Origin of the sequence: Bacteroides sp. NGMCC 1.200775 (genome assembly GCF_040798045.1) — a bacterium.
GTDB classification, from domain to species: domain Bacteria; phylum Bacteroidota; class Bacteroidia; order Bacteroidales; family Bacteroidaceae; genus Bacteroides; species Bacteroides hominis.
This window is the reverse complement of record NZ_JASCQK010000007.1, coordinates 1-57,671: the sequence shown is the minus strand read 5'-3', so window position 1 is coordinate 57,671 and position 57,671 is coordinate 1. Positions and strand designations below refer to the sequence as shown.

The window sequence follows — 57,671 nt, the reverse complement described above, 5'->3', positions numbered from 1 at the left end:
CGGTGTGCTGCAAGGATTGGAAAGTATCACCCTGCCGGGTATGGAGAAAAAAGTGGAAGGCATCACCACCCGTGAGATCACGATGGTTCCTTACTACGCCTGGTGCAACCGGGGAGACAACCGTACGATGCTGGTTTGGTTGAACGATGAGGCCTCCACCGCCAGCATCGGCCAGCAAGCCATGGCTTATCTCCGTAATATCAAAGCGGTGAACGTATCCTCCCTGGCTGCCGGAAAGAATATTTCCACACGTGCGCTTTGCGACGGAAAAGTATCCGATTCTTCCGCAGACAAGCTGACTGAAAGGTGGATGTCCGACGGCTCGGGCAGACAATGGGTGCAGGTAGACTTCAGAGAACCCTTTCTGCTGAACTCCCTTTCCATGTATTGGCTGGACGATCAGGAAAAAATAGCCATTCCGTCCGGTTGGTCGGTAGAGTATAAGTCGGATGCCGGATGGAATCCCCTTGAACTCTATGTGACGGACTCATATCAGGTGGGCACCGATCGGTTCAACGTAGTACATCCTTCAGGCAGTGTTGAAGTGGAATCCGTTCGTATTCTTATAGAACCTCAGAAAGGAAAATCAATAGGTGTTTCAGAGATAAGGTTTGAGTAGGTTCTTTTTTTTCAGCAGGAAAGAGGGTGTTGTACAGCAGAGGCAACATCCTCTTTCTCTATCAGTACATGCCGTATTCTCACAATGTAAAAACAAAAAAGGTCCGCCGTAATGACGAACCTTTGTTTGCTCTTCCTCTTGGACTTGAACCAAGGACCCTCTGATTAACAGTCAGATGCTCTAACCGACTGAGCTAAGGAAGAATTTAGCAACTGAGAATTTGAACTTTGCTCTTCCTCTTGGACTTGAACCAAGGACCCTCTGATTAACAGTCAGATGCTCTAACCGACTGAGCTAAGGAAGAATGATTTGTTTTTCTCAATTGCGATGCAAAAGTAATAGGATATTTTGAAATATGCAATATCTTTGCAAAAAAAATTAGTGAAATGGATAAAATAATTGGATTGGGCAACGCCCTGGTAGACGTACTTGCAACCCTGAAAGATGATACACTCCTTGATGAAATGGGATTACCCAAGGGAAGCATGCAACTTATTGATGATGCTAAGTTACAGCAGATTAACGAACAATTCAGTCAGATGAAAACCCACTTGGCGACTGGTGGAGCAGCGGCAAATTCCATACTTGGACTCGCCTGTCTGGGTGCCGGAACCGGTTTCATCGGAAAAGTCGGAAATGACGCTTACGGAAACTTTTTTCGGGAGAATCTGCAAAAAAATGGTATCGAAGATAAATTATTAACGTCTGATCTGCCGTCGGGAGTCGCTTCTACTTTTATTTCTCCGGACGGAGAACGTACTTTTGGTACTTATCTCGGTGCTGCTTCTACGCTGAGAGCCGAAGATCTGACACTGGATATGTTCAAAGGTTATGCTTATCTGCTTATAGAGGGATATCTGGTACAGGATCACGATATGATTCTTCATGCCATTGAGTTGGCAAAGGAAGCCGGTTTGCAGGTTTGCCTCGATATGGCAAGTTATAATATTGTGGCAGGCGATCTTGAGTTCTTCTCTTTATTAATAAATAAGTATGTAGATATTGTTTTCGCCAATGAAGAAGAGGCAAAGGCGTTTACGGGTAAAGAAGACCCGAAGGAAGCCCTTGAACTGATCAGTAAGAAATGCAGTATCGCCATTGTAAAGGTAGGTGGAAATGGTTCTTACATCCGTAAGGGTACGGAGGAGATCAAAGTAGAGGCCATTCCTGTAGAGAGAGTGATCGATACGACGGGAGCAGGTGATTATTTCGCTGCCGGATTTCTGTACGGGCTGACTTGCGGCTATTCTTTAGAGAAATGTGCAAAGATTGGTTCAATTCTCTCCGGAAATGTTATACAGATAGTTGGAACCACGATTCCTTGCGAGCGTTGGGATGAAATAAAGTTAAATATTAACGAAGTTCTGTCAGAGTAAGCAGGCAATGAGTTACTTTTACGTCTCATTTTAACGAAAAGTGTATGAAAAAGTTTCTGAATAGACGAAATGGTGTCCTGTTGGCAGCCGCATTGGTTGGCGTAGCATTCTTTAGTTTCAAGAGCGGTGACGACCGCAATTTCCAGATTGCTAAGAATCTGGATACCTTTAATTCTATCGTCAAAGAACTCGATATGTTTTACGTAGATACGCTCGATCCGAATAAGACGGTTCGTGAGGGGATCGACTATATGCTCTCGTCACTCGATCCGTATACGGAATATTATCCGGAGGACGACCAGGCTGAACTGCAACAGATGTTGAATGCTTCGTTCGGAGGTATCGGATCTTTGATCACGTACAACCAGAAACTGAAACGTTCGATGATAGCCGAGCCTTTTGAAGGAACCCCTGCTGCTAAAATCGGACTGAAGGCAGGCGATATCCTGATGGAGATAGACGGAAAAGATCTGGCGGGAAAAAACAACCAAGAGGTGAGCCAGATGCTCCGGGGTGCAGTAGGTACGAGCTTTAAGCTGAAGGTAGAGCGTCCGGACGAAAAGGGTGGCACCCGGCCGTTGGAGTTTAATATTGTACGTCAAACCATCCAGACTCCGATGATTCCTTACGATACCATCTTTAATAAAAATGTAGGTTATATCAATCTGAGCACCTTCTCCGGTACTCCTTCCAAAGATTTTAAGAAGACATTCCTGAGACTGAAGAAAGAGGGCATCACCTCGTTGGTGATTGACCTGCGCGGAAACGGTGGCGGACGTCTGGAAGAAGCGGTAGAGATTGCTAATTTCTTTTTGCCCCGCGGCAAAGTGATCGTGACTACCAAGGGAAAGACCAAACAGGCCAGCAATACGTATAAGACATTGCGTGAACCGCTGGATCTCGATATTCCTATTACCGTATTGGTAAACGGAGGCACTGCTTCCGCGTCCGAAATCCTTTCGGGAGCTTTCCAGGATTTCGACCGCGCCGTGATTGTGGGAAGCCGTACGTTTGGAAAGGGATTGGTGCAGACCACCCGTCCGTTGCCTTACGGAGGTGTGATGAAACTCACGACTTCTAAGTATTATATCCCCAGCGGACGTTGCGTACAGGCCATCGACTATAAACACCGCAATGAGGACGGCAGTGTAGGTATCATCCCCGACAGCCTGACTACCGTATTCCATACGGCAGCCGGACGTGAAGTTCGCGATGGTGGAGGTGTGATGCCGGATATCGAAGTGAAACAGGAAAAGTTGCCTAATATCCTCTTCTATCTGGTGCGCGATAACCTGATCTTCGATTATGCAACGCAGTACTGCCTGAAGCATCCGTCCATCCCTTCTCCGCAGGAGTTCAAGGTGACCGATGCCGACTATAACGACTTCAAGGCAATGGTGAAGAAAGCCGACTTCAAGTATGACCAGCAGAGTGAGAAGATCATGAAGACGCTGAAAGAGGCTGCCAAGTTCGAAGGGTATCTGGATGAAGCATCGGAGGAGATCAAGGCACTGGAGAAGAAACTGACTCATAATCTGGACCGCGATCTCGATTACTTCTCAAAAGACATCAAGTCGATGATTGCCGATGAGATCATCAAGCGTTACTACTATACACGTGGAGGGATCATCCAGCAATTGAAGGATGACGATGGGCTGCAAGCCGCTCTCAAGATATTGGCCGATCCGGTCAAATACAAAGAAACTTTGAGTGCTCCGGTAAAGAAATAATAAATGGGGCTGTGTCAAAAGTCTTTTCACCACAGATTACACTGACTTTCACGGATTATCAACATCGATAATCAATGACTTAAAATTCACTTTGTGTTACTCTGTGTCCTCTGTGGTGAAAACAAACTATCAACGTCCGATAAGATAGCTCTGCTTTTTCCGCACAAAGAATTTTTCTAAAGACGACTGACTGATGAAGAATCTGTTATTGTTCCTTGTTTTTGTTTGTACTCTTTCTCTTCCTTGCTGGGGCAACCCTGTCCCTTTTTCACCTATTGTCCGCAATTATTCTGTCCTCGACTATAATGCCGGTAACGAAAACTGGGCCGTTGCGCAGGACGGGCGGGGCGTCATGTACTTTGGCAACAACAGCGGACTGCTTCGGTATGACGGAAGCCGGTGGAAGCTGTTTCCTTTGCCGGCGTCGGGCATTGTGCGTGCCGTTTACGTGGCTTCCGACGGGCGTATCTACGTCGGATCGTTCGAGGAGTTCGGTTATTTTGAAGAGAACGACCTGAACTTACTGGAATATCATTCCCTGAAAGATCAGGTGAAAGGGTTCAATTTTCACAATGACGAGATATGGACTATCGTGGAGCAGGGAGGGAACATCGTCTTTCAGTCATTCGGTTCATACTTCATATACGATGGCACGACGACGAAAGGAGTCCGCTGCCATGAACTGCCCCTGAATCTGTTCCGGGTAGGGGATACGGTTTATTCCCAACTGATCAATGCAGGTGTTTGTGTCTTTACGGGTGATAGGTTTACTCCGTTGATCTCCCGACAGGAGTTGGGCAACAGCGACGTACTGGCAGGTTTGCCCTATCCCGGTGGAATGTTGTTGCTGACCCGTAACAGCGGTGGATATCTTTATACCTCCTCCGGCATTCGTCCCTGGCATACAGATTGTGATGAGGAGTTGAAACGCCATACCGTCAATCGGGCAGTGATGACGAAAGACTCTTGCTACGTGATAGGAACCATCTCCAACGGGCTGTATGCCTTCAGTAAAGAAGGACGCCTGCTCTGGAAAGAGAACGCTGACAACCAGTTGGAGAATAACACTGTCCTGGGGCTGTATTGCGATATAGACAATAATATCTGGACAGCCCTCGACAACGGCATTGCCTACGTGCGCAACAATTCTCTGATTTATCATTTCGAGCCGGTGCGTCGCAAGGTCGGAATGGTGTATGACGTGCTGGTACGCGAAAAGGATGCCTATATCGCTTCCAACCAAGGGTTGTACCGGCTTGAAGATAACCTCCTGGAACTGGTTCCGGGACTCGAAGAGCAGGCATGGACCATCGGCGAATGGGGCGATCAGGTGCTTTGCGGACACAATAAAGGTACTTTCCAGATTAAAGGCATGCAGGCCCGGCTTCTTTCCGACGTACGGGGAGCTATGTGTATGCGGCAGGCGCAGATCGGTGGGGAAGAGCTCCTGATACAAGGTACCTACACTTATCTGAATATTTATAAGAAGAATGCTGCCGGTGAGTGGTACTTCTCCAATTCGGTGCGCAACTTCAGCCACATGGCAAAGAACATCGAAGTGGATCCTCACGGCAACATCTGGGTGCAGCACATGCGCAAGGGGCTTTACCGGGTGCGTCTCGATGAAGCGTTGAAGCAGGTGACGGACCTGAAGCAGTACGACTCTCTGTCGGGGAATCCGGGCGGGCATTGTTACCTTTTCAAGGTAAACGGACGTGTCGCCTTCTCGGACGGGCGGAACTTCTACACTTATGACGACATGGCGGATTCCATTATTCCCTACAAAGCGATGAACGAACAGTTGGCCGCACTCCGGGATATCCACACCGTCACCGCCATGAAAGGCGATCTGTACTGGTTTCTCAGCGACCGCGAGGCCTGTCTGGTGAGATGTACCGTGAACGACTTTAAGGTGGAGCGGAGAATACCCTTCTCCATGTTTGGCAACCTTCCCATCGAGGGGCTGGCCCGGATGGTATACGACAAGCGGAATGATTGCTCTTACCTCTGCCTCAATAACTCCTTTGCCCGTATCGCTGCCGACAGCACCGGGCTGTACAAGTCCCGTGAGCAACCGTCTTTATGGATCTCCGGCTTTTCGGCATTCAACGAGCAGACGGGCGAGCGGCTGCAACTTCCGGTTTCGGGAGATGATGAGATAGCCCCCGCTTTCAACAATGTAGGCATCTCTCTTGCCTATCCCGTTTACAATGATTTTGCGTTTCATGTGCGTTACCGCCTCGAGGGGTTGTCCGGCAAGTGGATCGAGGGACTTCCCGATTTGCAGAAAGACTTTACCCGGCTGCCATTCGGTTCTTATCGCTTCCGTGCCGAGGTGTACGATGACGGCGGGGTGGTTGCTGCTGTCGAACTGCCTTTCCGTATCCTGCGTCCCTGGTATCTTTCGTACGTAGCCATTGCCGTTTACGCTCTCTCCGGGCTGGCATTTCTGTTGGGGCTCCTTTATGGGGTCTACGTCTATACCAAGAAGAAGAAAGATGCCGTCATCGACCGTCAGCGCGCGCACCATAAAGCAGAGATAGAGCAGCAGGAAAAGAAGATCATGGCACTGGAGAAGGAGCAACTCGAGGCCGACCTCCGCTTCAAGAGCAAAGAGCTTTCGGGCGTGGTGATGACCAACATCGCGCATCAGGAGTTCCTGAGCTCGCTGAAAGAGGAGTTGCAGCAGCAGAAACTCTCCGGGCAATATACCCGCAAGAACCTGGATAAGCTGCTTTCGATGATCAATCAGAATATTGTCTCCGACGAAGAGAGCTGGAATATGTTCCAGTCCAACTTCGACCGGATACACGAGAATTTCTTCCGGAACCTGAAAGAAAAGTTCCCTGACCTGACTTCCGGCGATTTGCGCCTGTGCGCGCTGCTCCGGCTCAACCTGCCGACGAAGGAGATTGCGAAGCTGATGAACATTTCCGTAAGGGGTGTCGACGCTGCCCGCTATCGTCTGCGCAAGAAGTTGGGGCTTCCTCCGGAGAGCAGCCTGACGGATTTTATGATCTCCTTCAAGTAGTTGGAAATTAAATGATTGATATGAAAAGAAGTACTAATGCAGTACTTCTTTTTTTGTTTTTTCGGGTTTGTAGTATTCTTGCCGTATGGATAAATGGAAGGCATTTGCCGGAGATTCGCTTTATTTGTACCTGCAAAGTCGGAACATTCATAAATAGATACTAAAACTGTAAAGACCATGAAACATTTTGTACGAAGAATGCAGGCGTTCGCCGCTTCTTTGGTCATAGTGGCCGCCGGGGTACAGGCGCAAAAGGCTCCCCGGGATATGGACCGCTTTATCGACCAGTTAATGAAAAAGATGACGCTGGAGGAGAAGATCGGCCAGCTCAACCTGCCCGTGACCGGAGAGATCACTACCGGACAGGCAAAAAGCAGTGATGTGGCCAAACGCATCCGTAACGGAGAAGTAGGGGGACTGTTCAACCTGAAAGGGGTAGAACGCATCCGTGAGGTCCAGCGGCAGGCGGTGGAGGAGAGCCGTCTCGGTATTCCCCTGTTGTTCGGTATGGACGTGATACACGGATACGAAACCATTTTCCCTATTCCTCTCGGCTTGTCGTGCACTTGGGATATGAAAGCCATCGAGGAGTCCGCCCGTATAGCCGCCATCGAGGCCAGTGCCGACGGTATCTCGTGGACATTCAGTCCGATGGTGGACGTCAGCCGTGACCCGCGCTGGGGACGTGTGTCCGAGGGGAACGGCGAAGACCCGTTCCTCGGTGCTGCCATCGCCCGTGCCATGATACGCGGGTATCAGGGAAAGGACATGAGCCGTAATGACGAGATAATGGCTTGTGTGAAGCACTTTGCCCTTTATGGCGCATCTGAGGCGGGACGTGATTATAATACGGTAGACATGAGCCGCCAGCGTATGTTTAATGAATACATGCTGCCCTACCAAGCCGCGGTCGAGGCAGGTGTCGGAAGCGTGATGGCCTCGTTCAACGAAGTGGACGGTGTGCCCGCCACCGGCAGCAAATGGCTGATGACCGATGTGCTGCGCAAGCAGTGGGGTTTCGGCGGATTCGTGGTGACGGACTATACCGGTATCAACGAGATGATCGATCACGGTATGGGTGACCAGCAGACAGTTGCCGCCCTTGCTCTGAATGCCGGGGTCGATATGGATATGGTGAGCGACGCCTTCAGCGGTACACTGAAGAAATCGGTGGAAGAAGGCAAAGTATCGGCAGCTGCCATCGACGCTGCCTGCCGCCGCATTCTGGAAGCAAAGTATAAGTTGGGACTGTTTGACGATCCTTATAAGTATTGTGACGTAAGCCGTCCCAAGAAACAGATTTTCACCAAGGAACATCGTGCCGTTGCCCGTAAGACGGCTTCGGAGAGCTTTGTACTGCTGAAAAACGAAGGTGTGTTGCCACTCAGCAAGAAGGGTACCATTGCCGTAGTCGGTCCGCTTGCCGATACCCGTTCCAACATGCCGGGCACCTGGAGCGTGGCTGCCGTACTGGATAATGCTCCTTCGCTGGTCGAAGGGCTCAAAGAAGTAGTCGGTAACCGTGCGGAGGTGGTAACCGCCAAAGGAAGTAATCTGATAGGCGATGCCGAATATGAAAAGCGCGCCACGATGTTCGGACGCGAACTGCACAGAGATAACCGTACGGATCGCGAGCTCCTGGACGAGGCACTGAAAGTGGCTGCCAAAGCCGATGTCATTGTCGCCGCGCTGGGCGAATCATCCGAGATGAGTGGAGAGAGCAGCTCCCGTACCAATCTGGAAATGCCGGACGTGCAGAAAGCGCTGTTGCAGGAATTGCTCAAAACAGGAAAACCCGTTGTGCTCGTACTCTTCACCGGCCGCCCGCTGGTGCTTACTTGGGAGGAGGAACACGTGCCTGCCATCCTGAACGTATGGTTCGGAGGGAGTGAAGCCGCTTATGCCATCGGTGATGTCCTTTTCGGTGATGTCAATCCCAGTGGAAAGCTGACCGCTACTTTCCCGCAAAATGTGGGGCAAATCCCATTGTTCTACAATCATAAGAATACCGGCCGCCCGTTGCAGGAAGGACGTTGGTTCGAGAAGTTCCGCAGCAATTACCTCGATGTGAGCAACGAGCCGCTCTATCCGTTCGGTTACGGATTGTCCTACACAACGTTTGCTTACAGCGATATCCACCTGAGCAGCACAGAGATGAGTGCCGACGGAGAACTGACGGCAACCGTTACCGTCACCAATACCGGCAGTCGCGACGGTGCAGAGGTGGTTCAGCTCTACATCCGTGACCTGGTGGGCAGTGTCACCCGTCCGGTGAAGGAGCTGAAAGGTTTCGAGAAGATTTTCCTTAAAGCCGGAGAGTCCCGCAAAGTCAGTTTCAGCATCACACCGGAATTGTTGAAGTTCTATAATTATGATTTGCAATTTGTTTGCGAACCGGGCGACTTCGATATAATGATCGGCGGAAACAGCCGGGATGTGAAAAAGGCAAGATTCTTGCTGAGGAAATGAAACTGTGAATAAGAGTTTACCGCAGAGGGCACGGAGTCTTATAGAAAAGCTTTTTCTTTCAAATATCCTATAAACTAAAGATAAAAATTCGGTGAGGCTCTGTGCAACTCTGTGGTGAATCAAGCGACTATCCAACTCTTTCCTTCTATAGATATTCCCAGTACGTTAATTGGCTATCAATTACTGATTCGCATGAATAATATAGAAAATAAGATTGCATTTTCAATTTATTGTTTTATCTTTGTAGAATTATAAGATAAACCTAACTTTAATCTCCGTCACAATAAAATCCAGACTTAAAAAAGACTTAAAATCAATTCATTCATATTTACATTATTATTTAGGAAACCGCTACTTGTAGCGGTTTCTTTTTTGTACAAAACAGGAAAATTGCAAAAATGTCATTTAGATGCCTATATATCGTCACTTAAGCGGTGGCGAAACATCGCCTAAGCGATGATTTTTAAGGGGTAAAACGACTCCAAATGACTATTGGTAATTAGTTATAACATTCTATAAGGGAAAAATTTGCTCTTAAATTGATACAAAATGAAGAGCTGCTTTCCTCTCTTTCACTACCCGTCTCTTTCATCCGGAAAGAATCCGTTCCTAAACCAGACAAGTCTATTATTTTTATCTTAGAATATAGTAAGCGGAAAGATTCTCTCTTCTATTAAAGTCTATAGCGTAAATACTTCATAGCGGATATAGAAATAAATATGATTCACCACAGAGGACACAGAGGACACAGAGATTAATCAGCTGCGCTCTATCTGTTTTCAGATATAAGAACAGATAAAGAACAGATCAGAATAATATGCCCTCTGGTTCTTCTGTCTAAATAAAAACTCTGCGTCCTCTGTGTACTCTGTGGTGAATTCTAAACTGAATAGCCTCGACCCCTCCCAACCGTTTCATTTCCTTTCCTGAAACCTCTTTTTATTTTATTGAATATTAATTAATTATATCACTTTGTAGTAGGGATGCAGTACTCCGGAAATCCCGTTTTTTTCTTCATGGTACTCTTGTAGTACCCCTTTTTTTGACTTACATCAATTTACCTTCTAAGTTTGCAGCAGAATTTTAAATCAGTACCAAAACGATGAAAAAAAATCTGTTTACCCTATGTATGATGTTGCTGCTTTCTACGCTTTCTTTTGCGCAAGGCAGCCTGACCATCTCGGGTGTTGTCACCGAGAAGAAAACAGGAGAGCCTATCATTGGCGCCAGTATCCTACTGAAAGGGCAATCGTCCGGAACTATCACGGACTTTGACGGCAACTATTCTATTTCAGGTATCCCGTCGGGCGCCACTCTTGTTTTCAGTTACATCGGCATGAAAGCACAGGAGGTCAAGGTAACCGCCTCTTCAAAGCTGAATATCTCTCTTGAAGAGGACAATCAGCTGTTGGACGAAGTAGTTGTAGTCGGTTACGGCGTGCAACGCAAATCCGATCTGACCGGTTCGGTAGGCACGGTGAAGAGCAAAGACCTTACGAAAGTAGCCACTCCCAATGTGGCGAATGCCCTTCAGGGACGTGTCTCCGGTGTCTATATCTCAGCCAACGGTGCTCCCGGAAGCTCGCCCGAAGTGCGTATCCGCGGTATCGGTACAACGAATAACAGCAACCCCCTTTATGTGGTGGACGGAATGTTTATGGATGACATCTCTTTCCTGAGCACACACGACATCGAGTCGATGGAGGTGCTGAAAGACGCTTCGGCAACCGCCATGTACGGTTCGCGCGGTGCCAACGGTGTAATCATCGTTACCACCAAGCAGGGGACGGAAGGAAAAGCGGTGGTGAACTTTACGGCCAGCGAAGGATTCCAGTTCAACAACAGCAGCTTCGAGATGGCCAATGCCACCGAATATGCTACGCTGCTGAACGAAGCACTGGTCAACACGGGCGGAAAACCCAAGTTTGACGACCCTGCTTCACTGGGCAAAGGAACCAACTGGTTCGACGAAATCTTCCGTGTGGCTTCCGTACGCGACTATCAGCTCAGCGTCAGCGGCGGGTCGGAAAAGGTGCGCTACAACCTCAGCGCGGGATATTACCAGCAGGACGGCATCATCACCGGAAACACTTACAACCGCTTCACCCTGCGTGCCAACAATAGCTACAAGATCAGCAAACGACTGACCATCGGGCACAACCTGTCGGCCTCTTTCAGCCATAAGAAAAACGAAAACAGCGCGGTGGTGAAAGCCGCCTACACCATCAGTCCCGTGAAGCGTCCCTACAATGAGGACGGAAGTTTCATGGATTCCGAAAGCGCTTCTTCCGCCAATCCCGTCGCTACACTCCATTATACGAACAATGACGACTGGAAAGAACGCATCGTGGGCAGCGCCTTCCTGAACTGGAATATCCTGAACGGGCTTGACTTTAAAACCAGCCTCGGCATCGACTACATCAATGGACGCCGCCGCAATTTCGTGCCGAAATACTACGTTTCGGAAACACAGAAGAACGAAACCAACAGCCTCTCCAAAACCTGGGACCGCGACTTCACTTGGCTGTGGGAGAACCTGTTGACTTATGACTGGAAGATCAATGACAAGAACCGGCTCAACCTCTTGGGAGGTATCACGGCGCAGAAGCGTGTTTATGAATTGCTGGAAGGCACCGGACGCGACTTCTTCTCCGATAACGAAAACTACTGGTATCTCGACCAGGCTTCGGCCAGCTCCAAGTCGGTAGCCAACAACGGATACCACGAAACAATGATGTCTTACCTCTTCCGGGCCAACTATGCGCTGATGGACCGCTATCTGCTGACAGCTTCGGTCCGTGCCGACGGTTCGTCTAAGTTCGGTCCCAACAACCGTTGGGGCTACTTCCCCTCAGTGGCTGCCGGATGGAGGATTTCGGAAGAAGCATTCCTGAAAGACCGCGTGCAATGGCTGAGCAACCTGAAGCTCAGAGGAAGCTGGGGACAGATCGGTAATGATAAAATAGGTAACGACAAATACCGTGCGCTTGCCAATATCTCTCCGTCTTACGATGCCGTGTTTGGCGGCGTGTTCTATCCCGGCGGAACCATCACGTCACTCTCCAACCGGAGCATCCATTGGGAACGTTCGGAGCAGATGGACCTCGGTTTCGACCTCGGACTGCTGAACAACCGCTTTTCACTGGAACTGGACTACTATCGCCGCGATACGAAAGACATGCTGGTGACGGTAGACGTACCGGCTTCCGTAGGCCTCACCCCGGTAGAAACAAACGTAGGGGCGGTGCGCAACAGCGGTGTGGACTTTACCGTGAAATGGGAAGATTCGCTGAAGGACTTCCAGTACGGCATACGCCTGACCGGAACGACGATCAAAAACGAAGTCATCAGCCTGGGAGGTAAACGCATTGCCAGTGGTGACATTGGTGCCGGAAAATCCGTACAGATGACCGAAGAAGGAAAGCCGATTAAATATTTCTATGGTTACAACGTGATCGGCATCTTCCAGAACGAAGGGCAGATCAAGGAGTACGACGAGCGTGCCGCCGCTGCCACCGGAAATTCCGGACAACAGTATCAGAACAACGTAGGTCCCGGCGACCTGATATACGAAGACGTGGACGGTGACGGATATATCACCGCCAACGACCGTAAGGATCTGGGCAGCCCCACTCCCAAGTTCATCGGCGGTCTGGGCATCAGTGCTTCCTGGAAAGGATTCGACCTCTCTATCGACTTTCAAGGCAACTTCGGAAACAAGATATTCAATGCCAAGCAGGTAGAACGCTTCTCCGGTTCGGACAACTGGGACCGCTCCTTCCTCGACCGCTGGACACCCGAAAACCCGAATACCATGACACCGCGAATGACCTTGGAAGGCAACAACTATCAGGTGTCGAGCCGCTACGTAGAGAGCGGTTCGTACGTGAAGCTGCAAACAGTCGAGTTGGGATATACCTTCCCGAAGTCATGGATGCAGAAGGTATCCGTGCAGAACCTGAGAGTATACTTCTCCGGCAACAACCTGGCCTACTTTACCGGCTATAACGGCTTCACACCCGAAGTACTGGGCGGAATCGACCGCCAGATCTATCCCGTGACAGCTACCTGCCGCTTCGGGCTGAACGTTACTTTCTAATATTAAATGATATAGACATGAATACGATTCACCACAGATTACACCGATTAACACGGATACTTTAATCTTATTACCAATGAAATAATTATTAATCGGTGAAAATCTGTGTAATCTGTGGTGAACCCAAAACCATTACAATGAAAAAGATATATTCAATATTACTGGCTTCGGCACTGACCTTTTCTTCCTGTGCCGATTTCCTCGATGTGGATTCGCAGGGGAAACTGACCGAGGACGTCTTCTTCGGCGAAGAAGAAGGCGCGTTGATGAGTATTAACGCCATCTATACCCAACTCCGGGCGTGGGACATCATCGGGTTCTCATGGTTTGCCATCACCGAGCTGCCCGGCGACAACTCCGATACGGGCAGTGAGCTGGCCGACGGCAGTGTGGCACGGCTGAACCTGTTTAACGATTTTACTTACGATGCCTCTACCGCCGAGATCAACGGCTGGTGGGAAGGCAATTATAAAGCTATCGCTTCGTGCAATGTGGCTCTGGACAATCTGGGCGCGGTGAAGAACGAAGAACTCCGGGTGAAGTGCGTTGCTCAGGCCCGTTTTTTCCGGGGATTCTTCTACTTCAATCTCGTACGTGCTTTCGGCGGGGTGCCTTTGGTGACGAAGGTGTTGCAGCCCGGCGAATACAACCAGCCCCGGGCAACCGAAGATGCCGTCTATCAACAGATCATCGAAGACCTTACCTATGCCGCCGAGCATCTGCCTACCCGTCAGGAGTGGGGTGCGAAAGAGTCGGGACGTGCCACCAAGGGAACGGCCGAAGGACTGCTGGCTAAAGTATATCTCTTCCGCGGGGACTATGCCAACGTGAAGAAATACACCGGTCAGGTGATTGCCCGCGGCGAGTACAGCCTGCACCCGGATTATCGCGACCTGTTCAATCCTAACTCTTACTATTCGGACGAAGTGATGCTCGCCGACCAGTACCTCTGGGGCGAATCGACCGAACGCAACCTCGAATCGGAGTATGTGAAGTGGCAGGGCATTCGCGGCGTGATGGGCTGGGGGATGTTCTCTCCTTCCGAAGCCCTCGACCAAGCCTATGAAACAGGAGATCCGCGACGTACGGCAACCATCTTCTACGATGGAGAGACACTGGAGGGAAAGGGCGAGATCCATTTCAAGAAAGAAGTGCCGCCCCGTGCCAACAAAAAGACCATCTGGCCTACCGGTTACTGGAACGAGAATTCGTTTGCCAAACAGAATTGCCACCTGATCTTTCTGCGTTATGCCGATGTGCTGCTGATGTATGCCGAAGCCTGCAACGAATTGGGTGAAACCCGGGAAGCCCTCGATAAACTGGAGATGGTGCGCGCACGTGCCCGCAGAACAGTACATCCGGCGGATATGACAGTGGGGCTGCCCGAGATTACGGAAACCGGTAAAGAGAAGCTCCGCGAGATCATCTGGAACGAGCGCCGCATCGAGCTGGCTTTGGAGGGACACCGTTTCTTCGACCTGATCCGTGCGGACAAGGTGGTGCCGGGCTATGCGGAGAAGATGATGAAGGCACACGGGAAGACAAACTTCTCTATAGCAAAGCATGCTACATTCTTCATTCCGCAGAAACAGGTGGATATTTCGCAAGGGGTTCTCAAAATCTCATCCCCCGGCCCCTTCTTTTAACCTTTAAGAGAAGGGGAGGAGGCTGCGCGATGGAGATACGGCGTTCCGCCGTCGAAAGGGGACTGCGTCCCCCTTGCCCCTGTGGGGATTCCGAAGTGCGGTAGAGATGGCGGCCTCCGCCGCCCCGAAGGACAGTGGGGAGTAGGCAGAGCTGGGTGAGAGAGGAAAGGTAGGTTTTCTTTTCTTTCGGTCTTGTACTTACTTCTAAGTTTGTGCTTGTGTTTAGCTTTGCGTCCACTCTTGGGTTTGCGTTCACCCCGACTTTATGTTCACATTCAATTAAAAAGTATATATATAACCAGTTCATTTAAATAGAATCATTCCAATACTATCAATTCCATGATTACACCCGGCGTCCTCCCCACCGTCCTTTGGGGCGGCGGAGGACGCCATCCCCTCTGCACTGCGGAATCCCCACAAGGGCAAGGGGGACACAGTTCCCTTTCGACGGCGGAACGCCGTATCTCCACCGCGCAGCCACCTCCCCTTCTCTTAAAGGTTAAGAGAAGGGGCCGGGGGATAAGATTTTGAAACATTATGAAACATACCCTATTATTTCTTCTTCTGATCTGTGCCTCCTCGTTGCAGATCACCGTTGCAGGCAATCGTCCGAAACTGACCGACGACGAGTTGATGACCCTTGTCCAGAAACAAACCTTCCGTTATTTCTGGGATTTTGCCCATCCCGAATCCGGCCTGGCGCGTGAGCGCAGCAACGACCGTCTGGAAGTTGCGACGATCGGCGGTTCCGGCTTTGGCGTGATGGCAATTATAGTCGGAGTGGAGCGCGGCTTCATCACCCGTGAGCAAGGAGCAGAACGTCTGCTCAAGATAGTAGAGTTCCTCAACAAAGCCGACAGCTATCACGGCATCTGGGCACATTGGATGGACGGTGCAACCGGAAAGACAATCCCCTTCAGCCGTAAGGATGATGGTGCCGACCTGGTAGAATCCGCCTTCATGTTCGAAGGACTGCTGGCAGCCCATCAGTACTTCGACCGGGATACTCCCACTGAAAACCGGGTGCGGGGACTCATCAACTCCCTCTGGCATCAGGCCGAGTGGGACTGGTTCACCCGTGGAGGTGAAGATGTACTCTACTGGCACTGGTCACCCAATAACGGCTGGGCAATGAATCATCAGCTGAAAGGGCAGAACGAGTGCCACATAGCCTATGTGCTGGCTGCCTCTTCACCTACTTATCCCATCCGCGAATCGGTCTATCATAAAGGATGGGCCAACTCGATCACCTTTAAGAACGGCAAGGAGTTCTACGGCATCCGTCTGCCGCTGGGCACCGACTTTGGCGGACCGCTCTTCTTCACCCATTACTCTTACCTCGGACTCGACCCGCGCGGGCTTAAAGACCGCTATGCCGACTACGGTGAGCAGATGAAGGCGCATACCCTGATCAACCGTGCCTATTGCATCGACAACCCGAGGAAGTACAAAGGATACAGCCGCAAATGCTGGGGACTGACGGCAAGTGACAACCATCTGGGCTACTCGGCGCATTGCCCGCAGAACGATCTGGGAGTGATCACTCCGACCGCGGCCATCTCTTCTATTCCTTATACCCCGGAACATTCTCTGGAAGCTATGCGTTACTTTTACGAAGAGCTGGGCGACCGCCTTTGGGGAGAATACGGCTTCAAGGATGCCTTCAACCTGACCGAGAACTGGTTTGCACCTTCTTATCTGGCCATCGACCAGGGCCCTATTGTGGTGATGATTGAGAATTACCGCACGGGGCTGATCTGGAAACTGTTCATGAGCCATCCCGATGTGCAGAGAGGGCTGAAGAGACTGGGGTTCAGTTCAGAATCAAAATAAATAAGATAAAGGTTCACCACAGAGTAACACAGAGTCTCACAGAGAAGTTTTTTCTTTTTAGAAATCCCATTAATAAAAAATCAAAACTCTGTGAGACTCTGTGTTACTCCGTGGTGAAAACATACCGTTACAACCATGAAACAGCTATTTCTCCTTTTACTCTTCTTCCTGTCCCCGGCTCTTGCTCCCGCACAGGATATGCGGCAGGATACCTACTGCAATCCGCTGAACATAGATTATACATATATGATCTATAACTCCGACAAGGACATCTCTTACCGTTCCGGTGCCGATCCGGCGGTGGTCAGGTTCCGCGGCGAATACTATATGTTCGTCACCCGCTCCAATGGCTACTGGCATTCTAAGGATCTGCTGAACTGGGACTTTATCACTCCCAAAAACTGGTATCCGCAGGGAAGCAACGCCCCCGCCGCCCATAACTACAAAGACTCTGTGCTCTACGTCACCGGCGATCCGTCCGGTTCGATGAGTATCCTTTACTCCGACGACCCGAAGCGGGGAGAATGGAAAGCCACCCCCGCCATCTTGCATAACCTGCAGGACCCGGACCTGTTTATCGACGATGACGGTCAGGCCTATATGTTCTGGGGATCGTCCAATATCTATCCCATCCGGGGAGTGGAGTTGGACAAGAATCACCGCTTTCTTCCCAAAGGAGAGGTGAAAGAGCTTTTCAACCTCGACATGCCCCGCCACGGTTGGGAACGTTTCGGCGAGAACCACAGCGACACGGTTCTGGGAGGTTATATCGAAGGTCCGTGGCTGACCAAGCACAACGGGAGATATTATATGCAGTACGGTGCTCCCGGCACTGAGTTCAATGTCTATGCCGACGGCGTTTATGTAGCCGATCATCCGATGGGGCCTTACACCTATCAGAAACACAACCCCGTGTCGTATAAACCGGGCGGATACATGAACGGTGCCGGACACGGAAGCACGGTCCAGGGCCCCGGCGGAGCGTACTGGCATTTTGCTTCGATGGCCCTTTCCATCAATGTCAACTGGGAACGCCGCCTCTGCATGTTTCCTGCCGGATTCGATAAAGACGGCATCATGTACGTAGATACCCGTTTCGGAGATTATCCACGTTATGCCCCCGCTGTGCCCGGCAAGAGGGGACGGTTCCGGGGATGGATGCTCCTGTCTTACCGCAAACCGGTGACAGCGTCTGCCGTGAAAGGCGGATTCGGACCTGCTGCGCTGACGGACGAGCTGACCAAGACCTTCTGGCTTGCTGAGGCGAACGATGAACGTCAGTGGGTGATGATCGATCTGGAGAACCCTGCCCGCGTTTGTGCCGTGCAGGTGAACTATCACGACTATCAGAGCGATATGTACGGCCGGATTCCCGGCTTGCGCCATCGCTACGTTATCGAGGGTTCTACCGACGGAGAGACCTGGAATACGCTGGTTGACCGCAAAAGCAGTTATAAGGACACACCGAATGACTATGTGGAGCTTGAGACTCCGGCCACGGTGCGTTACGTCCGGTATAGGAACATCGACGTACCCACTCCGAATCTGGCTATCTCCGAGTTGCGCGTATTCGGCCTCGGCTCCGGCAAAGCTCCCCGCCGTCCCGGCAAACTGACCCTTGACCGGCATGCCGACCGGCGGGACATCACCATCCGTTGGGAACCGGTGAAAGGTGCGCAGGGGTACAATGTGCTCTGGGGCATCGCTCCCGATAAGTTGTACAGTTCGTGGATGGTATACGACGGCACCGAGTTGCTCATGAAATCTCTGACCACCGACCAGGATTATTATTTCGCCGTGGAGGCCTTTAATGAAAATGGTGTATCTTTACCCTCCGAACCCCAATATGTAGAATAATCCCGAATAGCCATGAAACAGTTTGTTCTTTTCTTCCTCAGTCTCTTCCTGCTGACCGTGGGTGCCCGTTCGCAAGAGGCGTATCAGAAAAAAGTATTCATCTCCTCCCGGGGAGATTCGCTGAACTACCGTTTGCTTCGTCCGGAGTCGGAAAAGCCGGGGCAGCAATATCCTTTGGTGCTCTTTCTGCACGGTGCCGGCGAGCGGGGGAGCGACAACGAGAAACAATTGACACACGGTGGACAGATGTTTCTCAACCCCGTGAACCGTGAGAAGTATCCGGCATTTGTCCTCGTGCCTCAATGTCCGGAGAAGGATTACTGGGCATACGCCTCCCGCCCTTCTTCGTTCGTTCCTTCGGAGATGCCGGTGGGACAGGAGATCACTCCCATCTTACGTGCGGTAAAAGAATTGCTGGACACTTACCTCGATTTGCCTTCGGTGGATCGTGACTGCGTTTACGTAGTGGGTCTTTCTATGGGAGGCATGGCGACGTACGACCTTGCCATCCGCTTTCCGGATACATTCGCCGCCGCCGTCCCCATTTGCGGCACGGTGAATCCCGGACGCCTGGCCGATGCCGTGAGTGTCCGTTTCCGCATTTTCCATGGGGATGCCGATAACGTAGTGCCGGTAGAAGGCTCTCGCGAGGCTTATAAAGCGTTGAAGAAACTTGGAGCAGAGGTGGAATACGTCGAGTTTCCCGGTTGCAATCACGGCAGCTGGAATCCGGCTTTCAACTATCCCGGATTCATGGAGTGGCTCTTTGCCAGCCGAAAGAAGTAAGGTGCCAGGAGCTCACCCTTTCTTAATCCGTGGTGCTTTCTTTCTGTTGATTACTTATTCGTCGGCGGGACTAACTGTCTTCTTTGGGAGACGATCAGGATTAAGCCTTCTCTTCGTAGTCACCGTTTGCCTTAATCAGTTCGATCAGTTTTTCCACGGCTTCTTCTTCGGGAATATTCTTCTCGATGCACTCCTTCCGTTTGTAAAGGCTTACCTTGCCACGGCCGGCACCCACGTAGCCATAGTCGGCATCCGCCATCTCACCGGGTCCGTTGACGATACATCCCATGATGCCTATTTTCAGTCCCTTCAGGTGTGAGGTGGCTGCTTTGACACGGGCAATCGTACTTTGCAGGTTGAACAGTGTCCGTCCGCATCCCGGGCAAGAGATATACTCCGTCTTGCTGGTGCGGATGCGTCCCGCTTGCAGGATGCCGAAGGCGGTAGCGTCGATCACCGCATGGCTCAGTTCCCCTTGGTTAAAGAGATAAATGCCGTCACACAGACCGTCGAATATCAGTGCTCCCATGTCCGCACCGGCCTTGATTTGCAGATCTTCGGCTGCATTTTCGGAGTAGTGCTGGAAGAAGATGACTGGGTTCTGCAACCCTTCCACCGTCAGTTGATGGGCCAGCGCACGATGTTCGCCTACGCGGTTCGGGTGGTTGCTTTGCGAGATCACCACTACTTCGGGATGTCGTTTCAGGCAGGCCACTACCTCGTCCGTAAGTGCCATATAAGGAATGAAGAAGAACTTCAGTCCGGCGGCGCACGTTTCCATCAGCTCCAGTTGGGCATAATTGAAAGCGGGCCACGTGTCCGGTTCTCCTTTCCACACGTCGGCGTCGAGGATGTATTGCATACCTTTTTCCGGCTGTTCGGGCAGTTCACGTCCGGCGTAGATATAATCCGGCGTGAATTGCGGGTTGGTCTCCGTCCGTCCGTCCATGCGGTCGGCAAGCACTACCGGCAGATGGTCGCCGCCAATGTTCCGCACCGGTTGCGTTTTGCGCCTCGTCGGAGAGAGGTAGTTGAAGTCCGGTGCCTCCATGCCGGGGATGTATGGGTGATCCTGTCTCCCAACGATGTAGTCGACCAGTTTGCGTGCCACGGGAATTTCGGCTTCCGGCTCCTCACTCAGTGAGACGCGGATGGTGTCGCCCATTCCGTCGGACAATAAAGCACCGATGCCCAAGGCCGATTTGATGCGTCCGTCTTCTCCGTCGCCAGCTTCCGTCACACCCAGGTGAAGCGGGAATGCCATGCCTTCCTGTTCCATCACGGCCACCAGCAAGCGTACGGTTTTCACCATTACCACTGTGTTGGAGGCCTTGATCGAGATTACGACATCCGTGAACTTCTCGTCCACGCAGATGCGCAGGAATTCCATGCACGACTCTACCATACCTTCGGGTGTGTCGCCATAGCGGGACATGATGCGGTCGGACAGTGAACCGTGGTTCACGCCGATGCGTATGGCCGTATGATTTTCTTTGCAGATATTGAGGAAGGGAACGAAGCGGTCGCGTATCTTCTGCAGTTCGGCGGCATACTCCTCGTCGGTGTATTCCAGTTGCTTGAACGTGCGTCCCGGGTCTACGTAGTTGCCCGGATTGATGCGTACTTTCTCCGCATATCGGGCTGCCACGTCGGCTACCTTCGGGCTGAAGTGTACATCGGCCACAAGCGGAACCATGTATCCGTCACTGCGCAGTCCGATGTTGATGTTCATCAGGTTTTCGGCTTCTTTCACCCCTTGTGTGGTGAGGCGGACGTACTCTCCGCCGGCATCTACGATGCGCTTTGCCTGAGCCACACAAGCTTCGGTGTCCTGCGTGGCGGTATTGGTCATCGACTGGATTCGGATAGGGTTGGAGCCTCCCAACGGAGCAGCCCCGATGTTCACTTCCGAAGTTTCCCGCCGGGAGTAGTTGAATAAATCCATTTTGTTGTATGTAATTGGAGTCGCTTTACGACCGGACGATTTACTGCTTACGAGAGGAGTGTCGAAACTCACCACAGAGGACACAGAGTAACACTGAGTGAATTTAAACCATTGATTATCCATATTGATAATTTGTGAAAATCTGTGTAATCTGTGGTGAAAAGAGTTCCGCCTTCTCCCGTAACCGTAAACGGTAAATCGTCCGTCATAAATCTTCTCAGTTTGTTTTAAACTCGTATTTGATCTCTTTCAGTTCTTCATTAGCTTTTACGATCTTCTTTTTCAGCCCCTCCTTATAGGCAATGAATTTCGTTTCGAGTTCTTTGTTTTCCAATGAAAGCATTTGTACGGCAAGGATGGCAGCGTTCAATGCTCCGTTGATGCCTACGGTTGCCACAGGGATTCCCGGAGGCATCTGTACGATGGCCAGAAGCGCATCCATTCCGTCGAGAGACGACTTGATAGGTACACCGATTACCGGCAGCGAGGTGGAGGCGGCAATCACGCCCGGCAGGTGGGCGGCCATGCCGGCAGCGGCGATTATTACTTTAATGCCGCGTGAGCGGGCATTCTTGGCAAACTCTTCCACAGCTTCGGGAGTGCGGTGAGCCGAAAGCGCGTTCATTTCGAACGGCACGTGAAGGTCATTGAGCAACTGAGCGGCCTTCTCCATAACTGGAAGGTCGGAAGTGCTACCCATGATGATGCTTACAATTGGGGTCATATTGTTTTAATTATACGCTAAATGTTTTCTTTCTTTAGACTTGCATGGCTTAGAGGTTCACCACAGATTACACAGATTGGCACAGATTCTGATTTATCTCGTTAATATTTAAGATTAAAAGTTCTGTGTTAATCTGTGTAATCTGTGGTGAACCCGATTCGTCTCTGCTTTAAATCTTTATTCGTTCACCAATGCCTTGTAACTTTCTGCATTCAGCAGGTTGTCAAGGTCGGCAGCATTGGCAGGTTTCATTTTGATGAGCCAGCCTTCGCCGTATGGGTCTTTATTCACCAGCTCGGGGTTTTCTTCCAGTGCGGGGTTTTGTTCCAGCACTTCGCCTGCAACGGGCAGGAAGAGGTCGGAGATGGTCTTTACTACTTCGATGGTACCGAACACTTCGTTGGCTTCCAGGGTTTCACCTTCGGTAGGAATGTCGACAAATACGATGTCGCCCAGTTGTTCCTGTGCATAGTCGGTGATACCTACATAAGCTGTGTCGCCCTCAAGGCGGATCCATTCATGTTCGTTGGTGTACTTTACATTCTGTGGGAAGTTCATAATGATTAGTTTTTAGGATTGATACTATGTTTAAAATAAAAATATACGGAACAATACGTTGCTGAGCGGGTGGAGCACCAGCAGCGAGCAGACGAAACCGACGGTAAAGCCGGCAAGGACTTCGCCCAGCGTGTGATGTTGCAGGATGATGCGTGCCGAGCCTAATATCCCTGCTATGAGGATGAAGAGGCAGAGCCACCACACCGGGTTGTAGCTGAAGAGCGCACTGAACGATACCAGTCCGCCTACGATACCGCCCATGCCTGCCATGTGTTCGCTCAGCTTCCACTTCAGGTTGACAAAGATGCAGATGACCAGCACGACCAGCGAGGCCAGTATGATGCCTGTCATATACCAGGGGATGTTCAGTTTGTGCATCATCATCAGGCAGAAGACGTAGGAGATGATGGTGAGCAGGATCGGCACATAGCGTTTCTTGCGGTCGCTCAGGTCCTGGCGGGCAAAGCCGTTCACTTTGCGGAACAGGAAGATGGTCATGGTGGGCATCAGGATGGTGAAGCAGTAGACAATGCCCAATACGATGAGCTTGTACTGCAACGGCATGATGCGCAGGTAAGAGAACAGGAACAATACGAGGAAGGCCAGAAAGGGGATAGAGAATGGAGTCAGTATTCCCGAAATGATTCTGGCCGTACGGATCAGTGTCCTGTCAGCTATGATATGTTGCTCTATCTTCTCTTCTTCAGCCATTGGGTTTTGTTCTTTTTGATTATGCTTTTTTATTTTCTCAGTCTCGCCACCGGGATGTTGAGTTGCTGGCGGTACTTGGCCACCGTCCGGCGTGCGATGGGGTATCCTTTTTCTTTCAGTATTTCGGCCAGTTCATCGTCGGTCAGCGGTTTCTTTTTGTCCTCGCCGTCGATGCATTCTTTGAGGATTTTCCGTATCTCACGTACCGACATCTCTTCGCCGTCTCCGGTGGTATATCCGTCGCTGAAGAAGAACTTCAGGGGATAGATGCCGTAGTTGGTCTGTACATATTTGCTGTTGCTCACGCGCGAGATGGTCGATATGTCGAGTCCCGTACGTTCGGCCACGTCTTTGAGGATCATCGGGCGGAGCAGCGACTCGTCGCCTTCGAGGAAGAAGGGGCGTTGCAGGTCGATGATGGCCTGCATGGTGGTCATCAGCGTATTCTGGCGTTGCTTCACCGCGTCGATGAAGCCTTGCGCGGCATCCATCTTCTGTTTGAGGAACATCATGGCCTCTTTCGATTCTTTGGACTGGTTGGCCTTGTTCTTCGTATGTTCCTCCACCATCTCGGTGAAGTCGCGGCTCATGCGCAGTTCCGGCAGGTTCCGGTTGTTGAGGCTGATGTTGATGGTTCCGTCGTCGTAGGTATCGACGATGAAGTCGGGGACGATCTGTTGCAGGTTCCGTCCGATGGCTTCACCCAATGACGCACCCGGGCGCGGATTGAGCTTGGTGATCTCTTCGAGTGCCTTGTAGAAGTACTCTTCGTCCAGTCCGAGCTTCCTGATGATCTTCTCCCAATGCTTCCGGGTGAATTCTTCGTAGCACTCGCTGATGATCTCTTCTTCCGTTGCTAACAGGGGGTCCGCGGTATGCGGTTGTTTTTTCCGGCGGATCTGGATCAGCAGGCATTCTTGCAGGCTGCGTGCGCCGAGGCCGGGAGGGTCGAAGTCCTGTACGATTTTCAGGGCTTGTTCCAGTTCTTCTTCCGTCGCGTTGATGCCGGCATAGATGGCCAGTTCGTCGCCGATGCTTTCGAGCGACTTGCGGAGCAGGCCGTCATCGTCCAGCGAACCGATCAGGTATTCTGCCAGTTCGCGCTGATGTTCGGTCAGGTCGCGTTCGCCCAGTTGCTCTCTCAGGATTTCGTAGAATGACGTGGCATCCGAGAATGGGATCTCTTCCGCCTGCTCGCCTTTGGAGCGGTTGTTTTCCTGGAGTTTATAGTCGGGGATGTCATCTTCGGTCAGATAGTCGCTCAGAGAATCATAGTCCGTATCGCCTTCTGCTTCCCCTTCGGCGGTTTCGGCAGGGGTGGTTTCGTCGGAGGCGTTTTCTTCTTTGCCTTCTTCAAGGGCGGGATTCTCCAGCAGTTCGGCATGTACACGGTCTTCCAGTTCCACAGCCGGTAGCTCCAGTAGCTTCACTACCAGAATTTGCTGCGGTGAGAGCGTTTGTATCTGCTGCTGCGCCTGCGATTGTATCTGACGGGAACCTTGTGCCATACGTTGAATGCTTTACGTTTTTTTTGTTTCTCGCTACAAAAGTAATGAATTGTTCGATATAGCGAAATGATTTATCCGATAAAAGGAGTTAAAGGAGGAAACGGGCGGAGAAGGCGGCGGAATTAAAGCTTTCCATCTTCTTTGCCAATTCATCCTTTGTTTATATCTTTGCCTTCATAACTTAAATACATACCATTATGTTCAGCAAAGAGACATATATGCAGCGCAGAGCCCTGCTGAAAAAAACATTAGGCTCCGGAGTATTGTTGTTTTTGGGTAACGACGAGTGCGGGTTGAACTACGAGGACAATACGTTCCGCTATCGTCAGGATTCCACCTTTCTTTATTACTTCGGCCTTTCGTTTGCCGGACTTTCTGCTATAATCGACATTGATGAAGATAAGGAAATTATATTTGGCGACGAGCTTACCATCGACCACATCGTGTGGATGGGTACACAGCCGACGCTGAAGGAGAAGAGCCGGCGGGTGGGAGTCAGCATCACCATGCCTTCGGCGGACATCATCGGCTATCTGCACAAGGCGGTGCAAAAGGGCCAGGCCATCCATTACCTGCCTCCTTACCGTGCCGAACATAAGCTGAAACTGATGGACTGGCTGGGAGTGCCTCCCGCACGCCAGGAAGGGTCGGTGCCCTTTATCCGTGCGGTGATCGCACAGCGAAGTTACAAGTCGGCCGAGGAGGTTGTCGAAATCGAGAAGGCTTGTGACATCACGGCGGATATGCACATCACGGCCATGAAGATATTGCGTCCCGGCATGCGCGAATGGGAGGTATCGGCAGCCATGGAAGCGGTGGCACACGCCGCCGGAGGCGATCTTTCGTTCGCCACCATCGCTACGGTGAACGGACAGACACTTCACAACCACTATCACGGCAACACGGTGAAGCCGGGCGATCTGTTTCTGATCGATGCCGGTGCCGAGACGGAGATGGGATATGCCGGCGACATGTCGTCCACCATCCCTGCCGATAAGAAGTTCACGCAGCGGCAGCGCGAGGTTTACGAGATACAGAACGCCATGCATCTGGAGTCGGTGAAAGCACTCCGTCCGGGCATTCCTTATATGGACGTGTACGATTTGTCGGCACGCGTGATGGTCGAAGGCCTGAAAGGACTCGGACTGATGAAGGGAAATGCCGAAGACGCCGTACGTGAAGGCGCGCATGCCCTGTTCTATCCTCACGGATTAGGGCACATGATGGGGCTCGACGTGCACGATATGGAGAACCTGGGCGAACTCTGGGTGGGCTACAACGGACAGCCCAAGAGCACGCAGTTCGGCCGTAAGTCGCAGCGTCTCGCCATACCGTTGGAACCGGGCTTTGTGCATACCGTTGAGCCGGGTATTTATTTCATCCCCGAACTGATAGACTTGTGGAAGGGACAGAAGAAGTTTACCGACTTTATCAATTACGATAAAGTGGAGACGTACAAGGACTTCGGGGGCATTCGTAACGAAGAGGATTATCTGATTACGGAAACGGGGGCCCGCCGTTTAGGAAAGAAGATTCCGCTGACACCGGACGAGGTGGAAGCGCTAAGATAATTTTTTTTTCATTGTAGCATTGCTAAGATGTGAATCCAGGTGATGCACGTTTTATTTTATTTACTCGGATGAAAATCCGATTGTGATTTTAATTTGTGTTAATGTTGGGATTGTCCGGATGTGAATCCGGGCAATCTTTTTTTTTGCCGGTTTTAAAAAAAAAGAAAGAAAAGAGTTGCTTTTCCGGCTCGAATAGGATACCTTTGTACGTGCTTTAATAACACATTTTTCATAGCCAGTAATATTGCTAAGATGTGAATCCAAGTAATTTACTTTTTATAGACTGGTTCAGATAGCGATCTGAGCATGACAATAGATTTAAGTTAATATTGCAGATTGCCCGGATGCGAATCCGGGCAATCTTTTTTTTGCCGGTTCTTAAAAAAAGAAGGAAAAGAGTTGCTTTTCCAGTTTGAATAAAATACCTTTGTTAAAGATTTAAGGAATCTGTTTTCTGCAAATAAAAACGATTGTTGAAACAGAGGTCCTCCGTCTAAGAAAAAGAAACAGATAACACTTTATACATATCAAAAGCAGATATAGTTTAATTTTTTTTTTTTTTCATAATATTACCGCTACTAAGATGTGAATCCAGGTGACGGATTTAAGTTTTAAGATTTAATTTGAACCTTCTTCAAATTAATGATTCTATTGTTTGCCGATTGCCTGGATGTGAATCCGGGCAATCCTCTTTTTTGCCCGGTTCTTAAAAAAAAACAAAGAAAAGAATTGCTTTTTTAAATTTAACTAAATACCTTTGGAGGACATTAACAATTTTCTATTAACAACCTTTCTAAAATCTTAAAATCATGGGTGGACTATACTATAACTTGGCGTTACGAAATAGTGATGTGGCAAATAAAGATTCTGAAAAACTATATTATTGTGTCTTGAAGAACAGAGGCGTGGTAGATCAGGAAACATTAGTCAATTATCTGAGTTAGATATCCGGAGTTCAAGATGCCTTATGCCTGGCTGTGCTTTCCAAGTTGGGAGCAGCGATTACCAATTTCCTGAAAGACGGGCAGAGCGTGGAAATTCCACATTTGGGCTCTTTTAATCTGACGGTGAACAGCAGTGGAGTAAAAACACTTGATGAGGCAAAAGCATCGCAGATAAAGTCTATCAATCTGCGCTTTTCTTCTAAGGAAGAAGCTGACTTGGTATTAAGCCGATGCACACTGACCCGGAGTGTTTTGATGACCAATACAAATGATGTAATTAAAGAAAAGGATCCAAGCGGTGAAATCGTGGACGATCCCACTGCGTAATCAGTATAAAATATTTCACATGTAACTTTAGATAAGCCGCTGGAAACAGCGGCTTTTTTATTACAAATAGCTTTTTTGGCGAAAATTTCTTCCGAGAGTCTATATGTCGTTTCTTAGGCGATGACGAAACATCGCCTAAGCGATGAAAAATCATCGCTTAAGCGATGATTTTAAGGGGTCAAAACACCTCTTTTTTGTTTTTAGTAATATAATTTTATAACCTTCTTTTCTCGGTTTTAGTATTAAAAACGAACAGATGTAAAGCGTTCCTTCTACCGTCCGATACTTTATTTTCAAATACTTCTCCTGATACCTTTTGTTTTTATCCATCGATGTACTACTTTTGTCTGTTGCAGACAGAAAATAATGAAAACCATTCACAAATTATTCAATTCATAAACTATGCGTAAAATAAGCAATGTCCTCCGGGCAGCTTCATGTTGTACCTTCTCGCTGCTGATGTGCCTCCCGGCTGCCGGGCAGGATGCATGGAGCCAGGCAGACTGTGTGACCCTGCTGGACAGTACCGCGGTGACTGTACAGCCCAATGGCTCAGGTAGTTTCGTCGTGTACCGGTCCTTTAGAGTGCAGACCCCCAAAGGGGCAGTAAACAATCATGTGATCAAGTATGATTACGATCCGCTGACGGCGTTTGCCCGTTTCAAGCAGGTCACCTTGCAACGTGCCAATGGCGAAACAGTGCAGGTGGACGTAACGAAAACCTGCGATTATGCCGCTCCCGCACGGGCCATCTACTGGGGAGCCCGCCAGATTATGATCGAACTCGGAAGCCTGGAACCGGGCGATACCGTCTCTTACGAAATCAGTAAAAAAGGATTCACTTATGCCCTGCTGGCCGGGGGAGAGGACGATGACACGCGATTCATCCCGCCCATGCGGGGACAGTTCTATGACATCGTTCCCTTCTGGGTGGACCAGCCTACGCGGCGCAAAGTGTACACCGTCAGTATGCCGATGGAGAAGGAACTCCAGTTCCAGTTCTATAACGGGGCCTGCGCCTCGTCGATGCGTTACGAAGACGGACGCAAGGTGTATACCTTTGCCAAGAACGAGGTGCTCCCTTTCGGGCGTGAACCGAACATGGTCGATCTTTTTGATGAAGCTCCGAAGCTGATGATGTCTTCCACGCCGAGATGGGAAGATAAATCGCTCTGGTTTCATGACCTGAACGAGGCATACGGCAGTTTCGACGCCCTGCCCGAAGCGCAGCAGAAGGTGAACGAACTCATAAAAGGTAAAAAGACGGAGATGGAAAAGATCGCCGTGCTGACGCATTGGGTGGCCGACAATATCCGCTACGCCGGTATCAGCATGGGCGAGGGGGAGGGCTTTACGCTTCACAACACGAAGATGAACTACACCGACCGTTGCGGCGTATGCAAGGATATTGCCGGCACGCTGATCTCCTTCCTGCGTATGGCAGGTTTCGAGGCTTATCCGGCGATGACGATGGCGGGAAGCCGCATCGAGAGCATTCCGGCCGATCATTTCAACCATTGCGTGGCAGTGGTGAAGTTGGCGAATGGGATGTATATCCCTCTCGATCCTACCTGGGTGCCGTTCTGCCGCGAGCTGTGGAGCAGCGCCGAACAGCAACAGAACTATCTGCCGGGCATTCCGGGAGGTTCCGATTTGTGCCTGACTCCCGTGTCGGCTCCCGAAAACCATTACGTGCGCATCGTCGCCGAAAATAAACTGGACGCGAAGGGAACGCTGCGGGGCACGTTCTCGATCACTGCCGAGGGACAGTCGGACAGCAGCATCCGCCGCATCTTCACCCAAGGATGGCAGACCGAATGGCAAAGCACGATGGAAAGCCAGTTGCTCAGTGTTTCCCCCCGGGCCCGCATGTTGAAAGTAGATTACGGAAGTGCGCCGAAAGATTATCAGGCGGGACCTATCCGCATCACGTTCCGTTACGAGATCCCCGATTATGCGCTTGCGGGCGACGGCGAACTGTTGCTGAAACCGATGGTGATGAACAATCTCTATACCAGTGTTCTCTCGTTCCTGCGCATCGACACCGATTTGGAAACCCGCCGGTATGGCTTCCGTGACGCTTGTTCACGTCTGGTGGAGCTGGACGAGGTGATTACTTTACCCCGGGGATACCGCTTGGCGGGACAATCGCGGAGCGAACAGAGGACCAGTCCGGCAGCCGACTTTGAGGGGGCGTTGCGGCAGGATGGCAACAAGCTGGTGCTGAAGCAGAAACTTGCCCTGAAGAAGCGCATATACCGAGCTGCCGACTGGGAAGGATTCCGTTCGGCGGTGAATGCCTACAAGAGCTTTGCGGATTATTTGATTGTTAAACCTTAAAAAAGATTGCCGTCACATGACAAAAATACATACCCTTCTGCTCCTTTGCCTGTTTGCGCTGGTTCTTCCGGTCGCCGGTCAGGAAGCGGAATTCAAGAAAATAAAAGAAAGCTGGACGTTGCGGGCCGATGGTTCGCAGGTCTATCGTCACATGAAAGTCCTGACACTGTATACCCATACAGCCATGAACCGCACCTATGGTGAGTCGTTCATTACGTACGATCCCCGTTATCAGACCTTGGAGATCCACGAATCGTATACCCGGCAGAAAGACGGGAACATCGTGAAGACACCCGATAATGCTTTTGTCGAAGTTCTTCCTGCGGCGGCAGCCAATGCCCCGGCATTCAACGCTCTGCGGGAGATGGTAGTGGTGCACACCGGGCTGGAATTAGGTGCTACCGTTTATCTGGATTACTCCATCACGAGCAAGCCCGGATATCTGCCGGAAATCAACGTCTGCCGCCAGTTGGAACAGTCTTCTCCGGTGAAAGAGTACGAAATCAGCATTACTGTTCCCCAAGGACAACGGCTGGAATATGCACTCGACAACCTGAAGTCGAAACCTCTCGTCACCGAGAAAGAAGGCATGAAGCAGGTCAGCTGGGTACTGAAAAACCTCCCTGCCCTCAGCCGCGAACCGCAAGTGTCGGTGATCGGCGGTGAGTTGCCTTTGCTGACCGCTACGACGGAACAGAAACCGATGGCGTTCCTCTCCGCACAGTGGGAGCGGGAGGCGGATGCCCGGCTTCGCACCCTTGCCGGAAAACTGACTGCCGGCGCGAAGAGCGATGAAGAGAAAGTGAAAGCCTTACACAGCTACGTGATCGACAATCTTTATTACTCACCTCTCCCGTTGAGCGAAACCGCTTATCGCATCCGTCCCACTGCCGAGGTGCTCCGTTCGGCCTATGCCACCGAGGCCGAGAAAGCGAATCTGCTGGCTGCCGGCCTGAGGGCTGCCGGCCTGAAAGCCGAGATCGGGGCGGTCTGCGTTCCGTCCGCGAACACCGCATCTTTGGGGATGGGCAGTATCCGCGAACTGTTTGTGTGGACCGAAGCCGGAGGCAGGCAGCAAGCCCTGTCCCTGAAAGGCAAAACCCCCTCCGCCGTCTCCTGGCAGAAAGATCATGCCTACGTGGCCATGCTGACACAGCCATTTGAACTGAATCTTCCGTCCGCGGCTCTCAATAAGGAATATACCTTGCAGCCCGATAAGGCGAAAGCCAAAGACGGATATCTGGTCTTCACACTCCCGGCAGAGCGGGGAAGCCTCGCCAATTCTCAGTATGTCCGCTATAACAGCAAGCGCACCTCCAACCTTTTGTTGCCCGGAGCGGCGGACGAGACTTTCACCTATCTGGCAGAGACTCCCGAGGACATGCGGCTGGCTACTCCGGCGATGGAGAAGAAGATAGACAACGCCGTAGGCACGCTAATCATTTCCATCCTCCCCGAAGGCGGACAGACGCGGGTGGTCCGGAGCCTGAAACTGAAAAAACAAATGATCCGTCCGGCCGATTATGCTGCTTTCCGTCAGCTGATGATAGAGTATGGGGCGGTGGACGGACGGACACTCGTGTATAAAAGCAAATAAATAAAACCCGATAAACAAACAGACCCATGAAAAAACTTGTATTACTCTTATTCTCTGCACTCTTTGTGCTGTCGGCCCAGGCCGGGGATGTCCTGCGGCTGATGACCTACAACGTCCGCAATGCCAGAGGCATGGACAATAGCTGCAACTACCAGCGCGTGGCCAATGTGATCAACAATGCCCGTCCGGATGTCGTTGCTGTTCAGGAACTGGACAGCATGACCGCCCGGAGCAATGGGACGGATGTCCTCCGGGAACTGGCGGAACGCACTCAGCTGCATCCCTACTTCGCTCCTGCCATCGATTATGACGGGGGAAAATACGGAATCGGCCTGCTCGCGAAAGAAGCCCCGTTGCGCCTGCAAACCTTTGCTTTACCGGGACGTGAAGAGGCGCGGACGCTGATTGTTGCCGAGTTTCCCGAATACATCTTTGGCTGCACGCATCTCTCTCTGACGGAAGAAGACAGGATGAAGTCACTCGAGATCCTGAAATCGGTTGCCGTTTCTGCCGAAAAGCCCTTCTTCCTTGCCGGCGACTTCAATTCCGATGCCGGTTCCGGTTTCATCAAAGAACTGAAGAATACCTTCCAGGTACTTTCCAACCCCAAGCAACCTACTTATCCCGCTTCCGAACCGAAAGAGACGTTGGATTACCTGATTGCGCTTAAACAGGAAAAACCTACTTTCGTTGTTAATTCCGCCCGGGTTATCGACGAACCGTTGGCATCCGATCACCGACCGTTGTTGGTGGAAGTGCGGATGGCAGTGCCCGAAGACCGCATCTGCCGTACCAAACCCTATCTGCAAAACCCGGTCGGGGGCGGAATCACCGTAATGTGGCAAACCAACGTGCCGGCTTATTGCTGGGTGGAATATGGCACAGACCCCTCAAACCTAAAGCGGGCACGTACTCTTCTCGACGGGCAAGTCGTTTGCGGCAATACTCTCCATAAGATTCGCCTTGACAGTTTGCAACCCGGACAGAAGTATTACTATCGGGCTTGTTCGCAGGAGATTCTGCTTTACCAGGCTTACAAAAAAGTATTTGGTAATACTGCCCGTACAGAGCTTAAAGAATTTACCTTGCCGGCCGATGGTGGAGACAGCTTCACGGCCGTCGTCTTCAATGACCTGCACAAGCAGTCAAAAACCTTTCAGGCGTTGTGCAGCCAGATCAAGGGGGTGGACTATGATTTCGTAGTCTTCAACGGTGATTGCGTGGACGATCCCGCCAACCACGATCAGGCAACGGCCTTCATCAGCGAACTGACCGAAGGAGTGGAGGGCGACCGCGTTCCTGTTTTCTTCATGCGGGGCAACCATGAAATCCGGAATGCGTATTCGGTCGGGCTGCACAGCCTGTTCGACTATGTGGGCGATAAGACTTACGGAGCCTTCAACTGGGGAGACACGCGCATCGTAATGCTCGACTGCGGTGAAGATAAACCCGATGACCATTGGGTCTATTACGGATTGAACGATTTTACGAAGTTGCGTAATGATCAGGTGGGATTCCTCAAGAAAGAACTCGCTTCCAAAGAGTTCAGGAAGGCCGGCAAGCGGATTCTGATTCATCACATCCCGCTTTATGGCAATGATTACGAGAACCTGTGTTCGGGACTTTGGGGGAAACTCCTGGAGAAAGCTCCCTTCAATGTCTGTCTGAATGCGCATACACATGAATACGCTTATCACCCCAAAGGCAGTCTTGGCAATAACTTCCCGGTCATTATCGGTGGTGGTTATAGCATGAAAAGCGCAACGGTGATGGTGATCGAGAAAAAGAAAGATGTGCTTAAAGTGAAGGTACTCAACACCCAAGGAGAAGTGTTGTTGGAACTTACAGTTTAATGACAGGCTCCGGTTCGATAGGCGTAAAAACAACAGAGGGCTTTTGATGCAGCCCTCTGTTGTTTTTTTATTATGTGTGCAGCTCGAGTACGAACCGGCTTCCTTTGGTGTAGCTTGTGTCCAATGTCAGGCTTCCGTTCATCTTGGTAGCTATCAGGGCACAGATAGGCAGTCCCAGTCCGTCTCCTTCCGTCAGGTCTTTAATCTCCGTGAAAGGTTTGAACAGGTTCTCTTGTTTTTCGGCAGGAATACCCGTGCCGGTATCCGAGATGATGAACTGATGTGTATGCGCGCCTCTCTTCTTGAAGTCGAGGAAGATCTTTCCGCTTTCGGTATATTCCGCCGCATTCTTCAGCAGGTGAATCAGTATCCGTTCCAGTTGTTCCGGGTTGGTCTTGATCTGGAGTTTGGCGGCATTCACTACGGTCGACACTTCAGGTTGCACCAGCTCTTTCACCTTATCCATGGTAGCTTCGCAGAAAGTATTTACGTTGATCTCCTTCATCTCGTAAGGCTCGGTCAGGGAGTTCTCCAGTGTAGAAAGCTCCTGTATGTCGTTACTGAACTTCTTCAGGGCGGCTACCTGTCCCTGCATCTGTTGTGCCTGTTGGGGCGCCTTGCCCGATAGTTCGGCAGCAGAAGCGGCCAGTGTATCCAGCGTTGGTTCCATTTGTGCGGAGATGTTCTGGATGAACTTTGTTTTCTGTTCGTTGTGTTCATTGGCTATCTGTACGCTCTTCTTCAGTTTGCGGTTTCCGGCAATGAAGCGGAGCAGCACGATGGCAACGAAGATCAGTCCGGCTATCAGGATGACGACAAGCGTACATAGCCCGACAATCATATACTGTTTTCCGGACAGCGTATCGTCTTTTTCCTGAATGATCTGCTGGCTTTCGTCATATTTGCGTTTCAACACGTTCAGTTCATCTTGTGCTGTCAGCGCTTTCACCGAGTCGGTCCAGACAATGAAGTTCTCGTACGTGCGGGCCACCAAGGAGGCATTGTTTGACTTACGGCCGATGGCAATCAGGTTCTTATAGCATTCGTTTACCTTTTCGTAGTTCTTCTGGGCTTTGTATTGATTGATCAATTTCCGGAAGCAGGCGTCCCCTTGTGCGTTTTGGCCGAAAGTGTAGTAATAGTTTGCCTGCGTGTACAGGAGGTTCTCACTTAGCGAATCGTTCTTTGCCTGGCCGGCGGTTTCCGCCAGTTTGTCCAACTGTGCTTTGGCTTGTGCGGCATTCTTCAGCCCGATATACATTTGTAATCTCTCTTTGGTGATTTGAAAGCGCAACGGATAGAATTGCTTCTGCTCCTTTTGTTCGCCCGCCCAGACTAACTGTTCCATTCCCCTGCAGAGGTCGAATGCTTCTTTATAATAATTCTCACGATGGTAAAGAGCAGCTCCCTGAATTCCACATTCCACGGCTTTCGGATAGTTTTCTTGTGCCGCGAAGGCGCCATAGGCTTGGATGAAAAGATAACGCGCTTTGGTATATTCTTTTTGTTCCAGACTGCTTTGCGCTTGTTTCATCAGTTCATTTGCTCTGTTTTGTGTGCCTTGTGCATCGACGATTGTGCTAAAACAAACGAGGATGGTCAGGATTAAAGTCGATATTTTCATACGATATGGTTTTAAACAGTGACAAAGTTAAAAAATCTTTGTAAGAACCTCTCACTTACCCCTTTTATTTTTCATTTCTTCCTCAATTCTTCCTCTGAGAGTTATGACAGGCATTGCCGGCTGATGGGGTGGTGGATAGTATTTGATAACTCAAGCATAGATTTTACAAATATTACTCTCTTCCGGAGTTGTATTTGTAAAGTCTATGTCTGAAAAGATTGGGATGTGTCTTTTTAATATTTGAAGCTGCTTCCTCCCAGGAACTCTCTAAGAAGTGAGGTCGGAGGAATCTCCTTATCCTGTACCGGAGTGAAATATTTGATAAACTTCAGCAACCGGTATGCTTCGGCATATTCCGGGCAGTTACGTGGCACGCTGGTCAAGATGGGTTCGGCATGGCAGCGGAGCACGGCAAATTCAAATAACAGGGCAGAGTTGAACATCACGTCGGCATTCTCCTGGTAGGGGAAAATCCACTTGTCTTCTCCGGCACGCACGCTGGGCCAGCGCGAAATGGTTTCCTGCGCAGAATAGCCACGATAGTTGAAATCACGGATAATGCGGCGTAAAAGCCGGTTGTCCGTGGTCGGAATCCAGTTATGGTCGTCCAGGGAGATGGTTGTCAGAGCAGATACATAGATTTTATATTTACTCTCTGCCGGGATTTGTGGGGTGAGTTCCGGGTTCAGGGCATGAATCCCTTCAAGAATCAATACCGTATGTTCGTCAATCCGCAGTTTGTCACCTTTATATTCTTTCTTTCCCAGCATGAAGTTGTAGCGGGGCAGTTCTACTTCCTCACCACGCAGCAGAGCTTGCAGTTGCGCGTTGAATAATTCCAGGTCGAGGGCATAGAGCGATTCATAATCATAATTGCCGTTTTCATCCAATGGAGTTTCTTCCCGGTCTACAAAGTAGTTGTCCAGTGAGATGGGATAAGGCTTTAACCCGTTTGTCATCAGCTGGATGGAGAGCCGCTTGCTGAAGGTGGTTTTGCCGGATGATGACGGTCCGGAGATCAATACCAGTTTTACACGGTTCCCGTTTTCTCCCCGGTGGAAGATGCTGTCGGCTATTTGTGCTATTTTCTTTTCCTGCAGTGCTTCTGCCACATTTATCAGGTCGGTGGCATGTCCTTCTTCGCAGGCTATGTTGAAATCTCCCACATTGTTCAGCCCCATAATGTAGTTCCAGCGCAAATGCTCTTTGAAGACATCGAGCATCTTCTCCTGTTTTACTACCTCTTCCAGTACTGCCGGGTTTTCTTTGTTGGGAATACGCAGCAACAGTCCGTCATAATACTTAACGAGGTCGAACAGATGAATAAATCCCGTACTTGGGAGCAAATTACCATAATAATAGTCCGCAGTGCCACCCAAAGTATAATAATAGGTATAGATGGAGCCGGAAGACTCAAGCAGTTTCACTTTATCATTCATGCCCCGCTCGCTGAATACGCGTACGGCTTCGGTGGTGTGGCATTCGATACGGTGGTAAGTGATATTCTCCGTAATGATTTCCTGCATGCGTTTCTTTATTTGCGACACATCCTCCAGAGTGATGGCCCGGCCGATGCGCAGATTGCAGAAGTATCCCTTGGATACGGGGTGCTCTACAAAAAGTTTGCCATTCGGAAAGAGTTCGCTGACTGCCTTGTAGAGTACAAAACAAAGAGAACGTACATATGTACGCATCCCCGAAGAATCTCTTACATCCAGAAACTCTACATCCTTATTGTTATATACACGAAAGTTGAGTCCTTCAGAACGATTATTTACTTTAGCACTGACTACCTGATAAGGAAAATTAAGATTGAAACCGTAATAAATATCCAAAAGTGAGCTTCCAATAGGGAATTCTTTAGAAATATTATTATTTTTGCAATATATTTGTAACATCTGTTTCATTTCACGTCGTTTAGGGGTGAATAGTACGGATAAATATATCACATAATTGCTAAGAAGACAAACAACCACTAAAATAATTATAGATGGAATATTCTTTTTATGATTTTTTAAAGCTCATTGGCTCATTAGGACTTTTTCTTTATGGAATGAAAATCATGAGCGAGGGCTTACAGAAAGTCGCAGGTGACAGATTGCGAGGAATCCTGACAGCAATGACCACGAACCGGGTAACGGGAGTTTTAACAGGAGTGTTGATCACCGCCCTTATCCAGTCTTCTTCGGCAACGACGGTGATGGTGGTCAGTTTTGTAAATGCCGGTTTGCTGACTTTGGCCGAGTCCATTAGTGTGATAATGGGTGCCAATATCGGTACGACAGTCACCGCCTGGATCATTTCCATTTTTGGGTTTAAAGTTGATATGGCTGCTTTTGCCCTCCCTCTTTTAGCCATTGCCCTTCCCCTTATTTTTTCCGGTAAAAGTAACCGTAAGTCTGTCGGTGAATTCATTTTTGGTTTTTCTTTCCTTTTTATGGGGCTTTCGTATCTTAAAGCAAACGCGCCCGACCTGAATGCCAATCCGGAAATGCTTGCTTTCGTGCAGAACTATACCGATATGGGATTCTTCTCCGTTCTGCTCTTTCTATTTATCGGTACTATTCTCACTATGATCGTGCAGGCGTCTGCCGCAACGATGGCTATCACTTTAATTATGTGCGCCAACGGATGGATCAGCCTGGAGCTTGGTGCTGCATTGGTGCTGGGTGAGAATATCGGAACTACGATTACAGCAAACCTGGCTGCCTTGACAGCCAATTCACAAGCGAAGCGAGCTGCTTTGGCCCATTTCGTTTTCAACGTTTTCGGTGTGATTTGGGTATTGATTATTTTTCATCCCTTTATGGTATTTGTCAATTGGGTGGTGGATACCTTCTTCCATCCGGGAAGTGCCGAGGTAGCGATTTCTTATAAGTTGTCTGCTTTCCACTCTATCTTTAATATATGTAACGTCTGCCTGCTGATCTGGGGAGTGAAACTGATTGAACGTACCGTGTGTGCCATTATTCGTCCGAAAGAAGAAGACGAAGAGCCGCGTTTGCGTTTCATTACCGGTGGCATGCTTTCCACGGCCGAACTTTCGATACTTCAGGCCCGCAAGGAAATCCATTTGTTCTCCGAACGTATTCACCGTATGTTCGGCATGGTGCAGGATCTGCTGCATACGGAGAAAGATGACGACTTCAATAAATTATTCAGCCGGATTGAAAAGTATGAGAATATCAGCGATAACATGGAGCTGGAGATAGCCAATTACCTGAATCAAGTGTCCGAGGGACGATTAAGTTCGGAAAGTAAGCTTCAGATACGTGCCATGCTCCGTGAGGTAACCGAGATTGAAAGCATCGGCGACAGTTGTTATAACCTGGCACGTACCATCACCCGGAAGCGACAGACAAATCAGGATTTTACAGAGAAGCAGTATGAACACATTCACTTCATGATGAAGCTGACGAACGATGCCCTGTCACAAATGATTGTCGTGGTTGAGAAACCCGAGCATCAGAGTATCGATGTCAATAAGTCGTTCAATATTGAAAATGAAATAAATAACTATCGTAATCAACTGAAGAATCAGAACATCCTGGATGTGAACAATAAAGAATATGATTATCAGATGGGTGTTTATTATATGGATATTATTGCTGAATGCGAGAAGCTTGGTGACTATGTGGTAAATGTAGTGGAAGCAAGCAGTGACGTAAAAGAAAAGAAAGCATCTTAACTGGCCGATGAACCGTGAACGATGAACTATAAATGATGAGTAAAGTGTGATTGGTACACTGCGGCTCATCGTTTATCGTTCATCGTTCAAAAACGTCCGTTGTTTATAAGTTATCCATTATACGGTTCGAAATCTTCTTTCCCAACTCCACAAAGGGGGCATACCCAATCATCAGGGATATCTTCAAACTGTGTTCCTGGTTCGATTCCGCTTTCCGGATCACCTGTCTCCGGATCGTAAATATAATCACAAACGGTGCAAATGTACTTCATGTCGTCTCTTTTTTTAAAGTTTATGCAAATATAACAAAAGGATTGGATATATTGTTCACTTATTTTTTCTTTTTGGTTAATAAAACACTACCTTTGCCATAACAACAAAGCATTAATCAAGCAGTTATAAATTATGATGTGGCAGATTGTATTAATAGGGGTATGTGTCTCTTTTCTGGGAGCATTTCTGTGGGAAAGAAGAAAACGTAAGTTTATGCAATCTGCATCAGACCGGAAACTGGAGAATGTAAATCGCTTGTTTGATGCTATCCTAACGCACATTCATGCTTATGTCCTTGTTATCGATTCTGATTTTAAAGTCCTGAAAACAAATTATTATGATTTGACTCACCTCAATCCTGATGGTAAAGAAAAGCGCGTCGGTGATTTATTGCAATGTCAGAATGCATTGTCTGCCAAGGGAGGATGCGGAACCCATGCTTTTTGTCAGGAATGTCCTGTAAGAGGGGCTATCGGGGCTGCTTTTCGTCAGAAGAGCGAGTTTACCGATCTGCAGTCTTCACTGAATATTGCCATAGGCGAAGATGAATTTATAAAATGCAACGTAATGATTTCGGGAGTTTTTATGACTCTGGATGGTGAAGACCGTATGGTACTGACGGTGCATGACATCACTTCCATCAAACATACGGAAGAGGCGCTGGCCGAGGCTAAGGAGAAAGCCGAAAACGCCGATCGTTCCAAGTCAGCCTTCCTTGCCAACATGAGCCATGAGATCCGTACTCCATTGAATGCCATCGTTGGTTTCTCCGAACTGCTGGCTGCTGCCACCGAGGAAAAGGAAAAGCAGAAATATCTGGAAATACTCCATACGAATAGTGAACTCCTATTGCAATTGGTGAATGACATTCTCGATTTATCGAAGATTGAGGCTGGTACATTAGAGTTTGTGTATTCCGACGTAGACATCAACCTGTTGCTGGCCGATCTGGAACAGTTGTTCCACATGAAGATCGGTTATGATTCGCCTGTACAGATAATTACCGAGGCCGGATTACCCTCATGCATGGTTCATTCCGACCGGAACCGTATCGCCCAGGTTGTATCCAATTTTGTTTCTAATGCAATCAAGTTTACCACAGAAGGCAGCATTCGTATCGGATATAAGCCTTGCGAGAATGGACTTCGGTTTTATGTCACCGATACTGGTTCGGGCATTTCAGCAGATAAGCTGGGAGGTGTATTCGACCGTTTCGTACGTCTGCAGAGTGATAAAAACGGCACCGGGCTGGGACTTTCCATCTGTAAGACGATTGTGAATAAACTGGGTGGGGAAATCGGAGCTGAATCGGTGGTAGGCCAGGGGAGTACTTTCTGGTTTACCTTGCCCGAACATTCGGATATCAAACCTAAGGTAATTATTGAAAAAGAACAGGAGAGACCGTCTTCTGTTGTGTCGGTTCCTGCCGCGGGGGTAAACGGTGATAAGAAACTGACAGTATTGGTGGCAGAAGATATGGAAGATAATTATCGCCTTTGTGAAGCCATCCTTGCTTCCCGTTACGAACTCTATTGGGCACATAATGGTGAAGAAGCCATTTCCCTTTTCCTGAAAAACCAGCCCGATATCATCTTGATGGATATTCGTATGCCCGAGGTGAACGGTTATGAAGCTACGGAGGCTATCCGGCAAATGTCGGCTACTGTGCCTATCATTGCTCTCACAGCCTTTGCTTACGAAGAAGACCGCCAAAAGATTATGCAGAGTGGCTTTACCGATTTCCTGACGAAGCCTATTTCATCGAGAATCTTGTTGGGAAAACTGGAATCCTTAAAAAAGATTTAAGAAACATTCTATACCGGATTTATGTTGTATTTTTGCAACCTCTAATTTAATGTATGTATCTGCATGACTGCAAAGAACGACGATTATTTTCATTTGGGCCTTACTGATCAAGAAGTCCTCCAAAGCCGGGAGAAACATGGTGTTAACCTGCTGACGCCACCCAAGCGTCCTTCTCTCCTCAAACTCTATCTGGAAAAATTTGAAGATCCTGTTGTACGGGTATTACTCGTTGCGGCTGTGTTCTCCCTTATCATCTCGATTATTGAGAATGAATATGCTGAAACCATCGGTATCATAGCTGCTATCCTGCTGGCAACCGGCATTGGTTTCTATTTTGAATATGATGCGAACAAAAAGTTTGATTTGCTGAATGCTGTCAATGAAGAGACTTTGGTAAAGGTGATTCGTAATGGGCGCATTCAGGAGATTCCCCGTAAGGATGTGGTAGTCGGTGATATTGTGGTACTGGAAACCGGTGAGGAGATCCCTGCCGATGGAGAACTGATAGAAGCCATCTCCTTACAGGTGAATGAATCGAACCTGACCGGAGAGCCGGTAATTAATAAAACAACGGTAGAGGCGGATTTTGATGAAGAAGCTACGTATGCCTCCAATCTGGTGATGCGTGGCACGACTGTGGTCGACGGTCACGGATCGATGAAAGTACTTCGTGTGGGAGATGCCACGGAGATTGGGAAAGTGGCACGTCAGAGTACGGAGCAGAGCACGGAACCTACGCCCCTTAATATCCAGTTGACTAAGCTGGCTAACCTGATAGGTAAAATCGGTTTTACCGTAGCGGGGCTTGCTTTCCTTATTTTCTTTATAAAAGATGTAGTACTCTATTTTGATTTTGGAGCTTTGAATGGCTGGCATGACTGGTTGCCGGTGTTGGAGCGTACCCTGAAATACTTCATGATGGCAGTCACCTTGATTGTGGTCGCCGTCCCCGAAGGGTTACCTATGAGCGTAACGCTCAGTCTGGCCCTGAATATGCGCCGTATGCTTGCCACCAATAATCTGGTTCGTAAGATGCACGCTTGCGAAACGATGGGAGCCATTACCGTGATTTGTACAGATAAGACCGGTACGTTGACGCAGAACCTGATGCAGGTGCATGAGCCTAACTTCTATGGTTTGAAGGATGGCGGGAAGCTGGCAGATGACGATATCAGCAAATTGATAGCAGAGGGAATCAGTGCTAACTCGACTGCTTTTCTTGAAGAGACGGGAGAGGGAGAAAAGCCAAAAGGGGTGGGCAATCCCACTGAGGTTGCTTTGTTGTTGTGGCTGAACGGTCAGAACCGTAACTATCTTGAACTCAGAGAAAGGGCGCAGGTACTCGACCAATTGACGTTCTCTACCGAGCGTAAGTTTATGGCTACTTTGGTGAAGTCTCCGCTGATAGGCAAGAAAGTGCTATATATAAAAGGTGCGCCTGAGATTGTGCTTGGCAAATGCAAAGAGGTGATTCTTGACGGTCGTCGTGTGGATAGTGTGGAATACCGTTCCACTGTCGAAGCGCAGTTGCTGAGTTATCAGAATATGGCTATGCGTACACTTGGTTTTGCATTCCGCATAGTAGAGGACAACGAACCGGACGATTGTGTGGCCCTTGTGTCGGAAAACAACTTGAACTTCCTTGGTGTGGTTGCTATTTCCGATCCTATACGTCCCGATGTACCCGCAGCGGTGGCTAAGTGCCAGTCGGCAGGTATCGGTATTAAGATTGTTACCGGAGATACTCCGGGCACAGCAACTGAGATTGCACGCCAGATCGGATTGTGGAAACCGGAAGATACGGAGCGTAACCGTATAACGGGAGTTGCTTTCGCCGAACTGAGCGATGAAGAAGCCCTGAATAGAGTGATGGATCTGAAAATCATGTCCCGCGCCCGTCCTACCGACAAGCAGCGCCTGGTGCAGTTGCTCCAGCAGAAAGGAGCCGTAGTAGCTGTGACCGGTGACGGAACCAATGATGCCCCGGCACTTAATCATGCACAGGTGGGACTTTCAATGGGTACCGGAACTTCCGTAGCCAAAGAGGCCAGTGATATCACCTTACTCGATGATTCTTTCAACAGTATCGGAACCGCCGTGATGTGGGGGCGTTCGCTGTACAAGAACATCCAGCGTTTCATTGTATTCCAGTTGACCATTAACTTTGTGGCACTTCTCATCGTATTGCTCGGTTCTATTGTAGGAACGGAGTTGCCGCTGACTGTTACTCAAATGTTATGGGTAAACCTCATTATGGATACGTTTGCCGCATTAGCTCTGGCCTCTATTCCGCCAAGCGAAAGCGTTATGAATGATAAACCACGCCGTAGTACTGATTTTATTATCAGCAAAGCGATGCGGCAAAATATATTCGGTGTCGGTACAGTCTTTCTGGTGGTGCTGATGGCAATGATATATTACTTCACAAATGCCGATGGAGGAATGACGGTACAGCGGTTGACCGTTTTCTTCACCTTCTTTGTGATGCTCCAGTTCTGGAACCTGTTCAACGCCCGTGTGTTTGGCACTACCGACTCAGCATTCAAAGGTCTTGCGAAATCATACGGTATGGAGCTGATAGTACTGGCTATTCTGGGCGGACAGTTCCTCATTGTACAGTTCGGTGGGGCTGTATTCCGTACAGAGCCGCTTGACTGGCAAACATGGCTTATCATCATCGGTTCTTCCTCTCTCGTCTTATGGATTGGTGAACTGATTCGCTTTGTCAAACGTTTAACTCAGAAATGAAATAAGAGGGGTCTCACCCCATCCTTTCTCAAAGGAAGAGGGGATGGGGTGAGACCTTAAAACAATATAGAGATGAAAAGAAAAGGAATTAAAAACCTTATTTTTGATTTTGGTGGTGTATTGATCAATCTCGACCGTCAGCGTTGTGTGGAGAACTTCCGGAAGTTGGGATTAGAGAAAGTAGACGAATTGTTAGGTATGTATTCTCAGCAAGGGATCTTTATGCAGCATGAAAAAGGATTGATCTCGTCGGCTGAATTTCGTGAGAATATCCGTGGGCTGCTCACAAAAAAAGTGACTGACGAGCAAATCGATGCTGCCTGGAATAGTTTTCTGGTAGATATCCCTCGCTTTAAACTCGACATGTTGCTGAAGCTCCGCGAAAAATATGTGGTCTATCTGCTGAGCAATACCAACGAGATACATTGGAAGTGGGCATGCGAGCACGCATTTCCGTATCGGGGCTTCCGTGTGGAAGACTATTTTGAGAAGATGTACCTTTCGTATGAAATGAAAATGGTGAAGCCTGCCGAAGAGATTTTCCGGGGGGTACTTGAAGACGCAAACCTTGATCCGCACGAAACTTTTTTCATCGATGACTCCGAGGCCAACTGCCAGGGAGCCCAGGCATTGGGTATCTCTACTTATACGGTAAAACCCGGTGAAGACTGGAGACCACTTTTTGCCGGAGATAAATAATTTAGAAGACATAGCATGCAGATAATCCATAATATACCGGCATTTACACCCGAACCTTGTGTAGCTACCATCGGCTTTTTCGACGGAGTACATACAGGGCATCGTTTCCTGATCAGGCAAGTCAGAGAGCTGGCTGCCGCTCGTGGATTGCGCTCTGCATTAATTACCTTCCCTGTTCATCCCCGTAAGGTGATGAAAGCGGATTATCGTCCGGAACTGCTGACTACTCCGGAAGAAAAGCGGACACTGCTCGAGGAAACAGGGGTGGACTATTGTTTCATGCTTGACTTTACGCAGGAAGTATCGCGCCTGACTGCCCGCGAGTTTATGTCTGATCTTTTAAGAGACCGTTATCGGGTGCAGACACTCGTCATCGGCTATGACCATCGCTTTGGGCACAACCGTAGTGAAGGTTTCGAAGACTATTGCCGTTATGGTTCCGAGATGGGCATAGAGGTAATCCGCGCCCGTGCCTGTGTGTGTGATGATCTTCATGTAAGCTCTTCCGTCATTCGCAAGATGCTGCATCAGGGTGAAGTCGATATGGCGTCCCGTTGTCTGGGTTACGACTATTTTCTGGATGGTACGGTGGTGAGTGGCTATCAAGTGGGACGTAAGATCGGATTTCCTACAGCCAACCTCAGTGTGGATGATCCTGATAAGTTGATTCCTGCCGATGGTGTTTATGCGGTTCATGTCACATTCGATGGGCGTACCTATAACGGTATGTTGAATATCGGTACCCGCCCCACGATAGGAAATGGTCCCGAGCGTTCGATAGAAGTGAACATCCTTCATTTCCATTCAAATATTTACGATAAGTTTATCCGTATTTCTTTTGTGAAGTATCTCCGTCCGGAACTGAAGTTCGATGGGATTGACGGGCTGATAGCTCAACTTCATCGGGATGCGGCCGACGTAGAAGCTCTTTTGGGGAATAAGCAAAATGTCAATTGACATTTTGTATTTTCTGTTTGCCCCTGAGTGAGTTATATGCGCCCCTCTTAATATCGAAAAACATGCTATATTTATTGTTTATCGATAAATAATTGTCGGATTTCTTGTTTAAGTGGAAATTAATATCAATCTTTGCATATCGAAAAACGATAAATTATTATTGAATAACATAACGAATCTCCAAAGTCAATCTTATGAGAAAGTCATTGATGAGCATTACGATGTTGGTAGTATCCATCTCTATGTTAGCTTTGTTTGTGTGTAGTTCTGTTCTGCACGGACATGGTACAAATCACCCTGCTACTGAAACGGTAGTCAATTAAAACCGTTATCTTTGTACATATTTAAAACAGAGAACCGAATGAAAACAGCGATCAAATTAATTCTTATTTATCTGGGGATCCAGCTTGTCTGTGGTGGGCTGATAGGTATTCCTTTTACTGTTGTTGCCCGTATGAATGGTGGGAATATGGATGCCACCCGGATTTCGGAGTTGACACTGGCTCCTTCGATGTTACTTTCCATGGCAGTGATGTTTTTTTATTTATGGAAAGCCCGGTACATACCTAAGGATAAAATGAGCTGGTCATTCGTTTCGTTACCGTTTCTTACGGTCACTTTTTTGATAGGCTTGTCGATGACTGTTCTGATGGACTTGTTAACTGCTGTTTTATCTTGGGTGCCTGATGTTCTGGAACAACAGTTTAATGCTTTACAGTCCGGTTGGTTGGGAATTGTGGCCATCACGTTGTTGGGACCGGTTCTTGAGGAACTTTTGTTCCGTGGTGGTGTTACTAAGGCGTTGCTTGAACGATATTCTCCCCGGAAAGCGATTTTTCTTTCCGCACTTCTTTTCGGAATATTTCATTTGAATCCGGCTCAGGTAGTTGCCGCCTTCTTCGGAGGACTTCTGTTGGCGTGGGTTTATTACCGGACGCGGAGCCTGATCCCCTGTATCCTGATACACATTGTGAATAACAGCCTTTCTGTGATATTGAGCCTGACCTATCCCGATGCGGATACGATTAGCGATGTGACTGATACTACATCTTATTACATACTGATAGCTGTGGCCGCTATGCTGTTCGTTGGCTGTTTCCTACGGATAAAGCAGGTTACGATTCCGGGAGTGTGGAGAAAGAGTGAGTGAAACTAAACTATGAAGATTGAAAAACAAGTCATAATATGAAAAGAAGATTGAACATACTATGTTTACTGGTATTTCTGGTATTCTGTTATTCGGTATTCAACATGGGGCGTGATTTCGGTCATGGCTTTTCCGAGGGCATGAAGATAAGTCATTCCGGCAATGAAAGTGTGGAACAGGCTATTAACCTTCGCATTGCTACGTTGATGCCCGAAGATTTTTCGTCGTTTAAAGATTCTGTTTACAATGAACGGACCCAATCTTATGTGCCTGTTGCTTACACACAGTTGATCACGAATGTAAAAGTGGACAGGAGCACCTGGCTGATGGTTGCGCAAGTGCTCTCCGGGCTTCTTGCCATTTTGGCCGTAATAGCATCTACGGTGCTGTTTGTGCAGTTGATTGTATCTATCAATAAATCGGATATTTTTAATTGGAAGAATGTTCGTAGGTTACGTTGGTTGGGAGTCACCCTGTTGCTGAGTTTTATTAGTGAAGCGGTGCCGGCTTTGATGAATGATTATGAACTGTCCTCAGTCTTTTCATTATCCGGCTACTCTATGGAGACAAGTATTGACTCTGTGATGCTGGTCATTTTAGGACTGGTTTCGCTGATTGTAGGCGAAGTATTCGCCATCGGGTTAAAGATGAAAGAGGAGCAAGACCTTACTATCTGAATCCGGACACTGAAAAATTAATGGAATTATGGCTATAATAGTAAACCTTGACATTATGATGGCCCGAAGAAAGATATCTTTGGGGGAGTTGGCGGAGAAGATAGATATTACACCTGCCAACCTTTCTATCCTGAAAACGGGAAAGGCCAAAGCGATTCGTTTTTCTACCCTTGAGGCAATCTGCAAAGTACTCGATTGCCAACCGGGGGATATTCTGGAATATCAAGTGGATGAAAAAGATCCTTGATTTGCCACAGCGGACCTTCTGTGTGTCCACTGTGGCGATATAGAATGAGGAGATTAACCTTTTGTCCCTTTGGCTTTGAATGCCAATGCGTACATTCGCATTTGTTTTACCATTGATAGCAGACCGTTGCTGCGGGTGGGCGATAAATGATCTTTCAGCCCGATGCGGTCGATGAAGTAAAGTTCCGAATTCAGAATCTCGTCCGGTGTATGTCCCGAAACAACTTTTATCAGCAGGGCGATAATACCTTTTACGATCAGTGCATCACTTTCTGCTTTGAAGATCACCTTTCCATCTACCTCGTCTGCCTGAAGCCACACACGGCTCTGGCAACCTTCAATCAAATTCTGTTCCGTTTTATATTTCTCGTCAAGCGGTTCCTGTTCGTTTCCTAAATCGATAAGCAACTGGTAGCGGTCCATCCAGTCGTCAAAGTCACTGAACTCGGCAATGACTTCGTCTTGTAATTCGTTGATTGTCATATTGAATAATTATTTCTCGTTATAGATAACTTCCAGTACGGTCTGCCCCACGGCTTTGAGTGTCGATTTGTCGATAACATCCATGTTGTCGTTTACGGTATGCCAAGTCGGTCCGAAGCTGGACAGTTCACAATTTTCGTCGTTCGGAATGATGTCGATAGTCGGGATACCGGCCAGCCGATTGATAAACAGATGGTCGTCAGTGATCTGGCCACCTGTTTCGTTAATAAAGTAACGTCCGTAACCAGCGTCGTTAGCCTTCTTCCATACCTTTTTGTTGATTCCACGGGCAAACTTCTCCGAGTACACCTCCTTAAAGAAAGTGGCATCTTTGCCGCCTACCATATCGAGCAAGATACCGAAACGGGCATTATAGCCTTCCACATGCGGATTGCGTGCCCAATATTGTGCACCGAGACACCATTGCTCCTCTAAATGTTCTCCTTTATAGAATTGGGGAGCGCCATAATCTTCTGCGTCCAAAAAGATAATATCGATTCCCAGTTCCGGTTGCTGCTGATTGATCAGTCGGGCTATTTCAAGCAACACGCCCACACCGCTCGCCCCGTCGTTGGCACCCAATATCGGTGTGTGGTGATTCTTCTCGTTGGGATCATTGTCTGCCCACGGACGCGTATCCCAGTGTGCAAAAAGGGCAATGCGTTTTTTGCTTTCGGGTTTGAATGAACCGATGATATTGCGTGCTTTCAGCAGCGTGCCGTCATAGGCGGGCAGTTCCACATTCTGGTTAGTCACTTTGGCCCCATGTTCTGCCAGTTTAGTAGCCAGATATTCTCCACATGCTGCATGTCCTTTACTGTTCGGGTTGCGAGGGCCGAAGTCCACTTGTGCCTGTATGTATTTATAGGCGCTGTCTGCATCGAATTGTGGTGCTTTCACGGTTATATTCTTTTCAGGCTCCTGAACTGAATTGGTTTTGTTGTTGTTCGTTCCGCAAGAAAAGGCGGATAACAAAATAAAAGCTGTCAGTAATAGCATAGAATTTCTTTTCATAATTATGCTTTTGGGGTTAAGGCCTCAAAATTAGTCATTTTCGCAGTAGGGTAGGTCAGATAGGAGGGTTTATTAACAATTCTACTCCTTTCTTTCCGGATATAAGTTCTACTTCCGCCCCATTGATCAGTGGCAGATTTTCCGTTACATGCCCTACGGGGAAATCAAAGCAGATCGGATAATTATACTCTTCTACCAGATCGAAGAGTGCACCATAAAGGTCTTTCTTTATGGCACGATCTTCTTCGTATTCGGTAAACTGTCCGATGATGAGGCCTGACAACTTCTCAAGTACGCCCCCTAATTTCAGGTTATACATCATGCGCTCGATGGCATAAGGACGTTCGCCCACGTCCTCGATAAACAGGATTGTCCCTTCGGGAGGTATGTCGTATGGAGTTCCCCGAAGGCCGTGGAATACTGCCATATTGCCACCACGCAGAATACCCTTGGCTGTGCCGAGTCGGTTCAACTTGTGACGTTTACATTTATATGCAGGCAGTTTACCGAAAAGTATATCCCTCAGGTACAGTGAACACGGATCGTCGGCCGCTTCTACTGCGAGATGGCGTGCCATAGGAGCATGTAACGAAGCAAACCCGTTGTACTGAAACAGATTATGGAGCACTGTGATATCACTGAATCCGATTATCCACTTCGGGTGTTCGCGGAAACGGGTGAAGTCGAGCCGTTCAATAAGATGAACCGCTCCGTAGCCGCCACGGCTACATAAAATCGCCTTAATTTCTTTGTCATCCATTGCTGTCTGAAAGTCCGAAGCGCGCTGCCGGATGGTGCCGGCATAACATCCCCAGGAGCTACGGACGTGTTTTCCCATTTCAGGGACCAGTCCCCAAGACGCCAGTTGCGTCTTGGCACCTCTCAGAAACATATTGTCTATCTTGCCCGAAGGCGATACGATGGCAACTTTATCGCCTTCGTGCAGGAATGGAGGGAATTGTATCTTCATTCAGTGAATTTGTTTTAGTTTATTTCTTTTGGTAGAATTTTACCCAGTCTACATGCATTTCCACAGGAAGTTCTTTCGGGTCTACAGCTCCTACCCACGAGCCACCCAGTTGCATGTCGATCAGCAGATAGAAAGGCTGATCGAAGGGAAATTGCCCTTCTTTGTCTGTTTCGATGCGGGGATAGGTGAAAGTATGCGTATCATTGATATAGAATGCAATGCTGTCCGGATACATTTCTACCGAATATACATTGTAGTCATCGGGATTGATCGTACCTACGGAGTGTGACAACGGATTGTCTTTGATGCCCAGATTGTATGTATAGTTGGTATGTATAGTCTGGTAAGCGATTGTGTCGTGATTCAGACGTTCCATGATATCGATTTCTCCACCCATCGGCCAGGGAGCATCTACCGGAAGCATCCAGATAGCCGGCCATTCGCCGCGTGCACCGTTCAGCTTGGCACGTATCTCCAGACGGCCGTTGCTGAATGCCTTTTTCCCTTTGGTATAAATCCCTCCGGTCAGATAGGGTGCTGTGTCATTGGGCTGACTGTAATTGATGATACCCCGCAGTATCATATTGCCGTCACGCATATCGAAACAAGAGTCGAAGTCTGTCATATAGTTATTCCAGTCCGATTTGCCACGTGGTATTTTGCTCCATACCTGTGGGTCAAAGCCTGTTTTCTGGTCGAAATTATCTTCCCAAACCAATGTCCACTGGTCAGACGAATGACGTTGGCACGATGAAAAGCCTGAACTGATACACAGCAGGCAGAAAAGAGCGAGAAAAGTTTTTGTTTTCATGGTTCTGTTTGATTATAGGTGTTTAACAGGATACAAATTTACATTAAAAAACGAAATTACCTGCATCCGTAGAAATGAAAGCGTTGTATAATATCAAAATGTTATCCGGTTTACCCATTTTTTCAGTATACCATGATGTACTTCTCAATCCTTTTTCTGATATTTGCTAAAAATCTAACGTTATGGAACCTATTAGAAACTTCGACCAACTGACAGAACACCTAAAAACCTTAAACCGACGGAAACGGATTGCCGTTGTCTGTGCCAATGATCCGAATACAGAATATGCCATTGCCCGTGCACTTGACGAGGGTATTGCAGAATTTCTGATGATTGGTGACTCAGCCATCCTCCAAAAGTATCCTACCTTGCAAAAGTATCCGGATTATGTGAAGACCATCCATATCGAAGATCCCGATGAGGCAGCGCGTGAAGCGGTCCGGATTGTCCGGGAAGGGGGGGCCGACATTTTGATGAAAGGGATTATTAATACTGACAACCTGCTTCATGCTATTCTTGACAAGGAGAAAGGGTTACTACCCAAAGGAAAGATCCTGACTCACCTGGCTGTAATGCAGATTCCTACGTATGATAAATTATTGTTCTTTTCGGATGCGGCTGTTATTCCCCGGCCCACTTTACAACAACGTATTGAAATGGTTTGGTACGCCATCTGTACCTGCCGGAGGTTTGGGATAGAGCAGCCGCGCATCTCTTTGATTCACTGTACGGAGAAGGTAAGTGCCAAGTTCCCCCATTCTCTTGATTATGTTAATATAGTGGAGTTGGCCGAAGCCGGAGAGTTTGGCAATGTTATTATTGATGGCCCGTTGGATGTCCGTACTTCCTGCGAGCAGGCCAGCGGGGATATTAAAGGAATTGTATCGCCCATCAACGGGCAGGCAGATGTATTGATATTCCCTAATATCGAGTCGGCCAATGCTTTTTATAAATCTGTTTCATTGTTTGCCAAGGCCGATATGGCAGGATTGCTGCAAGGCCCCATTTGTCCGGTGGTGCTACCGTCACGTAGTGATTCCGGACTTTCCAAGTATTATAGCATTGCGATGGCATGCCTGACAGCTTCTACCCGGTCGGCAGAGGGAGGAAGATGCTCCGAATGATGATCATAATTAAACTAAGAATATGGATAAATTGAATGCAATCCCCACTTCCCCTTCTGCGAGGAATGGACGGGGTGAAAGGGTCCTTGTTATCAATCCCGGTTCCACTTCAACAAAGATTGCCGTTTATGAAGACGAAACTCCTTTGTTGGTACGCAACATCCGCCATACAGTAGAAGAGTTGTCTGCCTTCCCCCAGGTGATCGACCAGTTTGAGTTTCGTAAATCACTTGTCCTCCGGGAGTTGGAGGCAAATGACATTCCTTTCCATTTCGATGCTGTCATTGGACGCGGAGGTCTGGTGAAGCCTATTCCCGGTGGAGTTTATGAGGTTAACGAAGCCATGAAGCGGGATACCCTCCATGCCATGCGTACGCATGCCTGCAATCTGGGCGGTTTGATAGCCGATGAATTGGCTGCAGCTTTACCCGGGTGCCGGGCGTTTATTGCAGATCCGGGTGTGGTGGACGAACTGGAAGAGGTTGCCCGCATTACCGGTTCGCCCTTGATGCCGCGTATCACTATCTGGCATGCACTGAATCAGAAAGCTATTGCCCGTCGTTATGCTGCCGAACATGGCACTCGTTATGAAGATCTTGATTTGATTGTCTGCCATTTGGGAGGAGGCATTTCCGTTGCGGTCCATCGTCATGGGCGTGCAGTCGATGCCAATAATGCACTGGATGGAGAAGGTCCTTTCTCACCCGAAAGAGCCGGAACTCTTCCCGCCGGACAACTGATAGACCTCTGTTTCAGCGGGAAATTCACCAAAGATGAATTGAAGAAACGAATTTCGGGCCGTGCCGGGCTTACCGCCCATTTGGGAACTACTGATATTCCTGCCGTTATTCAGTCCATTGAGGCAGGTGATGATCATGCCCGGTTGGTGCTCGATGCCATGATCTATAATGTGGCCAAAAGTATCGGTGCTGCCTCTACTGTTTTGTATGGAAAGGTAGACGCCATCCTGCTGACCGGAGGCATTGCCTATTCTGATTACGTAATTTCCCGTTTAAGGGAACGTATCTCTTTTCTTGCTCCTGTCTTCGTGTATCCGGGAGAAGATGAGATGGAGGCTTTGGCATTGAATGCTTTGGGTGCTTTAAGGGGAGAACTTCCGGTACAGGTTTATCAGTGATGGGCGGAGCTTGATGTAGTATAGGTGTTTGTGCAGAGCCAGAAAGCCCGTTCTTTAAAGTGTCAGGCTCACTGGCTTCTGGTCCCATTTGGTAAACTCACTAAAGATTGCGAACACATCGGACAGAAACACCGGACTGCCTGTTACCGTTACCGTCTACGAAGACGTCATTATTGCGGATGTAAAGACCGTAGCCTGAATTGCCGTTGAGGTCACTACTCCAGTAGTAGCTGCCTGTGCCATCGGTATAAGTGGTAGCAGCAGTACCACTACCTTTGTTGCCGTCTCGCCAGCCTGCAGCAGGCAAAAATAGACCGATCGAGCTATTCATAAACCACATACCTTGGGTACCGTTATACTTTACCAATTGCTTGTTACTACAGCGGGAGAGACTTGTGAATTCATTTCTTGTTGGAGTACGCCAACCGCTACCGTATTTACTTTCGTCAAGACGTGTACAAGGATCGACAGCACCATAACCTGTATAACCGGATGATACGTATACATTCTTCCATATATAATAGTAACCGTAATCGGTAGTAGAAGAAGCCCATGTCAGATTGTAGTTGCTTTGGGAATTGAGATTACCTTCAGCCCATCGGAGTTTTGATAAGATGGTCTTATCGTTTGCTGTACACCCATTTTGTGTGAGATTAATATCACCGTAGGGTACATTAATTCCGATGGCTTTCTTAAACTGTATTTTCATCGTATAGCTTTTTCCCTCTTTCAGTTGCACGCTTTGGGTGGAGGTGATTTCCGTATTGTTGGGCACGGTCCGTCCGTTTATTGTCAACGTATTGAAATGCACTGTAATGGTCCTGGCCCCTGCAAACGGAACCATGCGTATGGTTGTACTCAGGGTCGTGTTCGGACTGAATGCCGCCGTATTATTCGTGTTGGCGGCTACCACATTGGTCGAAGGACCGATCTTCCACGATGTGGAATTTCCCCCTTGCTTTACGTATACACCCGTGCAATTGCTGATCGTATTGCTTGGAAATCCGGTAGGACTGATGGTAATCGTCAATTTACATAGCTTCTGGCCGAAGCTCACCGGAAGAAGATTGTGGCTGAGGCTGTTTACATTCGTTATATCTCCGGAATCGAAGGTCATGAAGTCCTTGTTCATGTTAGGGATAGATACTGTGCTGCTGTTGTAGGCATACGTGGAAGGTATAGTTCCCAAGTCGGCAGCGGCAGTGGTATTAAAAGAGTAGCCCACCACGCGTATCGTTCCCGAGCGTGTTAGCAATTTCCCCTGTTTGAGTACAGGAGTGCCCGTACCATTTGAGGTGTAATCGGCCGCCGACTGGAAGACATAGTTGTTTCCGGACTTCCGGAAAACAATCAGCCGGAAATAAACTCCCACAGGCACTGTTGCCGCACGGGTATTTACCTGGGGGAGGATATCTTCCGTCAGTTCCATCGAGGCTATCCGGGGACCTTCATAGTCCGGTTGCTCTCCTGTACGTGTGGGGGAGAAAGCTTTTACCCCCACCCATTCGGCGATCAAGGGAGGATGGCTACGGGGCGAAGCGTCGTTAAAAGAGGAAGAATGATAGTCGTTGTTACCTGCCAGACTGATATGGATGGGGATTAGCTCGTCGGCAGTATCCCCGCTGTCAGCAGACAGGGGAGTCATTCTGTCATCTTCCGCACATCCTGTTATCGAAAGGCACAAACACAGCCATAAGGCTTTACCGAGACACTCTCGCGTAATAAAAGTTCTATTCATATACTAAGATATTAAAGTGAATAATCGTATCAAAGACACATTGCGGACTTATACATTCTCGTATAGGTCCGGAAAGGCTGTTTGATACCACTTTTATTATGCGTAAGTTTGTGTATTACAATCAGATATAACGGTCTTGGATACACAATGGTGTTTCAAAAAACGTTCGTTTTTTGAAACACCATTTTTACCCTCTGCACTGGATGCAAGGGGGGTAGATAAATCGCTGATAATTAAAACAATGTAAAAAGATTTGCATGAATAAAAAAAGAGGTTTATCTTTGTTGCATCAGACGAACGTCCTTTGAAACATGATATTACATATAAGGTGTTTATTATCAGAGGAGTGATGTTTCCTTTAGTTGAATTTTTGTGCTTGCTTTTTAGGGACTGTTGTCACTGGAGTATTTTAGATTTCCCTTCAAGCGGTGCGCTTGGAATTTTGTTGGAGGAATGATTAAAGTTATAATGAGGCAACTGATTCGAAATAAATTAGTTGCCTCGCGCCTTTTGATTTATGCAATATCTTTGAAAATATTAGACTGTGGATTGTCAATAATATCTCTGTTGTTAGTCGTAAGAGTTTCGATAGTGGTGTTTTGCTTGGTGCTATGAAGAGCCGTTTTTGGTACATATTTGGCTTGTTTCTTCATTTCATTCATCGCATCAACCAAAGTTAGATTTCCGGCACTTTTCAGGATTAAGATTTTGCTTTTTTATTTTCAGTAGTGTTATTGATCAGCCAACCTTAAAGTTCTGTTGGTTCTTCTTCAAATTTGGTGGTGAATTCTTTATTTCTTTATTTTCAAGTTGATAATTGTCCTTTTTGCTTGCTTTAATAAGAAAAAATAGACACCGGCTGAATAAGATAACTCAAGTTTCGGAAGTGAATTTGCGCCGTCCGGACCGGTATCTTCATCCTTATACCTTTCTTCAATTAACATTGTTAACGCCTTTTGCAGTTCGTCAGGTTCTTATGCGCAAATAATAAGGCTTTTGCATTTAAAGAACTTGTTATTCACATCCAAAGAACAAGCTTTAACTCTGTGTTAAAACAAAGCTTTTGAGGATAGAAATCTTACTCTTTAAAGATATTGATTTTCAGATGGTTTATTCTAAAATTCGCTTCTTCACCTCATGGATGGACTCTTCGGGGGAAAGCCGGGATACCTGCTTTTTTGTCAACTATAAACGAGGGCTTACACTTCCGAAAACTGAATTAGATTCCATGAGTAAAAGAAAACTTACCACCAAATTTGACGAAGAACCGTTCTGTTTTCATTCTTTTTGTTTAAAGGTAAATATTATAGTTTGGGCCCTTTGACACAACGAACTGGGTATACTATTCTCTTTTGTGTGCTATTGACATCGGCTTTACCTTCCCCTGGAGCTATATTCAATCTATAACAATCATTAGCATTAATTGATTCATCTGTAAAATAGTCACCATAAGTTCCTGGCCAGTGCTCCGCTTCCGTTCCTGGACTATTATCACGCCAACCACTTAATGGCAGGAAAATACCGGTTGTAGCATTTAGGAACCACACACCATTCACTCCATTGGAGACTTTTTTCACATTTGTACATCTTGTCAGTCTTTCAAATTCATTGCGTGTAGGTAGCCGCCAATCATTTCCATAAGTTGTGGGATTCAGTCTGGCACACGGATCAATGTTGTTTCCATTATAGTCTTTTTTCCATTGATAATAATAGCCATATTCTCTATTGGTTGCCCACACATAATTGTTGCTTGCACCGGTACTTTTTAAATTGCCGTCAGCAAATACCAATTTTGATAACTTTTGCTTATCGTCATTGGTACATGCTTTTTTCGGATTGCTTAGATTTATGCTGCCTGCCGGAACGTTTATTCCGGGGCTTCTCTTAAACTGTATTTTCATTGTATAGCTCATACCCTCTTTCAATTGGACACTTTGGTTTGAGGTAATGTCTATATTATCCGCATTATTAGCAATTATATTTCCTACTGTCAGTTTGTCGAAGTGTACTGTTATTGTCCTGGCACTTGCGAAGGGAACCATTCGTATAGTGGTAGTCAGGTTGGTGTTTGGGTTGAATGAAGCTGTGTTGTTGGTATTAGCAGCCACTGCTGAACTTCCAATCACCCACGAGGTTGAATTACCTCCCTGCTTTACGTATACTCCTGTACATCCGCTGATGGTATTACTTGTGAAGCCTGTAACACTAATGCTTATTGTCAGTTTGCACAGTTTCTGTTTGAATGTTACCGGAAGGTTATAGTTAAGACTGTTTACATTGGCTATGTCTCCTGAATCATAAGTCATAAAGTCATTATTCATGTTTGAAATGTCTATTTTGGTGGTATTATAGGTATATGATGCTGGGATATCGCCCAATGCCGCAGTTGTATTGAATGAGTAGCCGATTACCCGTATCGTTCCTGACCGTGTGAGTAGTTTACCCTGCTTCAGTACAGGCGAGGAAGTACCATTTGATGTATAGTCAGCGGCTGATTGGAACACGTAATTGCTCCCTGATTTCCGGAAAACGATCAGACGAAAGTAAACACCTGTAGATAGATTGTTTGCACGGGTAGTTAGGGTGGAAAGGGTATCTTCCGTCAGTTCCATGGATGCGATTCTGGGACCACTATATTCCGGGGATTCTTTTGTGCGGGTATGGCTTAGAGTTTTTACCCCTGTCCATTCGGCAATCAGAGGAGCATTATGACGGGGGGGCATAGTACTGTCCGGAGAGTAAGCATTGTACTCACCATTTTCAGCCATACTGATGTTAATAGGTATTACAATGCCGGAATCCTTATCTTTTTCCTGAAGAAATGGATACTTCTCTTCTTGGGTGCATCCACTGACCCAGAAGCTGGATGCTGTCATTACCGCGATCCATAAGAGGTGTGCTCGCATAATAAAAAGTTTGTTCATTCTAAATTTGTTTAGTGAATAATCAGATCAAAAATCTCTCGCCCGGCTTATACATGTGTGTATAAGTCGGTAAAGACTGT

The 57,671-nt window shown here is 48.4% G+C and carries 40 protein-coding genes, 2 tRNA genes and 1 pseudogene (1 of these 43 running past the window's edge); 26 read left to right on the top strand and 17 right to left on the bottom strand.

The window, feature by feature from the left end; genetic code table 11:
- Positions 1 to 619: the end of a glycoside hydrolase family 127 protein gene (locus QK890_RS16885; RefSeq protein WP_032539159.1), read on the top strand. The gene continues 1,844 nt to the left of window position 1, outside the view; only the last 619 of its 2,463 coding nucleotides appear in the window; its start codon lies beyond the left edge, outside the window; the stop codon is at positions 617 to 619.
- Between the two features lie 129 nt (positions 620 to 748).
- On the opposite strand, the gene QK890_RS16880 is transcribed toward QK890_RS16885, so the two are convergent.
- Positions 749 to 822 (bottom strand) — tRNA-Asn (locus tag QK890_RS16880).
- A gap of 27 nt (positions 823 to 849) precedes the next feature.
- Positions 850 to 923: transfer RNA gene (locus tag QK890_RS16875), tRNA-Asn, on the bottom strand.
- Between the two features lie 82 nt (positions 924 to 1,005).
- Here QK890_RS16875 and QK890_RS16870 point away from each other — a divergent pair.
- The 9 genes from QK890_RS16870 to QK890_RS16830 all read left to right on the top strand — a co-directional run bounded on the left by QK890_RS16870 (position 1,006) and on the right by QK890_RS16830 (position 19,446).
- Positions 1,006 to 1,995 carry an adenosine kinase gene (locus QK890_RS16870; RefSeq protein WP_005781950.1) on the top strand — a complete coding sequence of 330 codons (990 nt, stop codon included), beginning with the start codon at positions 1,006 to 1,008 and terminating at the stop codon, positions 1,993 to 1,995.
- Between the two features lie 44 nt (positions 1,996 to 2,039).
- Entirely contained in the window at positions 2,040 to 3,725 is a 1,686-nt protein-coding gene (locus QK890_RS16865) for a S41 family peptidase (RefSeq protein WP_220576140.1), read from the top strand.
- A 193-nt stretch (positions 3,726 to 3,918) separates the two neighbouring features.
- On the top strand, positions 3,919 to 6,756 hold the full coding sequence (locus QK890_RS16860) for a hypothetical protein (RefSeq protein WP_032539161.1): 2,838 nt from the start codon (positions 3,919 to 3,921) through the stop codon (positions 6,754 to 6,756).
- A 177-nt stretch (positions 6,757 to 6,933) separates the two neighbouring features.
- A complete protein-coding gene (bglX, locus tag QK890_RS16855; protein WP_220576142.1) occupies positions 6,934 to 9,225 on the top strand; it encodes a beta-glucosidase BglX in 2,292 nt (763 codons plus the stop codon).
- A 1,102-nt stretch (positions 9,226 to 10,327) separates the two neighbouring features.
- Positions 10,328 to 13,324 (top strand): SusC/RagA family TonB-linked outer membrane protein, encoded by a 2,997-nt coding sequence (locus QK890_RS16850; RefSeq protein WP_367627474.1) that lies wholly within the window; start codon positions 10,328 to 10,330, stop codon positions 13,322 to 13,324.
- A gap of 137 nt (positions 13,325 to 13,461) precedes the next feature.
- Entirely contained in the window at positions 13,462 to 14,970 is a 1,509-nt protein-coding gene (locus tag QK890_RS16845) for a RagB/SusD family nutrient uptake outer membrane protein (protein ID WP_220576151.1), read from the top strand.
- A gap of 537 nt (positions 14,971 to 15,507) precedes the next feature.
- Entirely contained in the window at positions 15,508 to 16,803 is a 1,296-nt protein-coding gene (locus QK890_RS16840; RefSeq protein WP_032539165.1) for a glucoamylase family protein, read from the top strand.
- A 135-nt stretch (positions 16,804 to 16,938) separates the two neighbouring features.
- A complete protein-coding gene (locus QK890_RS16835; protein WP_032539166.1) occupies positions 16,939 to 18,660 on the top strand; it encodes a family 43 glycosylhydrolase in 1,722 nt (573 codons plus the stop codon).
- Between the two features lie 12 nt (positions 18,661 to 18,672).
- Positions 18,673 to 19,446, top strand: coding sequence for a dienelactone hydrolase family protein (locus tag QK890_RS16830; protein ID WP_234191162.1), 774 nt, complete (start codon positions 18,673 to 18,675; stop codon positions 19,444 to 19,446).
- A 100-nt stretch (positions 19,447 to 19,546) separates the two neighbouring features.
- Here QK890_RS16830 and QK890_RS16825 read toward each other — a convergent pair whose 3' ends face one another.
- From QK890_RS16825 to rpoN, 5 genes are all read right to left on the bottom strand, one after another.
- Positions 19,547 to 21,391, bottom strand: coding sequence for a 4-hydroxy-3-methylbut-2-en-1-yl diphosphate synthase (locus QK890_RS16825; protein WP_195317397.1), 1,845 nt, complete (start codon positions 21,389 to 21,391; stop codon positions 19,547 to 19,549).
- A 217-nt stretch (positions 21,392 to 21,608) separates the two neighbouring features.
- Positions 21,609 to 22,115: a 5-(carboxyamino)imidazole ribonucleotide mutase gene (gene purE, locus QK890_RS16820; RefSeq protein WP_005781966.1), complete on the bottom strand. Its 507-nt coding sequence runs from the start codon at positions 22,113 to 22,115 to the stop codon at positions 21,609 to 21,611.
- Between the two features lie 177 nt (positions 22,116 to 22,292).
- Entirely contained in the window at positions 22,293 to 22,673 is a 381-nt protein-coding gene (gene gcvH, locus QK890_RS16815; RefSeq protein WP_005781967.1) for a glycine cleavage system protein GcvH, read from the bottom strand.
- Positions 22,674 to 22,703: 30 nt separating this feature from the next.
- Positions 22,704 to 23,384 (bottom strand): hypothetical protein, encoded by a 681-nt coding sequence (locus QK890_RS16810; protein ID WP_005781968.1) that lies wholly within the window; start codon positions 23,382 to 23,384, stop codon positions 22,704 to 22,706.
- Between the two features lie 29 nt (positions 23,385 to 23,413).
- Entirely contained in the window at positions 23,414 to 24,892 is a 1,479-nt protein-coding gene (rpoN, locus tag QK890_RS16805; protein WP_005781969.1) for an RNA polymerase factor sigma-54, read from the bottom strand.
- Between the two features lie 197 nt (positions 24,893 to 25,089).
- Here rpoN and QK890_RS16800 point away from each other — a divergent pair, with 197 nt between their 5' ends.
- The 5 genes and pseudogenes from QK890_RS16800 (at position 25,090) to QK890_RS16780 (ending at position 33,524) form a co-directional block, all read left to right on the top strand.
- Positions 25,090 to 26,463, top strand: a complete 1,374-nt coding sequence (locus QK890_RS16800; protein WP_195317383.1) for an aminopeptidase P family protein — start codon at positions 25,090 to 25,092, stop codon at positions 26,461 to 26,463.
- An 809-nt stretch (positions 26,464 to 27,272) separates the two neighbouring features.
- A pseudogene (locus QK890_RS16795) lies at positions 27,273 to 27,734 on the top strand (DNA-binding protein).
- Between the two features lie 402 nt (positions 27,735 to 28,136).
- Complete coding sequence (locus tag QK890_RS16790) at positions 28,137 to 30,074, top strand: DUF3857 domain-containing transglutaminase family protein (protein WP_367627473.1); 1,938 nt, start codon at positions 28,137 to 28,139, stop codon at positions 30,072 to 30,074.
- A gap of 16 nt (positions 30,075 to 30,090) precedes the next feature.
- The gene (locus tag QK890_RS16785) at positions 30,091 to 31,671 is read left to right on the top strand and encodes a DUF3857 domain-containing protein (RefSeq protein WP_367627472.1); all 1,581 of its coding nucleotides are present in this window, start codon (positions 30,091 to 30,093) and stop codon (positions 31,669 to 31,671) included.
- A 26-nt stretch (positions 31,672 to 31,697) separates the two neighbouring features.
- Positions 31,698 to 33,524, top strand: a complete 1,827-nt coding sequence (locus QK890_RS16780) for an endonuclease/exonuclease/phosphatase family protein (RefSeq protein WP_022012870.1) — start codon at positions 31,698 to 31,700, stop codon at positions 33,522 to 33,524.
- A 70-nt stretch (positions 33,525 to 33,594) separates the two neighbouring features.
- Here QK890_RS16780 and QK890_RS16775 read toward each other — a convergent pair whose 3' ends face one another.
- Both QK890_RS16775 and QK890_RS16770 read right to left on the bottom strand, forming a co-directional pair.
- The gene (locus QK890_RS16775) at positions 33,595 to 35,148 is read right to left on the bottom strand and encodes a sensor histidine kinase (RefSeq protein WP_367627471.1); all 1,554 of its coding nucleotides are present in this window, start codon (positions 35,146 to 35,148) and stop codon (positions 33,595 to 33,597) included.
- A gap of 233 nt (positions 35,149 to 35,381) precedes the next feature.
- The gene (locus tag QK890_RS16770) at positions 35,382 to 37,055 is read right to left on the bottom strand and encodes a nucleoside kinase (protein WP_122142246.1); all 1,674 of its coding nucleotides are present in this window, start codon (positions 37,053 to 37,055) and stop codon (positions 35,382 to 35,384) included.
- An 83-nt stretch (positions 37,056 to 37,138) separates the two neighbouring features.
- On the opposite strand from QK890_RS16770, the gene QK890_RS16765 reads away from it, so the two are divergent.
- Positions 37,139 to 38,836, top strand: coding sequence for a Na/Pi cotransporter family protein (locus tag QK890_RS16765; RefSeq protein WP_005781986.1), 1,698 nt, complete (start codon positions 37,139 to 37,141; stop codon positions 38,834 to 38,836).
- Positions 38,837 to 38,946: 110 nt separating this feature from the next.
- Here QK890_RS16765 and rd read toward each other — a convergent pair whose 3' ends face one another.
- Positions 38,947 to 39,108: a rubredoxin gene (gene rd / locus QK890_RS16760; RefSeq protein WP_005781988.1), complete on the bottom strand. Its 162-nt coding sequence runs from the start codon at positions 39,106 to 39,108 to the stop codon at positions 38,947 to 38,949.
- Positions 39,109 to 39,241: 133 nt separating this feature from the next.
- On the opposite strand from rd, the gene QK890_RS16755 reads away from it, so the two are divergent.
- The 8 genes from QK890_RS16755 to QK890_RS16720 all read left to right on the top strand — a co-directional run bounded on the left by QK890_RS16755 (position 39,242) and on the right by QK890_RS16720 (position 47,390).
- The gene (locus tag QK890_RS16755; RefSeq protein WP_032530778.1) at positions 39,242 to 40,915 is read left to right on the top strand and encodes an ATP-binding protein; all 1,674 of its coding nucleotides are present in this window, start codon (positions 39,242 to 39,244) and stop codon (positions 40,913 to 40,915) included.
- 63 nt (positions 40,916 to 40,978) lie between these two features.
- Positions 40,979 to 43,663, top strand: a complete 2,685-nt coding sequence (locus tag QK890_RS16750) for a calcium-translocating P-type ATPase, PMCA-type (protein WP_044299615.1) — start codon at positions 40,979 to 40,981, stop codon at positions 43,661 to 43,663.
- A gap of 72 nt (positions 43,664 to 43,735) precedes the next feature.
- Positions 43,736 to 44,362: an HAD family phosphatase gene (locus QK890_RS16745; protein WP_005781993.1), complete on the top strand. Its 627-nt coding sequence runs from the start codon at positions 43,736 to 43,738 to the stop codon at positions 44,360 to 44,362.
- Between the two features lie 15 nt (positions 44,363 to 44,377).
- Positions 44,378 to 45,319, top strand: a complete 942-nt coding sequence (gene ribF, locus QK890_RS16740; protein WP_367627470.1) for a riboflavin biosynthesis protein RibF — start codon at positions 44,378 to 44,380, stop codon at positions 45,317 to 45,319.
- Positions 45,320 to 45,513: 194 nt separating this feature from the next.
- A complete protein-coding gene (locus tag QK890_RS16735) occupies positions 45,514 to 45,642 on the top strand; it encodes a hypothetical protein (RefSeq protein ID WP_255504414.1) in 129 nt (42 codons plus the stop codon).
- A 38-nt stretch (positions 45,643 to 45,680) separates the two neighbouring features.
- Positions 45,681 to 46,469: a CPBP family intramembrane glutamic endopeptidase gene (locus QK890_RS16730; protein ID WP_005822277.1), complete on the top strand. Its 789-nt coding sequence runs from the start codon at positions 45,681 to 45,683 to the stop codon at positions 46,467 to 46,469.
- A gap of 35 nt (positions 46,470 to 46,504) precedes the next feature.
- Entirely contained in the window at positions 46,505 to 47,143 is a 639-nt protein-coding gene (locus QK890_RS16725) for a DUF2975 domain-containing protein (protein WP_005781999.1), read from the top strand.
- A 28-nt stretch (positions 47,144 to 47,171) separates the two neighbouring features.
- Positions 47,172 to 47,390 (top strand): helix-turn-helix transcriptional regulator, encoded by a 219-nt coding sequence (locus QK890_RS16720; protein WP_005782001.1) that lies wholly within the window; start codon positions 47,172 to 47,174, stop codon positions 47,388 to 47,390.
- Positions 47,391 to 47,443: 53 nt separating this feature from the next.
- On the opposite strand, the gene QK890_RS16715 is transcribed toward QK890_RS16720, so the two are convergent.
- Genes QK890_RS16715 through QK890_RS16700 form a run of 4 tightly spaced genes read right to left on the bottom strand, consistent with a single transcriptional unit; the run spans position 47,444 to position 50,667 of the window.
- The gene (locus QK890_RS16715) at positions 47,444 to 47,872 is read right to left on the bottom strand and encodes a SufE family protein (protein ID WP_005811607.1); all 429 of its coding nucleotides are present in this window, start codon (positions 47,870 to 47,872) and stop codon (positions 47,444 to 47,446) included.
- A gap of 9 nt (positions 47,873 to 47,881) precedes the next feature.
- Positions 47,882 to 48,886 (bottom strand): M28 family peptidase, encoded by a 1,005-nt coding sequence (locus QK890_RS16710; protein WP_032530776.1) that lies wholly within the window; start codon positions 48,884 to 48,886, stop codon positions 47,882 to 47,884.
- A 55-nt stretch (positions 48,887 to 48,941) separates the two neighbouring features.
- A complete protein-coding gene (locus tag QK890_RS16705) occupies positions 48,942 to 49,856 on the bottom strand; it encodes an LD-carboxypeptidase (protein ID WP_188521141.1) in 915 nt (304 codons plus the stop codon).
- A 19-nt stretch (positions 49,857 to 49,875) separates the two neighbouring features.
- Positions 49,876 to 50,667, bottom strand: a complete 792-nt coding sequence (locus QK890_RS16700; protein ID WP_250704474.1) for a glycoside hydrolase family 16 protein — start codon at positions 50,665 to 50,667, stop codon at positions 49,876 to 49,878.
- Between the two features lie 182 nt (positions 50,668 to 50,849).
- On the opposite strand from QK890_RS16700, the gene QK890_RS16695 reads away from it, so the two are divergent.
- Both QK890_RS16695 and buk read left to right on the top strand, forming a co-directional pair.
- Positions 50,850 to 51,791, top strand: coding sequence for a phosphate acyltransferase (locus QK890_RS16695; RefSeq protein WP_005811598.1), 942 nt, complete (start codon positions 50,850 to 50,852; stop codon positions 51,789 to 51,791).
- A gap of 22 nt (positions 51,792 to 51,813) precedes the next feature.
- A complete protein-coding gene (buk, locus tag QK890_RS16690; protein WP_250713344.1) occupies positions 51,814 to 52,929 on the top strand; it encodes a butyrate kinase in 1,116 nt (371 codons plus the stop codon).
- A gap of 100 nt (positions 52,930 to 53,029) precedes the next feature.
- Here the strand turns inward: buk and QK890_RS16685 are convergent, their stop codons facing one another.
- From QK890_RS16685 to QK890_RS16675, 3 genes are all read right to left on the bottom strand, one after another.
- Positions 53,030 to 54,667 carry an FISUMP domain-containing protein gene (locus QK890_RS16685; protein WP_367627469.1) on the bottom strand — a complete coding sequence of 546 codons (1,638 nt, stop codon included), beginning with the start codon at positions 54,665 to 54,667 and terminating at the stop codon, positions 53,030 to 53,032.
- Positions 54,668 to 55,182: 515 nt separating this feature from the next.
- Positions 55,183 to 55,329, bottom strand: coding sequence for a hypothetical protein (locus QK890_RS16680; protein ID WP_182423331.1), 147 nt, complete (start codon positions 55,327 to 55,329; stop codon positions 55,183 to 55,185).
- Positions 55,330 to 55,971: 642 nt separating this feature from the next.
- Positions 55,972 to 57,591, bottom strand: coding sequence for a hypothetical protein (locus QK890_RS16675; protein WP_367627468.1), 1,620 nt, complete (start codon positions 57,589 to 57,591; stop codon positions 55,972 to 55,974).
- Between the last annotated feature and the right edge of the window lie 80 nt (positions 57,592 to 57,671).

Bases quoted from the DNA above. Each gene is read 5' to 3' on its own strand.
- bglX (WP_220576142.1), top strand. From the start codon at position 6,934: ATGAAACATTTTGTACGAAGAATGCAGGCGTTCGCCGCTTCTTTGGTC.
- QK890_RS16835 (WP_032539166.1), top strand. From the start codon at position 16,939: ATGAAACAGCTATTTCTCCTTTTACTCTTCTTCCTGTCCCCGGCTCTT.
- QK890_RS16860 (WP_032539161.1), top strand. From the start codon at position 3,919: ATGAAGAATCTGTTATTGTTCCTTGTTTTTGTTTGTACTCTTTCTCTT.
- QK890_RS16720 (WP_005782001.1), top strand. From the start codon at position 47,172: ATGGCTATAATAGTAAACCTTGACATTATGATGGCCCGAAGAAAGATA.
- QK890_RS16840 (WP_032539165.1), top strand. From the start codon at position 15,508: ATGAAACATACCCTATTATTTCTTCTTCTGATCTGTGCCTCCTCGTTG.
- buk (WP_250713344.1), top strand. From the start codon at position 51,814: ATGGATAAATTGAATGCAATCCCCACTTCCCCTTCTGCGAGGAATGGA.
- QK890_RS16695 (WP_005811598.1), top strand. From the start codon at position 50,850: ATGGAACCTATTAGAAACTTCGACCAACTGACAGAACACCTAAAAACC.
- QK890_RS16675 (WP_367627468.1), bottom strand. From the start codon at position 57,591: ATGAACAAACTTTTTATTATGCGAGCACACCTCTTATGGATCGCGGTA.
- QK890_RS16750 (WP_044299615.1), top strand. From the start codon at position 40,979: ATGACTGCAAAGAACGACGATTATTTTCATTTGGGCCTTACTGATCAA.
- rd (WP_005781988.1), bottom strand. From the start codon at position 39,108: ATGAAGTACATTTGCACCGTTTGTGATTATATTTACGATCCGGAGACA.
- QK890_RS16810 (WP_005781968.1), bottom strand. From the start codon at position 23,384: ATGGCTGAAGAAGAGAAGATAGAGCAACATATCATAGCTGACAGGACA.
- QK890_RS16680 (WP_182423331.1), bottom strand. From the start codon at position 55,329: ATGAATGAAATGAAGAAACAAGCCAAATATGTACCAAAAACGGCTCTT.
- QK890_RS16845 (WP_220576151.1), top strand. From the start codon at position 13,462: ATGAAAAAGATATATTCAATATTACTGGCTTCGGCACTGACCTTTTCT.
- QK890_RS16700 (WP_250704474.1), bottom strand. From the start codon at position 50,667: ATGAAAACAAAAACTTTTCTCGCTCTTTTCTGCCTGCTGTGTATCAGT.
- QK890_RS16865 (WP_220576140.1), top strand. From the start codon at position 2,040: ATGAAAAAGTTTCTGAATAGACGAAATGGTGTCCTGTTGGCAGCCGCA.
- QK890_RS16780 (WP_022012870.1), top strand. From the start codon at position 31,698: ATGAAAAAACTTGTATTACTCTTATTCTCTGCACTCTTTGTGCTGTCG.
- QK890_RS16730 (WP_005822277.1), top strand. From the start codon at position 45,681: ATGAAAACAGCGATCAAATTAATTCTTATTTATCTGGGGATCCAGCTT.
- QK890_RS16870 (WP_005781950.1), top strand. From the start codon at position 1,006: ATGGATAAAATAATTGGATTGGGCAACGCCCTGGTAGACGTACTTGCA.
- QK890_RS16685 (WP_367627469.1), bottom strand. From the start codon at position 54,667: ATGAATAGAACTTTTATTACGCGAGAGTGTCTCGGTAAAGCCTTATGG.
- QK890_RS16755 (WP_032530778.1), top strand. From the start codon at position 39,242: ATGATGTGGCAGATTGTATTAATAGGGGTATGTGTCTCTTTTCTGGGA.
- QK890_RS16745 (WP_005781993.1), top strand. From the start codon at position 43,736: ATGAAAAGAAAAGGAATTAAAAACCTTATTTTTGATTTTGGTGGTGTA.
- QK890_RS16765 (WP_005781986.1), top strand. From the start codon at position 37,139: ATGGAATATTCTTTTTATGATTTTTTAAAGCTCATTGGCTCATTAGGA.
- QK890_RS16790 (WP_367627473.1), top strand. From the start codon at position 28,137: ATGCGTAAAATAAGCAATGTCCTCCGGGCAGCTTCATGTTGTACCTTC.
- purE (WP_005781966.1), bottom strand. From the start codon at position 22,115: ATGACCCCAATTGTAAGCATCATCATGGGTAGCACTTCCGACCTTCCA.
- QK890_RS16800 (WP_195317383.1), top strand. From the start codon at position 25,090: ATGTTCAGCAAAGAGACATATATGCAGCGCAGAGCCCTGCTGAAAAAA.
- QK890_RS16850 (WP_367627474.1), top strand. From the start codon at position 10,328: ATGAAAAAAAATCTGTTTACCCTATGTATGATGTTGCTGCTTTCTACG.
- rpoN (WP_005781969.1), bottom strand. From the start codon at position 24,892: ATGGCACAAGGTTCCCGTCAGATACAATCGCAGGCGCAGCAGCAGATA.
- QK890_RS16715 (WP_005811607.1), bottom strand. From the start codon at position 47,872: ATGACAATCAACGAATTACAAGACGAAGTCATTGCCGAGTTCAGTGAC.
- QK890_RS16725 (WP_005781999.1), top strand. From the start codon at position 46,505: ATGAAAAGAAGATTGAACATACTATGTTTACTGGTATTTCTGGTATTC.
- QK890_RS16710 (WP_032530776.1), bottom strand. From the start codon at position 48,886: ATGAAAAGAAATTCTATGCTATTACTGACAGCTTTTATTTTGTTATCC.
- gcvH (WP_005781967.1), bottom strand. From the start codon at position 22,673: ATGAACTTCCCACAGAATGTAAAGTACACCAACGAACATGAATGGATC.
- QK890_RS16775 (WP_367627471.1), bottom strand. From the start codon at position 35,148: ATGAAAATATCGACTTTAATCCTGACCATCCTCGTTTGTTTTAGCACA.
- ribF (WP_367627470.1), top strand. From the start codon at position 44,378: ATGCAGATAATCCATAATATACCGGCATTTACACCCGAACCTTGTGTA.
- QK890_RS16785 (WP_367627472.1), top strand. From the start codon at position 30,091: ATGACAAAAATACATACCCTTCTGCTCCTTTGCCTGTTTGCGCTGGTT.
- QK890_RS16735 (WP_255504414.1), top strand. From the start codon at position 45,514: ATGAGAAAGTCATTGATGAGCATTACGATGTTGGTAGTATCCATCTCT.
- QK890_RS16705 (WP_188521141.1), bottom strand. From the start codon at position 49,856: ATGAAGATACAATTCCCTCCATTCCTGCACGAAGGCGATAAAGTTGCC.
- QK890_RS16825 (WP_195317397.1), bottom strand. From the start codon at position 21,391: ATGGATTTATTCAACTACTCCCGGCGGGAAACTTCGGAAGTGAACATC.
- QK890_RS16830 (WP_234191162.1), top strand. From the start codon at position 18,673: ATGAAACAGTTTGTTCTTTTCTTCCTCAGTCTCTTCCTGCTGACCGTG.
- QK890_RS16770 (WP_122142246.1), bottom strand. From the start codon at position 37,055: ATGAAACAGATGTTACAAATATATTGCAAAAATAATAATATTTCTAAA.